This is a genomic window from Terrimonas pollutisoli (assembly GCF_029360765.1).
Classification (GTDB): Bacteria; Bacteroidota; Bacteroidia; order Chitinophagales; family Chitinophagaceae; genus Terrimonas_B; species Terrimonas_B pollutisoli.
Genome location: NZ_JARKNA010000008.1, coordinates 1 through 57,671 on the forward strand (window position 1 = coordinate 1; position 57,671 = coordinate 57,671).

The following is a 57,671-nucleotide window of genomic DNA, read 5'->3' on the forward strand; positions in this document are numbered from 1 at the left end:
CGGCAATTTCTTATAATACCGGTTGGCCTGATGTTTTCGGTTTGCTTTATAAATCAAAGAACTGGGTATTATATCTAAAATCTGTGATAATACCGGCTGTCCGACAAAACTTTTATCTTTAACCATCATTAGTGAAGTTTAGGTGTGGTAACTCAAACTTAACTAATCAGGGTGGTTCTTCGGAACTGCCCTTTCTATTTTCTATTCGATAATTTTAGTCGGACAATAGTGAAAAATAATAAAAAAAAAAGTGCCCGCCTGAAAGTATTAAGCACCCGTTTAAGTTTTTGTTATGATAAATCATTACTGGATAGATAATTTCCTTTATAAGGGTGTTGCTCGTTAAAGAACGGCATTCTCCCGTTGCTGCATTCTAATTTTAGATCCAAAGCTTCTTAATAGGCTGCTATTCTCATTCCATGGACAGTAAATTGATCAAATCGGCGAATCAACGGGAACCGAATCGATATTTCGCAGACTTTATCCCGTTCAAAGTCGGGCAACTCCCGTTGTTGCAGTCGGATCTTCTTTAAATAAAATGGGCTTCGAATGTATTGCTGGTTTCATCCTCATTTCCAGGCCACCGGATACAACAGTCGAAATCAGCGGCAATCGACAGGCCTAACCGCAGCACTACCCGTAAAAAACGGGCATTTATCGTTATTGCATTTTGTCCGTCCAGAACCGTAAACATTCTCAATAACACTATTTCTCCTTCTATCGAACGGAAATTAATTACGTACCGAATAATGGGGAAGCTGTTGATCCTGACGGAAACTTAATCATTTAAAACGGGAAGCTTACGTTGTTTTATTTAATCAGTGTGCAACGGAAAACTCACACTAGAAATCAGTTCTCATTCCATTGAAAAAAAGTTGATCATATTGGACAAAATCATCGGGAAACATCCGAAATTGACCAAAGCACAATTAAAAAAAAATGGGGTTCCCGTTGTTGCATATTACTCATGGAACGACAAACTTCTTAATAATCACTATCTGATTGATAGGAAGCTATAAAAAGGAGGAATCAAAAAATGTTGTGGTATTAAAATTGGCCCTGCCCGTGAATCCCTACCCGTTAAGAAACGGGCATCTACCGTTGTTGCACTCCAATTTCCCTTAAATAAAACAATCTTTGATTACATTGCGGAAAAGAAATTGGTCATATTGAGCGTAATCATAGGGAAGTAGCCGATATTGACCAAAGAGTCGTTCGTTAAGTACAACAATCTCTGTTGTCGCATTGATTATACTTGTAACCGGAAACTTCCCAATAATCACCTTTTCTCTCTTTGCCAATATAAACCTGACCGCATCACCAAATCAAGAAGAATGATCCGATGCTGACATAGGTTTCCCCGTCAAAAAATAGGAATGTCCCGTTCTACATTAAAATAAATCTGAAACGTCAAACTTCCCAATTAGCGCCTGTTCCATTGCATTAATAGCAACCTTACCCTCTTTCCAAATCAACGGGAATGACCGACGTGGACTTAAGTTTCACCCGTTAAAAGACGGGAATCTCCCGTTATTGCGCTCAATCCCTCCGAAACGGCGAACTTCCCGATGATGACCTGTTCTCACCTTATCAATCGTAATTTGATCCCGATTTTTTTTTCAAATTCTTCCATACCATCTGTTTCACGATTGCAATCTAATCATCACCTGAATCACTGGATCAAAATTTTTCGGGCATTGTTATTTTGAAAACCGTCTTTCCTTCGAATTATGTGCCGGAGACCTGCATGACCTTGCTATAGGTTATTACGGAATAAAGTAAAATATCTGTATGGCAAATAGTACCTTCTAATTCAGCTAAAATCCATAAGATCGGATACCCTTACTTCCAGTGCTTCCGCTAACTGCAGGATAGTATTGAAGGTTATATTTATTTTTCCTTTCTCAATTTTCGAAATCTTGCTATTGTCAACGTTACAGGCATAGGACAGTTCACGCAAACTCATTTTCTTTTGTTTGCGTAAATGACTCAAATGTTCGCCGAATTTTCTCAGTGCTTTTTTATCACCTGATCTGCCCATATGAAGGCAGGAAATTCAAAGAAAAAAATTGGATAAGTGCGGTCTAAAACGACCGCATATCCAAAAAATTTCTATTTTGTGGCAGGTAACCCAGATTTATTACAAATTGAATCCTGAGATGTCGTCATGCTAGAGAATAATTATATCAAACAAATTGTTTTAATTGCCAAGGATCGTCTTGAACAGACAAAACGGCCGCTTTCCGATAAAGAACTTTGCAGAAATATTGTTTCTATATTGAAGAAAAAACTGGGCAAAGAAGATAGACGACATTCTTCCAAAGTTAGATTCTCAAAAGAAATTTTGCCGTTTGTATTAAATCATCCAACCTGGCAGAATGCCATTGCTAAAACAGAACATAAAAAATTCGACCTGGTAATAAGGATACAAAATCATCAGGCAACCGACAACAAATTTGAGCTTAATGGACATTTGACTTTGGATAAGGCAATTACGGAACTCAATACTATGCTCAAAAAAGTAGATCCCCTGAAACTGGAAGAACTTGTACGATTACTGATAGAAAAAAAATTCGGATACGATGCCACACTGACTTCTAGATCGAATGACGGCGGGATAGACATTATTGCCACGAAAAAAGACGAGACTGCCTATTCAGGAAAATCAAAGAAGATGTTCATTTTTGCCCAGGTAAAGCGATATGATAAAACCGTGGGTAGAGAGTATGGCGATAAGTTCATCGGTGCAGTGCAAAAATTCAGGATTAAGAAAGACTGGTCAAAATTTGATTGTTTTTTTATCACAACATCCACTCTACCGCCTTCATTTGAGAAAAATTTCAGAGATTCGGAACCTGAAGGTGTTACGTTTTCCTGTTGGGATGGACGCAAATTGTCACGATACCTCATTGAGTCCGGAATAGGTGTAAACTTTCACCTTGATACAGAGTTCTGGGAAAAACAGCAATAGAATTAATGATTTTAAATGCTGGAGCTATTCTTTCGAACACATCAAAAAAACATTACCAAATCGAAGACAATTGCCAGGCCTTAAAACTAACTAATTGCGTTTTGCCTTTTTCGGAAAACACCTGTATGCCCGTTTGATTGGGGGAAGGGTAGGTCACTGCACTTAACACAACTTTGCCCTGGTTGGTGAACACTTCAACAGAAGATTGATCTATCAGGATATGTAATTTAATCAAGTTACTTTCCGGTTCGACCGGGGCGAACATTTTAGTCGCAAATTTTTTGGTAAAATCTGTGTCCGTAATAAAGTCTGTGCAGTTGGTCCTGTCAATACAAAAGATAGAAAGTTTGGGATCATAACTTAGTCTGAGCTTTCGGCCTTCTCCTATCAATAAGTCAAATCCAAAAACGAATGATTGATCCGCTTTAAACACAGCTTCGATTTCATACATATTCCTTGCAGGCTTGAATTCTGGAATGCTCATGATGCCGCTGATCGTTCGGTTGGTAAAATGCACGGGCTCTCTTCGCAACCCTTTCAAGGCATCAATTGGTTGCTGAATCAGTCGTATTCCTTCCGGAAATTTTTTCAAAGCGATATACCTTGGCACCGATTGAAATCCGGTTCCCCAGGAAGTAGGTGAAGTCCTTGCGTATCGCCAATTGCCCAGCCAACTTATCATAATTACCGAATCACCCAAATCTTTATTTGAATCATAATTCCTCCATGTCTTTGTAGCATAAAAATCTTCGCCGTAGTCTAACCATAACGCATGCTCTGCTTGTAAGCTTAGCAGATTATCTGCAAACATTATGTGATCAACTGCAATTGAGCCATTTTTACTTTCAGTATTTTTATCTGTTAGTTCAAAATAAGCCTCCTTCCCTTTTAAATCACGAACATCCCACCCGAACCATTTTAAGACAGGAGAATTATTTCCAGTAGCAGAGCGCACCGTCTTTCCATCTACAACCAGCCGAAAAGAAAGTGAATCTGAATTTTGTCCCCCGCCAATTAAAAAATTAATAGCATTTTGTTTTATTCTGAAGGACCGGGACCTGATCCGCCCAATCCTATTATCACCAGATAAGCTCCCGGCATAGGACTTACCCAGGTAATCTTTCCCATCTGCTATATTTTTTCGGATAGCAAATGCGTCTCCTTCGACCTGCCACTTTGTGAATGATTCAGACTCAAAATCGTCATATACCATGCCCTTCAATCCCTTTCCATCCTTTAAATAATTTTCCATTTGAGAATCCGGAATAAACGTTTTGCCATCAAAATCACCAATAAAATACTGAACCTTATTAGGGCCTCGTCCAATAATCATGATCCATTTTTTTTCATTTCTGCTACCAATAACAGGCAACTCAAAAAGGTCAGGACATTCCCAAAATGAATTCCTGGCTCCCAGGTCGCCGAAACTGCTGCAGAATTTCCATTCTTTCAGATCAGCGGATTCATAAATTGGTATCTGGTGCTGATCTGGGAGAGCGACGACCATTTTCCACTTACTACTGAGCTTATGCCAAAACACCTGCGGATCCCTGAAGTATTTCTTATTAATATCCAAAACAGGATTGCGGTCATAATAGTTGAATTCTCTTCCGCCATCAGTACTAACTGAAATTGCCTGCGATTCGGGTAACGAGTCGCCTTGAAAATGCCTGGTATAAACCGCGATCATACTGTTTTCTCCAAATCCGCTGGTGTTATTCGTGTCCACAGCGACTGATCCGGTAAAATAAGAGAAAGGACGAGGGGCTCTTTTCATAGGCTTCGGTAACTCCCTCCAGTGTATGAGGTCATTTGATACCGCATGTTCCCATTGACCATACCAGAAAAGATGATAAGTGCCGTCAAAAATAAAGAGCCCTTTCGGATCAGCCATTGAACTGCTTTTTGACGAAAGATGAAATTGGGGCCGGTACTTTTCATCGTACTGCGCGGCGACATTCATAGTCGTGGAAAGAATCAACGAAGATATAAGCCATCTAACAGCCATTTCCTGTTTCATATGCCAAGTTTAAAATGATTAAAAGAAAGTTGATGTGTAATTATGAGATCAATTCCTCGATCGCCCCTGCCAACATATTCACATGATTTTTAGTACAGCTTTCGCCCATGATTCCTATGCGCCATATTCTTCCCGCAAAAGCACCTAAGCCACCTCCCACTTCAATATTATACTTGCTGAGTAATTCATTTCTCAACTTTACTTCATCTACGCCTTCAGGAAGAAATACAGAATTCAAATTGGGCAAACGATATTTTTCTTCCACCAAAAAGCGGAATCCCAATTTTTCCAATTTAAGTTTCAAATAAAGGTGTACTTCTTTATGCCTTGCCCAACGATTTTCTAACCCTTCTTCTAAAACGAGGCTCAATGCTTCATGCAAAGCAAATATTGAAGACACAGGAGCTGTATGATGGTACGCCCGTTTGGCTCCCGTCCAATAATTTTTCACCATACTTAAATCAAGAAACCAGCTTTGTACTTTAGTTTTTCGGTTATCCAATACTTTTACAGCAGCTTCGGAAAAACTAACCGGTGACAAACCCGGAGGGGCACTCAGGCATTTTTGTGATCCGGTATAAATCGCATCAATTTTCCATTCATCTACTTTCAATGGTACACCGGTAAAAGAAGTAACTGCATCTACTACCAGTAAAGCCCCGGCAACATGCACCAGGTCGCTGATTTCCTGTAGCGGTTGTAAAGCACCAGTGGAGGTTTCTGCATGAACCAATGCTACAAGTTTAGGTTTATGGCATTGATCAAGAGCTTTTTTTATTTGAGCAGGTTCAGTTACCTTTCCCCACTCTGTATCTATTTTATATACTATCGCTCCGCATCTTTCTGCAATATCTGCCATCCTCCCCCCAAAGACTCCATTAACACAAATGATACATTCATCACCCGGTTCCAATAAATTCACCAAACAGGTTTCCATACCGGCACTACCCGGGGCAGACACAACGAATGTGAGATGATTTTTTGTTATAAATATTTCCTGCACCATGCTTTTGACTTCATCCATCATTTGTATAAACTCCGGATCAAGATGTCCTATCAGAGGAGTTGACATAGCTTTTAATACTCTTGGATGTGCATCTGAAGGACCGGGCCCCATCAATACCCGCTTTGTTGGATTGAAAATAGAATTCATTCTTTTATTAGTATTAAGATTTACTCCGCTACTTCGTCCAGCAATTTCAAAATGGATTCGTAGTTCTTTCCGACTGCTTCTGACAGGGCCATTTCGCAGGTGACAGAAGAAGAATAGTACCCATCATAATTGGTTTGCTTTACTTCACCCGACTCGATCCTGGTTGCTGATGTTGTTAATTGGGGATAATAAAACCCTTTGTCGCCGGCCATACCGCAGCATCTGGCAAAAGTTGGAATATCCGCCTGTTTTGCGCAGGCTTTACCAATCATTTGAAGATTTGGCAGTAACCCCATTTTATAAACGGAACAAACAGGATGAAAAACAATCTTATCTTTTGACCTGGTGATATTCAATCGCGGCAATAATTTTTCCGCGGCAAAATCAATCACGTCCAGGATATTCATTTTATCAAAGCGGTTCTTATTCTCATTTGTCAGGTAAGCTCGGCATGATCGGATGGTTTGCGTACAACTGGTGACATCCACTACGACCGGAATTTTTCCATTCTCTGAACATTTCCATAATTTTTCTGTAGTCTTATTTGCAGTGAAGCGATAAGCTTCTGTATATCCTTTTGATGAAAAGATCTGGCCACAACAACCACCTTTTATATCTTCAGGTATTATAACATTAATATTCGCTTTTTTACAAACTGATAAAAACACATCACTGGTTTCACCACCCATTGTACGGGAAACACAACTTGAAAAATAAACGACTTGCCCATTTTCTATTGTAGGTTTCTGACTTATGATTTTTTTACCCGGCTTCCTCAATTGATTTGACCATACAGGTATACCCGGTACTATTCTTTTTGTAGCCGTTGTAAATTTTTTCATGAAATTTTTACCAAAGACTTGGTTTAAAAGAAAGCCTGCCCTTAATACCAGTCTTGTAGTATCCTCAAAGAATTTAAAATGTTTGGCAACCCATATTGCCAATTTCTTTTGTACGGCAGAATGATTTTCACGCCGCAATCGCTTTATAAGGTCACCGGTATTTATATCCACCGGGCAATTGGCAGCGCACATACCATCAACGGCACAGGTTGCGATACCGTCATAATTATAGTCTTTTAATAAGGCTTTCATTGTGGCGATATCCCCTGCCAATTCCAGACGTTTTATTGCACGACGCACACCAATCCGGCGTCTCGGTGTTAGTGTCAGGTCGCGGCTGGGGCAGCCCTGTTCACAAAAACCACATTCAATGCATTTGTCCACTTCTTCCTCCACTACTGGCATCACTTTTAAATTATGTATATGGGTAAACTTATCTTCCGTTATTATAATACCGGGGTTAAGCAGATTAGTAGGATCAATAATCTTCTTTAGTCGTTTCATAATATGCCAGGCATCAGTCCCCCATTCCTTTTCAATATACGCTGATACGGCTCTCCCGGAACTATGTTCTGCTTTCAATGCCCCATCATATTTATTTAAAATAAGGTCGAAGAGTTCATCATTAAATTTCTCATAATGATCGACATCTTCCTTCGAAAAAAAACTTTGGGATATAACAAAATGCAGGTTGCCATCTTTGGCATGACCGAAGATGATCCCGTTTTCATAGCGGTACTTTTCAAATAAGCGCTGTACATCAACAACTGCTTCGCCCAATCGTTCAACAGGAAATGTAAAATCTTCCATCAATGCAGAAGTGCCCCTGGCCCTCATTCCGGCAACGGAAGGATACATCCCCTTCCTGATTTTCCACATCACTGCCTGTTCTTTAGTATCCAGTGTAAAGTTGGGCTCAATTAGTAAGGGCAATTCTACAAAAACCGGTTGCGCCTTTTTATATTTTTCCAACAATCTTTCCTCAGTAGTTTCCTGGAACTCACATAATATCGCTGATGCTTGAGAGGGTAATTCCTTTAATAAAGCGGGAACACCGGGCATATTTTCTACTGAACGTAAGGATGCCCTGTCCATAAATTCCAATGCTTCTGCTCCCGTACTCTTTAAATCATAAATAGCGTTACAGGCCATTTCCGGACTTTTAAAATATAGCATGGCGGTCATTTTATGAGGCAAATCCGGAACAGTATTTAATACAGCTTCTGCAATAAACGCCAGCGTCCCTTCACCACCAATTATTACATGTGCCAGAATATCCAGCGGATGTTCATAATCGATAAAAGCATTCATGCAATACCCTACTGTATTTTTCTGCTTATATTTTTTGCGGATACGTTCAACAAGTGATGAATTGTTCAAAATTTCGTTTCTCAATGCCCGAAGTTCTTCGGCTATATCATTCGCATCGCTTTCAAATCTTACGTAGTCGCCAGGCAACTCAGAATTAAACACCATACCATTAGGCAACACAAAAGTCATAGACTTTAATGTGTGATAAGAGTTTTGAATTACCCCGCAACACATACCGCTTGAATTATTGGATAAAATGCCACCCATCATCGCAGCATTGATTGAAGCTGGATCGGGCCCGATTTTTCGTCCATAATGTTTTAACGCCTGATTCACATTCGCACCTATTGCGGCCGGTTCTACACGAACGGTTGCTCCATCGTTTTCTGGTATAACTTTTCTCCAGTAATTACTCAAATCCACCAAAATGCCATCCGTAACGCCTTGCCCTGAAAGGCTTGTACCGCCGGCACGAAAAGTGATAGGTATGTTTTCACGATGAGAAAATTCAAATATTTTTTTTACTTCTTCAATGGACATAGGTTGCACAACGGCTTTGGGCAAAAGATAAAAGTGGCTTGCATCGCTGGCATAGGCATAGCGATCAATTAGCCTGGCCTTGACCCTTTGCTTTGGCAAAATCGTATGCAATCGTTTTTCTAAACTGTCCATTCTTTATTATTATTGAAAGGACCTTAAAATAAGTTCATCATTTTCTTACCCCCAGTAAATTGCCTAACTCAAATGCTGTTCTCTTTAAATTGGACGAGGTGCATTGGATCGCCGTTGCTATATCCAATGGCTCATGGCTTATGGGCATCAATACATCAAAATATTGATGCAACGTTTCATGGATTTCTAATGGCAGTCTGCCGGCCAAGCCGATCACGGGCAATCCCATTTGTTTTGCATGCAGTGCAACCCCGAACGGAGCTTTTCCCTGCAACGTTTGTTCATCAATACTTCCTTCACCCGTAATAACAAGGTCGTTGTTTTCTAATGATTTTTCAAAATCCGTCAGACCGAGAAAATAATCAATGCCATTCACCAGCTTTGCGTTCAACAAAGCATACAACCCTGCTGCTGCACCGCCTGCTGTTCCCCCATATTTAATTTCAGCCATATCCCGGCCGGTCTGGTGAAATGCAACAATTGAAAATTTTGCAAGGCCTCCTTCAAGTTGCTGCACCGCCTGTGACGAAGCGCCTTTTTGCGGCCCGAATATTTTCGCGGCTCCATGCGCCCCTAACAGTTTATTATCTACATCACAAAGAACAATTATTTCACTTTCTGCTATTCTCGGATCAAGCCCTGCCAGTTCAATTGAATGCAGGTCTTTAAAATTTCCGGGCAGCTTGTCGATATCTTTTCCCCGTGCATTTAAGAACCTGGCCCCAAGAGCTTTCAAAATTCCATAGCCCCCATCCACGGTTGCTGAACCGCCCATTCCAATAATGATTTTTTTTGCTCCATTGTCAAGTGCTAGTCGGACCTGTTCTCCTGTGCCATAGGAAGTGGCGAGAAGTGGATTTAATTCACCAGGCTTCAACAATTTCAATCCTGAAGCATTCGCCATTTCGATAACTGCTGCACTGCCTTTATCAATTAAACCAAAAGAAGCTTTTATTTTTCTGCCCAACGGATCATTGACTTCTGCCGAAATCAACGTGCCCGCCAATTTTGAAATGATCAGGTCCCCCGTTCCGTCGCCACCATCACCAACAGGAAAACATTCACACTCACACTTCAATTTGCTTTGCTGCAAGCCTTCTTTAATAGCTAATGCCGCAGCCCCGGCGTCAATACTATTTTTAAATGTGTTTGGTGAAATAAGAATATGCATTATTATTTTGTTTTTTCAGATCCCGCTTGTTCTTGACAGTCGCTTATAAATCTTTTATCTGCTTAAATGTTTAAAATAAAATTTATAAAAATGGGATGATCTAATTGTACAGGGTCATAAACCAGCCTGCCAAATAGATGACAACTCCCATGCTTTAAAATTTAGCAATTCGGCCTGCCCTTTTTCAGAAAACAATTGAATACCGGTTTGCGATTCCGAGGGATAAGTTAAAGCGCTCAGCACAATTTTACCTTCATTTGTAAAAACCTCTACGCATGATTGATCCACTAAAATGTGCAGCTTTACGCTATTGTTTTCCTGTTCCACAGGCGCAAACATTTTGGTAGCAAATTTTTCAATGAAATCCGGATTGGAAGTAAAATCAGTGCAATTGGACCGGTCTATACAAAGACTGGAAATTTTAGGATCGTATTTTATTACGAACTTTCTGCCATCCCCAACTAACAAATTCAATCCAAATGCGGCCTGTGAATTTGTATTAAATATTGCTTCAATTTCATAGGTATTTTTTAACGGTTTAAATTCGGGCAGGTCAACATTACCTTTTATTAACCGGTTGCTAAACTCTACTGAATTTCTGCGCAGTTTTTGCAATGCATCAACAGGAGCTTGAATCAGCCGCACACCTTCAGGAAAAGTTTTTAAAGCAATTTCTCTTGGTAATGATTCAAAGCCCTTGCCCCATTGGGAAGGAACATTTCGGGCATACTGCCAATTCCCCAGCCATCCTAAAAAAACCGGGGCTATACCTTTGTTATCGACATCCCGCCATGATCTCGTCGCATAAAAATCCGGCCCGTAGTCCAGCCATAGTGCATGTTGTAATTTTTGTTGCTGAGCGATATTGGAAAAAACGATATGATCAATATCGATATGTCCCCAATCCTCTTCATCATAATTATCTACTAGTTGAATGGCGGCTTTTTGGCCCATAAATTCACTTACATCCCAACCCTCCCATTTCATAATTGAGCTGTTGCTGCCTGTAGCCGTTCTTACTATCCTATTATTTACAACAAGATTTATACAAGTTCGCCCCGGGTGATTTCCTCCAGCTACCAGGAAATTAATAGCATTCTTACTTATTATAAATGGCGTGGAAGTTAATGTTCCTTTTGCCCGATCAGATTCCCGTGATGAGCTTGCGTTACCTTCACCTAGCTTGATTATGGTATCGGAACGATTTGGTCCTTTGCCAAAAGCCGTGCCCGCTATTTTCCAACCGGTATATTTAAAATCATTGAAATTTTCAAATACCGTTCCCGGCATTCCATTGCCTTCGTTCAGGTATGAAATGGTCGCTTCATCAGGTATAAATTTTTTGCCATTAAAGGTGCCCATAAAATATTGAACCCTGTTAGGCCCCTGTCCAATCATAAGCACCCATTTTTTTTGACCGGTTTTTCCGTCCACGTCGAGTTCAAAAAGATCAGGGCATTCCCAAAAAGCACTGCGTGCACCTAAGTCGCCAAACTCGCTTAAGTAAATCCAATCTTTTAAATTATGCGAAGAATAAAAATGTATTTTATGCTGATCCGGAACAGTAACAACCATAATCCATCTACTGGTTGGAGCATACCAAAAAACCTGCGGATCCCTGAAAAAAATCTTCTTTACATCTAATACCGGATTGCCTTTATAAAAATGAAAATTGACCCGGTCATTACTTACTGACAAGCCCTGTGTTTCAGGAAGGCTGTCTCCTCTTTTATGCATCGTGTAAATAGCAATCATGCTGTTGGCCCCAAAGCCCGAAGTATTTTCCTTATCTACCACTACCGAGCCTGAGAAATAAGAAAATGAACCATCTCCTCCCTGCATGGGATAGGGTAATTCTTTCCAATGAACCAAATCTTCCGACACAGCATGTCCCCACCAAAACAGGTGATATTTTCCTTCAGAATAAACCAAACCATCGGGGTCTCCTATCCATCCGGACCTGGGGCTAAAATGGAATTGCGGCCGGTATTTTTCATTGTACTGGGCAAAGGGCTTCCCGGGAAATAAAGATAACAGGGACATTATCACCAATAAACCAATATAGCGCTTCAGTTGCATTCTTTTTACTTAGAAGTAATCTTAAAAAATTTATACGATCTGCCTGGAGGTAAAGCCGCCCGGATTATTTAAATCTTTTCAATGAAATGCCGGCGTAATAATTAATACCCGGGGCGGCATTGTAGTATCGCCCGCCGGCGGCGTTAATATCATAACCCATACTATATTGTACATCAAAAAGATTATTCACTCCTGTAAACACCTCCAGGATGATCTTTTTGCGCACCGTCGTTCTCCAGCCTGTTCGTGCTTCCAGCAAATTATACGAAGATGAATATGAAATATTGCCGTCATTCAACGCTATTGGATCGCTATAATAATAGGTAATATTGGTATAAAAACCAGGCCTGGTTACTATATCTAATCCTGCCGCCAAAGTGTGAGGAGCGACACCCGGAAGTTGCTTTCCTGCGTAATCATTGTTCACCTGCTTAAAATTGCGATATTTAAAATCATTCCACGTATGGCTAATCCGTGTACTTACACGATTGATAAAACCGTTACGTTGCTGAAGCAACTGGTACGTTGCCTGGGTTTCAATACCCCGCTGAAGGGTAGATCCTGCATTGATAAAATAATCTCCCCCTGAATTGTCACGCCTTTGCACAATTGTATTCTTCAACTGAAAATAAAAAGCATTGATTTCTACATATAATCTTTGTTTTAGCCAATTGCTTTTGAAACCGGCTTCATAATTTATACCATGTTCCGCCTCAAGATCAGTACTGATTACGCTGGTAGATGGAAGTACTTCCTGCGCTGTAGGCGGCGAAAATCCTTTCGATATACTGGCATAGACCATCAAACCCGGAATTATCTTTTTGGCCACTGCCACTCTCGGCGCCCATTCACTACTATAGGTTCTTCTCTTTGGAGATGAAGAAGGAATTGAAAGCCGGGTGATTTCAATGGAAGACCTGTTGATACTTAAACCTGCCATCACATTCCAACCATGTGATAACCGCAGATCACTTTGTGCAAATACAGAATAGATCCAATTATTAATATCATCGTCGGTTAGCAAAGTATCAGGGTTACCCCTTTTATTCTTAAATGTTTTGGTATTGAAGAAGCCCCGCTGCGCTTCACCGCCAAAGAGAACCTGTAGGGATGTATTCATTAGTTGACGATCCCATTTAAAAACCGTTCTTCCGCCAAAATGAGGTTCCATTCTCTTTTCATAATTACGGAAAGTAGGATTCTTTATTTGTGAGAAAGCTCCATAAAGAACAAAAGTATTTTGAAAATGATCATTGAATTGATACGCGTTGGTGATACCCGCCAGAAAGGTTTTTTGATAAATAGCGGCCTTTGCAGTTTCAGCGTCGGGAAATGCTCCCGCGGTAGGTCGTGCTGCTTTTGGATCAGAATTGTATTCTTCCAATTTTAGCGCACCGGGTGTTTGGTAATACAGATCGCCGTATAAAACAGAAGCACGCAGTTTTTGTTTACTTCCAATACTGGCCTCCGACTGCCAAGCGGCAATATCACGCCGCATGTTTGTATGATGGCGGTAGCCGTCACTATATTGATGCGTGTAATTAAAACTATTTCTCCTGTCATCACTACCCAATCTTGCCTGTACGCCGATATTTCTGAGATCAAAACTGCCATGTCCGTAATTAAGCATTACTCCGGGATCCCAGCTTTCTGGTTCACTTTGTATAAGTATAGTCCCACCCGTTCCTGCGCCATATAAACTGCTGGCCGGCCCTTTGATAATTTCGATATTGTGAAAATTATAATAGCCAAACTGGTTCAGGTAAGTGCTTCCACCCGGATCGGTAAAAGGAATTCCATCCCAGTAGACCTTTATATTGCGGACACCAAAAGGTGAACGTAAAGTGCTGCCCCGGATATTGATTCGATAACTTCCCGGTGAACGTTCTTCCATCCTCACGCCGGGTGTTGCGTTAAGGACAGGCAAAATACTGGTATTGCTGAAACGATTAAATTGTGATTTGTCGATATAATTGATGGCTGCCGGTACCTGTATTAATTTTTCTTTCTGCTCATAAGCCTTCACCACAACTTCAGCAAGATTATGGGAAAAAATGCTGTCTTCACGCGGGTATTCTTTTTCCTTCTGAGCCAAAGAAGCGAAAGAGACTGTAAATAAAAATATGAATAACACTATCCGGTTCATCAAATACTATTTTAGATTAATTGTAGGATCCTATATTTTTTGTTTTCAATTGCTGCTAATAAATCTTTTACCCGTACCTCTATCTATCATCTATCATTCACCTATCTAATCACTTTTGCGGCTATACGCCCTTTTCCCTTCTGTATCTGTATTACCTGGGAGACCCGGCCCTCCTGCAGCTACATAACCATTGCTTGCACCTAATTTATCAGGTGTGACCCAAAAAGAATAAAGACTGCCTTTTTTAAGATAAAATTTAAACCTTACTTTTTGCCCTTTCAATGATGCGAGATTATTTCTTTTATTCCAGCTTACTTGCTGAATAGTACTATTGGCATGAATCGCTTTGCACTCACTTCTTGTATAAGGCAAAATGACCTTGTAATTTTCATCCAATACTTCTACCAGCAGACTCCCTTCTTTATTGTCAACATTGACGAACATATTCTTGCCGTTAAAAATTACAGGTCGGGTAATAATGTATCCTTCCTCTTCACCGGCATTTAAAGAAACGAAACCATCTCTTCGCAAAACCGCCAGCCCCATACTACCTCCTGCATATATATCAGCTTTTAAATTGGGCGACCATCCCGACCAGGCGCTGTAATAAAAATAAAGGCTATCCCGAACAACAAGGCAACCTCCGCCCACTGCGTGAATATATCCCCTGTCCCAGTCACCTATCTTATTGGTAGACGCAATGAAAGGTTTTCTGTCCGGACGTGAAAAATGAAATCCATCACGACTATATCCAAGGTCCATGTCCGTTATTTTTGGAAACCCGCCAAACTTCGCAATCTTGTTATTGGGGCCGCGATGAATAGTGAATAATCCCAACATGATACTTTCATAGGCCACTGCATCCGCATCATAAAACTGCGTGGAGTCGTTGACCATTGCATTAGCTTCATCAAGCCAATCGGCTTTGAGCCAGTATACAGGCGATTTCCGGGAAGCGGTATCGCTTTCCCATTGCGAAGCGTCAAGAAAATTATCTGCTTCATGGTAACTGCGTACCCGTTGATTTTGCCAGTACGACCTGATGCTGAACACCCATTTTTTTCGAAAGGGGTTGTAAAAAAAGCTACTATTATCACCAAGGACGGAAGTTGTACGTAAAAAATTCCAGTGTATTCCATCCCGTGAATCATATAATTCCCCTCCTTCCCCTCCTTTATACCTGTTATACAAAAACATTTTATAACGGCTTTGACTATCCACTGATTCTCTGTCCATCCAAATAGTGGCGCCATCCCTTCGATAGCCATCACGGATTTTTAAGACCAGGTTCGTTCCCGGAACAATATCCAGTTCAGGACGTGTCCAATGAATTCCGTCAATACTGATCGCATAAGCCGTTCCGCTAAACCAACCGGCATGATACCACATTTTATAAAGTTGATCCTTATAGTCATACCATATTCCGTCGTTAAATGGCGCAGCTACTGGAATATTTCCTCCATTCAATTCAATCGCCGTTTCAGGTCTGAATAGTGGATTCGCATTTATTTTTTCAGCACTGTGATAAGTCTTTTTCAACGTAGTTTGCTCGATAAGAAAATCGTCTACAAATAACTGCCTGCCTACATCAATTAAAACAGCATCCGGCTTATTCAGCAAATAGGGTACTTCAATTGGCTTTCTAGACCTGTCAATATTCCGCGGTGGCCAGGCATCCGGCAATTGTAATCCGTTATACAAAACCTCTCCCCGTTTATGTATATTCAGTGCATCCTTTGATCCCTTAGGTCTGCTTAATAAATAATCTTCTTGGCAATAGGCTTTATTGTGCCATACTATAACGATCAATAAACAAAAAACAGGCGCCGCTCCTTTCATGAATGATACCAATTAGTGTCGCTACATAGAAAATAATTGTCATGACCGGGCACAACAATATCCGCAACAGAAGCAATCTTTTTGTAGGTACGCAATGATTCTTCTATATCCAGCGCTTTAAAATACATGCGACCCTCATCCCAAAAATCTTTTGTCGCCACTGAGTCTCCTGCAACGAATACGGATAAGCCCTTGTAATCAAAACGAAGACCACTGGTCCCCGGTGTATGCCCTGGAGCAGGGACAACATCGATCACATCAAATATGCTGTTGCCAGCAGGCTCCACTTTTTTTCCATAGTTTTCTTTCTCATTAATAACTGCCGCAGCCAATGGACTGGCTAACCATTTTGCGTTGGGAAAATTCGGCATGCCCACATGATGATCTCCATGTTCATGTGTAACAAAAACCACATCAATATTATCAGGAGTGAGCCCGGTGCGTCTTTTTAATTCGTCTGACATTGCTTTGCCATCTTTCAGGGAAGGATCCACAATGACATGAAAATTCTTTCCTGTAATTACTGTGGTCGTACAAATAACAGAATGAAGAGATTTTTCTTCGCTTTCACCCCAATACCTGTTACGTGAAAGATTGCCAATGGTAATAATGTCCCAATGCGTAATGGCAGAATCTTTTTTCCCTTTTAATAAAATAGAATTTCCTGTTGTAGCCTGTTTATGACCTGTCGTTGCCTTATGGCTTGCACAACCTGCGCCGAGCAGTACAGACAGACCTACCGAAGTGCTTAGAAATTTTCTGCGCTCCATACTTATAATTTTTTAAGAACTATATACCCTCCAATTGTAAATGTCTTTTTACAGCATCCAGGTCTTTTTTCATTGCGACCAAAACATTTTTTCCCGGGATGGTCAATGAAGTAGCTCCATTTTCAGCTCCTCCCAGGTCATAATCGCACATAATGCAAACAGGTCCCGTGATTCCATACTGTTTTACTAAACCAAAGTATTTTTTAAAATCTACCATTCCCTCTCCAATTGGAACCGGCTTTATCTCCCATGAATCTTTATTTCTTTCCCACCTGAAATCCCTGATGACCATCGTTTGAACATAAGGATGAATAAGCTTAAAGCATACGGGCCATGAATAAGCTCCGGCGATAGTTGAATGCTTTATATCATACTGGCTGCCGATGTATTGGGGATCCAAATCTTTAATAGTAAGCCATAGATCCCAGATAGAAGATCCAAATCCCTCACCCGAATGATTCAGATAGCTGCTGTAAAGCCCATATTCCTTATTGAGCGCAGCCAGACCTGAAAATTTTTTCTTTATTATTTCCAGGTTTGCAGGAATATCAATGTTTTTTTGATAATTAAGGCCTGACGTTCTGTAGTACTGTATTTTTTGTGCTACAGCTGTCTTTAATATTCTTTTTGTTAATGGTTCATCGGCATCCCGTATGTCTGTACTGACCATCAGTATTTTTATGCCTGCTTTTTCAGCCGCTTCAACCGCCCTGGGTAAATCGGTTTCTACTTTTTCTGGCAATACATGTCCATTGGCACGAACTGTCAAATCAATTCCATCATAACCCATGTCTGCTACGGCCTTTGCCAGGTCATGGTAGTTCAGCCATTGAAGTTGTTTTGAGAAAATACAAACCTTCGCTTTTTCACCTGTTGATCTTTTTCTCAAATTATAGGAACTGGTATTCGACAGGCTATTAGGCATACCAGCCAATGCCAATGTTGGCAATGCCAGGCCGGCAGTCGTTAATAATGATGAAGAAATAAAATCTTTTCGTTTCATATTTTACTTTTAAAAAATATTATCTGATGAGGCATAATGATCTTTTATTTTTTATCGGGCAAACTGAACGCTACAAAACTGTCACCCGATTTTGTTTTCAATTTTCCGCCGCCGCATGCAATCACTACAAACTGCTTTCCATCTATTTCATAGATAGACGGCGTGGCGAACCCGGCAGTAGGCAGGTCGGTTTCCCATAATAATTCTCCCGTTCTTTTATTAAATGCCCTGAATTTTTCATCTTTTGTTGCAGCTATAAATAATACCCCTCCGGCGGTAACAACCGGCCCGCCAAAGTTTTCCGTTCCGCTATGTATCCCTTTTGCTTTCAATTCAGGATAATCACCAAGCGGTTGTTTCCAGACAAATTCACCTGTGTTAAGATTGATCGCAGTCAGCGTTCCCCAGGGAGGCGACACTGCCGGGTATCCTTCTTTTGTTTCGAATTTAGTAGGCCGTCCTGAAGTGGAAGAAAAAGGAATTTGATGATATTCGTCCTTCACCTTTTCAGCAGCGACGAACTTATCGAGCTGTATTGATTTTTGATCAAGAATAAAAGATGCAATGGCCGTTTTCTCACCTGGACCGAGATGATTAAAACCGGGCATCCTGTTTTTTCCCGTAGATAATAAACTTAAGAATGTTGCCAGGTCATATTTCTTTCCTACATCAATCAACGAAGGGAAATCTCCATTTCCTTTTCTATCGGGCCCATGGCAAGCTGCACAATTATTCGCAAATAAAATTTTACCTGCTTCCAGGTTGGTTTGATTGGAAGTAACTTTTTCTTCTTTTGCATCACCAATTGTAAGCAGCCTTGGAATTTCGTTCGCATTGATGTACATGATACCTGTAGCAGGATCAAACGCAGGGCCACCCCATTCCGCGCCTCCTGTCATCCCGGGAAAAATCAACGTTGGAGTTTTTGAGGGCGGATTAAACAAATGACCTGTTTTATAAGTTGCCAATTTCGCTTTGATATCCTGGTAAGAAGAATCCGGAATATTAGTATTAAGATCCGCTTCTGTCAATGACTGACGAACAAAAGGTTTAAAAAAAGTCGGGTACGGTTGAGTTGGCGAAAGCCTGTCACCGGTGAGATCAGTTGATGTTGGCACCGGCCTTTCTTCAACCGGGTAAAGTGGCTTGCCTGTTTCCCTGTCTAACAAAAAAATGAATCCTGTTTTTGTCACCTGCAAAACAGCATCCGTTTTTTTGGCGTCTTTCATCACTGTAACTAAAACGGGCGCGGCCGGCAGATCCCTGTCCCAAACGTCGTGGTGAATGGTTTGAAAACTCCATTTGAGTTTGCCGGTAGTAGCGTCCAAAGCAATAACTGAATTTGAATACAATCCATTTCCAAGCCGCTTACCTCCATACCAATCATCCGCTGCTGAACCCGTGGGCGCAAATACAATTCCTCTTCTTTCATCCAAACTAAAACCCGCCCATACGTTAGCCCCGCCAATATGTTTATACGCTTCTTTATCATCCCAGGTTTCATATCCCGCTTCACCTGGATAAGGTATGGTGTGAAATATCCACCTCATTTTTCCCGTATGCACATCATAAGCTCTTATGTGCCCCGGTGCTGCATTAGCATCTTCAGATGTGGCGATTCCAATAATAATTACATCTTTATAAATAATTCCCGGAGACGTCGATGTTATATACGACTGGGAAACATCCCGGCCCAGGTTATCATGCAAATCAATGCTACCCTTATTGCCAAAAGACGGTGAAGGCTTTCCCGAAAAAATATCGATACAGTATAAAGATGAGCCCACAGTGTAAAAAATGTACTTGTCTTTTTCCTTGCCATCAAAATAAGCGACACCCCGGCAAATATTCACGCCACGCTTTTTTTTACCAGATGTACTTGTATCCTTGTCAACAAAAGGATCAAATATCCATTTTTCATTACCGGTTTTCGGATCAACCGCAAACAGCTTTAAATGGGGTGATACGCCATACAGCACCCCGTCCACCACAATAGGATTAACCTGGAGCTGGCTTGACGCTCCGACATCATTGGTGCGATAGGTCCAGGCTACCTGCAGATCTTTTACATTGCTTGTATCAATTTCAGTTAAAGAGGAGTATAGTATTTTGTCATTCGAACCGTTATATGCTTTCCAATTGTTATAGACTTCATGTGCTTCCGGAGAAGTGCATGATTCTCCGAAAATCACTATCACTAAAAGGACAAAACAAGCCATACTATAATAATATTTTACCTGCATCATATTTTTCCTGTTTCAAAACCTTACTAATTTTTATTTCAACTGTATGCTTATAATTTTCTTTAGCGTCAGCAACATCATTGATGTTACCCGTTATCGTTTTCCTGCTACTTGTTGACCACATTAACCGGCCTCCCGTCAATAAAAGATGACAGGTTGGCAACTGCTATTTCCATAAGTCGCTCTCTTGCTTCTCTGGTTGCCCATGCGATGTGCGGTGTAATGATGCAATTTTTTGCTTTGAATAATGGATTATCAAGCGGGGGCGGCTCAACCGAAAGCACATCAAGAGCAGCACCGGCAATAACATTGTTATTTAATGCATCGGCCAAATCCTCATCTACTATTATTGGTCCCCGTGATGTATTTAAAAGGAATGCTGAATTTTTCATCTTTTTTAGACTATCCTTATTGATCAATCCCTTTGTTTCAGGAAAGAGCGGGCAGTGAATACTTATTACATCACTTTGTTCCAGGAGATCTGATACTTCCACCCATTTAAAATTTTTACGATGTGATTGATCCGTATTTGTTCTGCTTGATCCGATGATGTTCATTCCAAACACTGTCGCTATATCTGCCACCTGCTGGCCAATTCGTCCAAATCCAATTACGCCCATTGTTTTGCCAGAAAGCTCAACCAAAGGAGAATCCCAAAAACACCAATCAGGTGCATGTGACCACCTGCCATTCATTACCCCCTCACTATGGCCCTGCACATGATGACAGAGTTCAAGCAATAAAGCAAATGTGTACTGAACCACAGAAGCGGTTCCATAACCAGGGACATTTGTTACTGCAATTCCATTTTTTTGGGCGACATCGACATCTACAACATTGTAACCGGTAGCAAGAACCCCAATATATTTTAAGGATGGCAATTGACTTAACACTTCTGCACTAACCGGGGTTTTATTGGTGAAAACAATTTCCGCTTCTATGCACCTTTCCAGGATTTTTTCTTCAGGAGTTCTGTCATATATTTCAACATTGCCCAGCTTATGTAACCCGTCCCATGATAGGTCACCCGGATTTAACGTATAGCCATCCAATACAACGATTTTCATTTACTTATTCTTTAATTTTTCGCCAGATGGAACCTTATCTGCCAGCAGTAAGATTCGCCAGATAGTCATCATCATTGGTAACGACTACCATCGTGGCTCATTCATAATTACATTCTGTTTATGCTTTTTAAACATGGCAGCTGCATTAATATTATTTAGTAGCCTGTAAATTCACAGTTTCTGACCCGGCATTTCTTTTCCTTGCCATCAGCAAGACCGAAGAAACAAATACAGCCAAAAGGCCGGTCAGAATACTCAGGTATAAATAGCCCTTAGAGAACTCAGGAATTAAAATGACTGATGCTGCGCCTAAAACATGATAAGAAGGAATAACTCCTGTAAATAAGTAGGCTTGCACAATTACGATTACACAAATAAAAAGAAGCATAAAAAAACTATGCTTAACCGTAAACCTGAAAAGATCAGATTCCTTGCCTACCAATCCGCCGGCTGCCGCTGCAATGGCAATAGATTGTGGAGATATCATTTTTCCGACTACTCCACCGGAAACATTCGCAGCTACAGTCACTACCGGGTCCACACCGATTGAAGCTGCAGTGGAAGCCTGAAGTTTACCAAACAAGGCATTGGCAGAAGTATCAGATCCCGTAATAAACACGCCAAGCCAGCCAAGCATAGGTGCAAAAAAAGGAAACAGGAAACCCGTTTTTGCCAATGCTTCCGCCATGGTTATCGTAATACCGGAATCATTCACGATATACGCAAATCCCAAAACGGAGGCTACAGTAATGATTGGAAATTTCAATTGCTTTAGCGTTTGCAGGAAAATCTTGGCCCCTGTTTTATAATCCAGGCCTATCATCGGTATTGCGATCAATGCGGAAATGAGTATCGCTGTGCCCGATGCAGATAAATAATTGAACTTAAAAATATGTGGTATTAAACTCCCTTTAGTATCACTGATGGCATGATGAAGACCCGGCATTTCGAATTCGATAAACCCGATGGCGTTGAGCACCTGCTTGACTGGCTGCAACCCCCAGGTTATGATCAGTATCGTCAGTAATATAAAGGGAGACCAGGCCCTAACTAACTGGATACCCGAAAAATCAGCTTCTGTATTCAGTGTTGGAGCCGGTTCATCAGGAAAGCGCCATAACTTTTTTGGTTTCCAGAATTTCAAAAAGATAACCAGCGAAATAATTGACCCTACGCCGGCAATAACGTCCGGGAGTGCCGGACCCAAAAAATTGGAAGAAAGAAATTGGAGCACTGCAAAAGAAAATCCCGATACTAAAATTGCCGGCAGGATTTCCATTGACTTTTTGAACCCGCACATTAGAAACGCTAAGTAAAAAGGAAGCATAATTGACAGGATCGGCAATGTCCTTCCTACCATTTTTGAAATAGCCATTTCAGGAATAGCAGTGACCTGTGATGCTACAGTGATAGGAATACCAATGGCGCCAAAAGCAACCGGGGCTGTGTTAGCAATGAGGCATATCCCCGCTGCATACAACGGATTGAATCCAAGGCCAACCAGCATAGCCGCCGTAATGGCCACCGGTGCGCCAAAACCTGCAGTGCCTTCCAGGAAGGAACCAAAAGAAAAAGCAATCAATAGTGCCTGTAATCTTCGGTCGGAGGTAATGGACCCCATAAAATGTTTGATGATCCCGAACTGGCCGCTATGCACCGTGATGTTGAACAGAAAAACGGCTGTAATTACAATCCAACAGATGGGAAAAAAACCATATAAAGCCCCATTGAAAGTTGAAAGCAAAGCAAGCTTTACCGGCATCCCATAAATGATTACGGCAATCACAATAGCAATGGCAGTGGCACATAAGCTGGCCCTATAGCCTTTCATTTTTTTTACTATCAGTGCCCAAAAAATAAACAGTACCGGGATAACTGCTACAAGAGCAGATAAACCAATATTATCAAACGGGTCAACAAGTTGTTTCCAATCCATAGTTGTTAATTCTTATAGCAAATTCCTGTTGCTGATCAATATTCTCCTACTTATTCCCTAGCCTTTGATATTACTTTATCATCTCCTTCCATTTCCCAAACTCAAATCATTATAAGTTGTGTTTTTATCGATTGAGTTTAACCCTTGCTCACCATAAATTCTCTGCTCATTTATACAATGCCGCTATTTCAAAATCCCCGATTGATGGTATAATGAATTCAACAATATTGCTATTTTGCCTGATGGAAAGAGGTTTGCCGGATCGGAGTAATTGGGCTCTTGAAATTTTGATGCCATTGGGAAGTTGCATTCTCACTCTTTGCTCACCTATTGGATAAACCTTCCTGATCGAAGCGCGGGTCATATTGGGGTTATTGTAATTTAAAATATGCAGTGCAAATCCTGGTTCCGTTTCCCAGGCAAAAACTTCTACATAACCTTCCCCTTCTACCGAAATATTAATTTTATCCTTCATCATCCATCTTACAGAATTTTGAATGATCCTGCTAAGGTCTGTACTTCCCCGTGTCCATACATTTTTGTCTATATCAGTTGGGAAGTAAACAAGCCGGCTATTCCCTTTCTCCCTTACTACAATGGCCGGGTTATCTGTTTCCTGGCTGGAGCTATCAATCTCTTTACGCGGATAGGGATAAACCATTTCAGGAATACCATTGGGGAATGGCGGCACAATATCTAATACGTGCCTGCCAGATGCTTTTACCGGAACATAAAATTCTCCACCCGGAAGCTGCTCAAGGGTTTCAAACTCCCTGAAGATTTCATGCTTATCCTTAATTTTTGTGTAGAATACCTGTCCCCGTGGTCCTTTGTAATCACTTTTTAAATGAACATCGAAAATATCTGATAAAGCAAAATCATTCCGTGGCTTACCCCACTCATCATACATTCCTGTTTCAAATGTTGCTAATAATGAACCACCCCTGTTGACAAAACTTTTGAGGTTATTGGCCTGCTCATTGCTGAGTAATGCAATATTGGGTAAGATAAGAGCATTATAATTTTTAAGACCTTCAGGCGTCAGGTCATTTACATGAATAAAATCAAAGACAAACCTTCCTTCCAGGAGCGCATAATAAATTCCCTGGAGGTAATCAGTGGAGTTTCCCTTTTCGTTAAGATTGACGGGATCGCCCCAATAACCACCGGGAACCCTTCCCGGTGCTTTGTATAATTCATTTATTTTATTAGAAAAAACAACACCAAGGCGGGCCATCGGTTTTTTATTGAAAAAATGTTTTTCATTTTTTTCAAGCCATTGATAATACTTACGCCCTATTTCCTGCCAGCGATTATCAGGCAGGTCACTACCCAACCATACCAACCAGGGAATCATTCCGCTGGAAGTTGTTTGGGCCAACCATAAATTTGTTTCTGCTTCTGAATTGCTGCTATGGCGCCAGGGACCGGTTTTTGTACCGACAACATTTGTTACCGGCCGTCCTTTCATTACCGCATAAGCCACTTTGCCTTGCTGGGCACAATCCCAAATAGGCGTACCACCACCTCTGCCCTGGTGGTCAGTAGTGATCCAGTCAGCCAGATTACCCACCTGTTGCAAATCCTGGATCGCTCCGATACCTCCGGCTATATTGACATTATAAACAATTTTCTGTCCTTTCTTTCTTACTGTCGAATTCAGCAGGTTTATGGTTTCAAGTGTTCGTGTCATCGCTATTTCCGACACTTCTTTAGGTGATAGATTTCCAAGTCGTTTACAACTCTCACAATGACATAGATGCGGAGGAAGTTCTACTTGGGGCCAGCTATTGGTAAAGAAACCATCCACTTCATAGTTGGCCATAATCTCATTCATTATCTTGGGCACCTGTTCATTCCGGTAATTAGAAAAAAGACAGGTACGGTAGATCCACGGAGTTTCCGAGTGTTCACGGGGACTCCCATCTTCATTCCTTTCTACCCACTCCGGTCTTTGCGCATAAATATCCTTGTGAAGAAAATTTGTTTCAATACGTGCAATTACCTTAATACCTTTTTTCTTTAGTGCTTTTAAATAATCACCGAACACATCCCGGTTGCCGAGGAACTGGCTTTTGTAATGATGCGGAAGTTTTGTAGGATACATGGCTATGAATCCGCCTGCTGTAATAATTATCGCATTCAATTTAAGACTCGCCCAATAATCTACCCATTTATCTATATCCAGGTTTTTAGGATCATATTCATTTAGGTTGTGCTGTGCAACCCGTCGCATCTTTAAATACCATTTTTCTCCCGGGTCAGTTATGGCATGAAAAGCAGATGCTGTGTTGGACAATAATAAACCAGCCGAAGCCAATGCCGAAGTTGTAATAAAATCACGTCTTGTTTGTGCCATACTTTATTCTTAAATTATTATTTGAAAAGGAAATAAATCAACCGCTGCCCAGTACTATAAGTTACTAACCTCTTTTTTAGCTCTTATACAATGCTGCTATTTCAAAATCCTCAATAGAAGAAATAGTAAATTCAATGAGATTTCCCGTTTGTTTAAACTTCAATGGTGTTTCGGAGCGAATCAGCTCTCCTTTTGTAATAGTTACACCATCAGGTAGTGTCATTTTTACTTTTTGTTCACCGATAGGATAAAATTTTCTGATTGAAGCCCTTGCCATATTGGGGTTATTATAATTCAGGATATGAATGGCAAACCCTGGCTCTGTTTCCCAAACAAAAATTTCTATGTTACCGTCTCCTTGCACACTTACAACCGACTCCCCTTTCAACATCCAGCTGACCGATTGTTGAATCAGTTTGCTTAGATCAGCACTTGATCTCGTCCAGGTGTTTTTATCAATATCAGAAGGAAAATAAATAAGCCGGCTCTTACCTTTCTCACGGATCACCATTGCCGGCTCATTACTTTTTTGACCAGGATAATCCAATTCTTTTCGCTGATGTGCATATACCATTTCCGGAATTCCGTTAGGATAGGGAGGAATAATAGTCAATACATGATTACCGGGTGCTGTAGCAGGAACGTAGTATTCGCCACCTGGAAGTATGGTGGTATCGCCAAAGCCATTTACAATAGCATGTTCGGCATTGATTGATGCATAAAAAATCTGTCCCTTTGGTTTTTTATACCCGGGCATTAGCCGAATATCAAAAACATCAGCCAACGCAAAATCATTACGCAGGCTACCCCATTCATCATAAAGACCAGTTTCGAAAGTCGCCAATAAAGAGCCGCCATTTTTTACAAAGCTTCTTATATTTCCGGCTTGTTCGTCACTAAGCAAGGCAATATTGGGCATTATTAGCGCATCATAGTTTTTAAGGGTCTCTGGCCTGAGATCATCTTCATGTATCAAATCGAATGGAAACCTTCCTTCAAGCAATGCATAGTAAATTCCCTGCAAATAGTCTATTGGATTGCCTTTGGCATTCGGATCAACGGGACGTCCACCATATCCTCCTGGTACATTACCGGGTGCATCATATAATTCATTTAATTTCTGAGAAAACACAACCCCCAAACGTGACATTGAACGTTTATTAAAAAAATGCCTTTCATGTTTTGCCAGCCATTGATAATATTTACGTCCTATTTCCATCCATCGTTTGTCATATACCTCGCTCCCCAGATATACCCACCAGGGTATCATGCCACTGGAGGTTGTCTGCGCCAGCCATAACATTGTTTCAGCTTCGGAGTTAGTACTATGCCTCCACGCCCCAGTCTTAATTCCAACAACATTTGTAACAGGTTTTCCTTTCATTACTGAATAGGCGACCCTACCCTGCTGTGCACAATCCCATACAGGTGTATTGCCTCCCCTGCCCTGGTGATCACAGGTTATCCATTTCGCCTTGTCCCCGATTTTTTTAATATTTTGAATGGCCCCGATACCGCCAGCGATATTAACATTATAAATTATGCCTGACTTTTTTTCGTTGACTACATTAGTTATTTTATTGATTGTTTCCAGTGTTCGTTTCATTTGTTCTTCGGATATCTCTTTCCGGGATAATTTGCCCAGGCTTTTGCAACTATCGCAATGGCATATACGCGGCATGCCACCAACCTGGGGCCAGCTATTCGTAAAAAATCCATCCACATCATAACGAGACATTATCTCATTCATGATTTTTGGAACCTGTTCGTTTCTATAATTGGAAAAAAGACAGGTGCGATATATCCAGGGCGTTTCCGCATGCTCCCGGGGAGATCCGTCTGCATTTCTTTCAAACCATTGTGGATACTCATTGAATATATCCTTGTGTAAATAATTGGTTTCAATTCTTGCTATTACCCTGATATGTTTTTTCTTTAAGGCTTTGAGATAATCTCCAAATAGATCCCTGTCACCAAGGAATTGGCTTTTATAATGACCAGCTATCTTTGTCGGATACATCGCCATCAATCCCCCGCCCGTTAAAATGATTGCATCCAGTTTCAACTCAGCCCAATAATTAACCCAGTAATCAATATCCAAGTTTTGTGGATCATATTCATTTAAGTTGTGCTGTGCAACTCTTCGCATCCTTAAATACCAGTCATCCACTGGATTTCCCAGCGGCTGAAAAGCGAACAATGGGTCAGCAAATAAGGAGGCGGCAGTGACTATTGAAGTTGAAGCCAGGAACTTGCGGCGGGAAATATCCATAACTAATTATTTAGACTTGAGAGAAAAAGAATTTTGTTTAAAGCACTATCATCAGTTATACCCGGGGTTTTGAGAGAAAACAGAATTGTCATTTATTAATTGCACCTGGCTAAGCGGCACCGGGAAAAGCGTCATATGCTGCAACATTCCGTAAGGTTGCATTACGCTGAAAGCTCGTCCTGTTCTTACCAGGTCAAACCATCGGTGTCCTTCAAAAGCAAGTTCGAGTCGCCTTTCTGTATAAATTTTTTCTCTTGTATCATCTTTCGATAAACCTGTATGAGCCGACAGGCCTACCCGTTGACGAACCTGGTTGAGGAATCCTAAAGCCTGGTCAGTCTTTCCATTTTCATTCAGCGCCTCAGCATACATTAACAGTACATCAGCATACCTGATCAACTTCCAGTTGACTTTACTGTCACCACCGCTTGCTACAGACGTAATATATTTTTTCGTATACGATTGGGATGTGTTCGGCAACAATGGAATGAAGTTTCCGTTTTGATCTGTAAATCCTCCTTCAGCTACAGAAATATTCTTCCTGGGATCATTACTCTGCAGATCAAACTCATCAAAGATGGATTTAGTAGGTGAGTTTCTTTCGCCCAATGCGCCTTTAATTCCATAATAGTTTGCCATAGGAACTGAAATAGGCAAAAAGTCATTGGTATAATTGCTGCCCAGGCTTATTCCTTCTTCAAATTCTATGTCAAAAATATATTCGCTATGATGTTCATTTTTTGTATAATCGAACAGATCATTGAACTTCGGCAACAGGGAATAACCCGAGGTAGTAACTTCCTGCAGTTTGGCTTCAGCTTTAGCAAAATCCTTAATGGTCAGGTATACTTTTCCTAAAAGTGATTTGGCCGCTCCTTTTGTGACTCTTCCAACATCCTGGCCCGTATATTTTACCGGCAAATTATTTTCCGCATCAGTTAAGTCCGGAATAATCACCTGGCTGTATATATTATCAACCGGTTCTCTTCCGGCTTTATAGGCTTCTTCGAGAGAAATAACTTTGGTGATTCTGGGAACAGCCCCGAAAATTCTTACCAAGTCAAAATAGGCAAGGGCTCTTAAAAATTTTGCTTCCCCTATATGACGCTTTTTGTTTATTACAACAGCCGTATCTGTTTTTTCTATCTGGTCTAAAATGTTATTAGCCCTGTTGATCAGAATATAATAATTCCTCCAGGTATCCCTGATCAGGGAAGCATCACTGGCCAATGTAAAATTGTCGACGGTAAGCAGGGATATATTGCTGAATATTTCCTGTTGTGAGTCGTCGCTGCGCAGATCTCCAAATACCCAGAAATTTCTATATTGGATTTGCAATTCCCTGTAACAACCGATAACAGCATCCTGGAAGTCTTTATCAGTTTTATATAATACATCAATGGTAACAGACGATTCAGGCCTTGCTTCGATAAAGTCTTTTTTACAGGAAAATATAAGAACAGGCGCCAGTCCAAGCAGGAAGAGTAATTTTTTCATACCTGTAATTTTTAGTTTTTTGAATAAGCTTAAAATGAAATATTCAAACCGATGATAAGGCTTTTAGCCAACGGATAATCGTTAGACTCATTACCTGGTCTTAAAGGATCGCTGCTAAAACTAACATCGGGATTAAAAGCTGTATTTTTTGTAATAAGTAAAGGGTTGGTTGCATTCACGTAAACCCTGGCCGCACTCAACTTCAGCTTTGAAAAGAATTGACGGGGCAATGAATAGCTTGCTATGATGTTATTGAACCTGAGATAGGTTCCGTTATCAAGGTAACGTTGACTTGGAAGTCTCACCCCTCCTGTAGGAGCATCGTTAGGCCTTGGTGTTTTACCGTCTCCGGGCTCTTGTTCAGACTTCCAATAGTTATTGTTGAAAGCATACACTCTCACCCTCGCTCTCGTACTATTTCCGGCGCTTCTCGACAGGTCATAGATCTTATTTCCGTGTGAGCCCTGCAGGCTGATCGTCAGGCTAAAATTTTTGTAGGAAAAATTATTGGTCATTCCGTAATAGAAATCCGGGTAAGGAGTGCCCATGATGGTATTGTCAAAACTATTGATGATGCCATCCGGTCTTCCATTCGGTCCGCTTATGTCTTTAAATCTTACGTCGCCGATCCTTGAGCGGTCACTGGCTCCGGGGTTATAGATTGGCCCCTTGTCCAACTCAGCTTGGCTTTTGAAAATACCGTCCACGATTAAGCCATAGAACATACCGATAGGTTGTCCAAGCATCGTGACATTGTTATCAGTAAAAATCGGATCACCTTCCGGTCCAAGTTTTACAACTTTGTTACGATAGGCAGATAAATTAAAATCGGTAGTCCATGTCAATTGCTGATTCAGGTTGACTGATCGCACAACAAATTCCCAACCTGTGTTTTGAACCTCACCAATATTTTTCAGCGCATTGGTAAACCCGGTGATAGCCGGGATATTAACATTCAATAAAAGATCTTTATTTTTTGATCTGAAATAATCTACTGTAAAAGACAATCGTCTTTCCAGGAAACTGGCATCTATTCCTATATTGACCGACTGCTGTTTTTCCCATGTCAAAGAAGGATTGGAAAGTCTTTGGGGGGCAAATCCTCCTACTGCAACACCACCTAAATCATAAGTGAGGTAATTGATAGTGGCGTATTGCTCATAATTTCCGATGTTGTTATTTCCGGTTTCTCCATAACTGGTTCGCAACTTCAATTCATTTACAAATTCAATGCCTTTAAAAAAATCTTCATCCGAAATTCTCCAGGCTACCGCTGCCGAAGGAAAAACTCCATATTTTTTATTGGCGCCAAAACGGGAAGATCCATCGGTACGTATGGAAGCTGTCAGGTAATATTTATTATTGAAATTATAATTCAATCTCGCCAGATAAGATAATATGGACCAGGTGTATTTTTCGGAGGAGCCGTTGGTGATCTGCCCGCCAACAGCACTTAGCGTTTGTATTAAATTATTGGGATAGCGGTTGCTTTCCAAAAAATTGGAATAACCATTTTCTTTTTGCGCAGTATAACCAACAAGCCCCGCAAGGTTATGTTTATTTAACTTTTTGTTGTAATTCAATGTGGCCTCCGTTATCCAGTTTATGCTTGAAAATGAATTGTCAGTTCCAGTGGGCGGGTTATTAAAAAAAACCGGGAGGCTTGGTTTAAATGTCGTCCTTTTTGTATTCAAAAAGCTTGCTCCTGCTAATACACTCAGCTTTAGATCCTCGATTATTTTATAGTCAACATTTATATTGTTTAGCAGCCTGAACGATTTTTGATTGGCCTTATATTCATTTGCCACTGCCAACGGGTTTGAAAAATTTGCCTGTGCTGCCAGGCCGCCAAAAAAGAAATATTCACCATTTTCATCCAATAAAGGATAAAAATTGTGCGTTGCCATAGCGCTTCCCAGTATTCCTTCGCCTTGGTTGCCTGTTGTTGGCAGTGCATTTTTATCGGTATAGGATGGGTTGAGATTGATCCGGGCGGAAAGCCTGTTTGATAATTTGGCATCAATATTTGCCCTCAGCGAATACCTGTCGAAATTGCTGTTCAATACGATTCCTTTTTGTGTCAGGTACTCACCGCTCAGTGCATACTTTACATTTTCATTCCCACCTGTAGCGGTCAATTGATATTGACTTTGCGGAGCAGTATGCAGTACCACATCTAATGCATCAACATCATGTGTATTTCTGCCGTCAAGTACATCAAGAATCACCGGGGGTACAATCCTGAACCAGGTATCAGGCGGACCGGTAACAGGACGGCCTTCATCAATATTCCTGTTTTTAATCCCATCATAAAAGTATTGAGCCATCTCCTTTGCATTCATCATCTCCGGCTTTTTGGCAACTTTTTGCCAGCCGGTGTAGGTATCAAAAGTTATCACTGGCTTGCCGGCCCGACCTCTCTTCGTATTGATGATGATAACTCCATTAGCTCCCCGTGATCCATAAATGGCAGTAGCGGATGCGTCTTTTAAAATATCTATGCTTTCAATATCATTTGGATTCAACGTTTCAATACTTCCGACAGGATATCCATCCACAACATATAACGGGTCCGGGCCGGCCGAAATACTTCCAATTCCTCTTATCCTGATTTGCGGCGCTACACCCGGCTCCCCGGAAACCGGTTTTACCTGGACACCCGCTACTTTTCCGAGCAACGCCTGGTCAATACGGGTTGACGCAAGATCTTTAAATTCCTTACTGCCTACTGATGCGATAGATCCGGTCAGGTCCTTTCTTTTTTGTGTACCATAGCCGATCACAATCACCTGGTCCATTGAGATCACTGATTCTTTCATAGTAATGACAAGAGACAGGTCGCTGCTTTCTTTAACACTATAGCCTGATAAAGTTTGGGATTCAAACCCTGCAGCAGAGAAACTAAAGCTGTAAGGTCCGCCGGAAGGGATTCTTGAAAACGAAAATATTCCGCTGCTATCCGTGGTGGTGCCGGAAGTAAAATTATTTTTTGAATTCCTGATAATAACATTCACATTGGGAATGGGTCCATTGTTATCGGTCATTACGACCCCTTTGATATTACTGTTCTTTTGTTGCCCGATACATTCGATCGATTGACCAAGGCAAAAAAAGAAAATAAGCGCAACCAAACTGAACCTGTTTGTAACTTGATTTGGGCTCATATGCAAGCAGTGTTGTTTAGATTAAAAAATCACCGGTCAATCGAAACTACCGGCCACATCAGTTTTTCTTTTGAATCAGAAATCCATTGTTTTCCTGGCTCACTTTTAAACCATTCAGTGTTGCTATTCGCTCTAAAATATTTTTCAGTTCCTCCGATTTTTCGAATTTGCCAATGAAATACATTCTCTTTACCTCTTTCTTCCTGTAGATAATTTTAACCTGGAACATATTGGCTAATTGATCAAATACCTCATCCAGGGCTTGATTATTGAACATAAACCATGACCCGCCGCTATCGCCGGGCAAAGAAGGGTTATCTTCCACCACCTTTTTATTGCTTTTTATTATTTTCCCCGAAACCGTTGCTGTCCTGAATGACCTGACTCTTACATTTACTTTTACCTTGTCATACACCAACTCAGTGCCTGCTAACAGTATATATTCCCGGCCGAGTTTTTTTGGTGTTTCAAGAGATGACTTTACAACGACCTTACCCTCGTACAACCTGATTGCGATTTTATCGCTCTGCGGGTATGAGCTGACTGTAAACTCAGTACCTAATGCTGTAGTGGAGACATCACCTGTCAACACCGTAAATGGTCTTGTGCTATCTTTTGCAACGGAGAACCCAGCCTTCCCGGTCAACTCGATATTCCGACGATTATGCTCAAACTTTTCTTTATAGCTTACCTCACTATTTTTGTATAACACAATCTCAGATCCATCTTCTAACCGGATTTTTTTAGGTATGGCTGAGGTATTAATTTCTTTCCTGGTAACAACACTATAGCTACTATCAATCTTATCATTTGTTTTTATCGCCAACTGCTTTTCCCCGGGGATATTCATGAAAATATTTCTTCCCATCCAAAGGATTGACAGTACCGAGGCGGCTATAGCACCAGCCAATATTATTTTTTTATTGATTATTTTTTTTCTGACAGCAGTGCCGTTAAAATCCGCTTTCTCCGGCCCACTGACCTGCTCATCCCCTACAACTTTTAAATGACCGGCCGATCTTTTCTTCCTGAAATATTCCCATTCACTATCAATATTTATCTTTTCCATACTGTGATCAACATCAATAAGCTCCCATGATCTCTTTACTTTTTCAAAATAATTCGCATTTTGATCGCTATCATTAATCCAGTTCCGTACGAGTATTTTTTCCTCCTCACTCAACTCATTTGCCAGATATTTTATTAATAGATCGTCCATCGGGTTGTCATTGTGCGTGCAGCAGTAAAACGATTTGGAATGAAAATACCCTTACAGGAAAGAAAAAAAATTGAAGAAAAAATACCGGCAAAATAAGACTTCATGAGTAAGGTAATTGGATAACCCGTCTCAATTTTACGAACGCCCAGTTCCTCTTCGCTTCAACGGCTTTTACCGAAAATATTCATTTGGTTTGCTACTTCAGCATGTTTCAATTCTTCATACCGGAAGAGTTTAAAGATTTTCTGCATTTGCAATGGCAACTCAGCTGGATATCCGCATTCATTTATTTAACCTCATATTTTCAAACTCGCTCCTGAATTTGCATACAGACATGCTTTGAATAAGATGCGTTTTATACCTTCCTTTTGTCTTATCGTATTTAAGAACGTCCGGGTTACTAAATTTTAAATGATCATTTAAATTCATTGCTATCGCTTATAACCTAATTCCTGCTCCCGCTTTAACCATATTGATTCCAACCTATACAGCTCAAGATTCAGCACCTGGCATTCCCCTCCCAAAGCCGATAAGCTAAGGTTCATATTCGATGCGTCGGGGTAAAACAACCTGGTAAAGGTTACTTCCCCTTCGTTTGCATATATTTCGATTGAATTCCTGTCGACGATAAATCTTAATTTGATCTGATTATTTACCAGAGTTATTTTTTCCTTCGCCCCCATGAAAAAAAGCTCCTGCAGCGATGAATTGTAAATGATCTTTTCTCCCCTGATATCAAATACGATTTCTTTTGATTTGCCCGGGTCGATTGCCGCAATGATCTCGAACACATCTCCCTTTATCTCCCCCATCAATTTTATTCCAGGCTTTACAGTTAAATTTTTCCAGGCATGCGGATCATATCGTAATTGCTTTATTCCGTCAATGGGATTCCGGCATAACACTGTTCTGCCGTTGATCGTTTTTAACGAAAGTTCTACGGGAAAAATCATTTGCTGGCTCCATATCCTGTCATGAACCGGAGGTTCATTAATCATCATGAAAGCCAATTGGTAAAAAGGGCCATCCCCTTCATAGGATTGTTTCCATGTTTGTGTGGCATAGATATCCTTTGTATAATAATTTGTCCGGCCGCCAGAGGTATTTAATACGGACTCTTCCCCCAAAGGATGTTTTTCACCGGTGGGTTTAAACCGTATCCCATCAAACTCCCCTATATAATAAGAGCCATTGCCATCAATTAAAACCCATTTCTTATTTTGATTATTTCCATCTAAGGGCATTTCAATCATGTCAGGGCATTCAAAAAAACCATCCAGCTGACTGAGAAAATGCCAGTCCAGCAAATTATCAGACTTGTAAAAGGAAAAGCCCGGGAAATCATATATGACCATTCGCCACGACTGGTCTGGCTTGAACCAAAAAACATTGGGGTCACGCCTGTTTTCTTTAGCCGGAATAACGGGGTTCTTTTTGTGCCGTATCCATGTCTTCCCCGCATCATTGCTAAAAGCAAGGCAAACGCCCCTCCCATAATCGGTATAAAAAACAACCATTGTTTTCTCGGCACCGGTTCGTAGACCCAATGTATTATTCCAGTCAATAATGCCGCTGCCGCTTCCCGGCCTGTTGTCAATAATTGTGTTGGTTATTGGCGGCAGCTGTTCCCAATAAATACAGTCATCGCTGACGGCGTGGCCCCAATTTTTATTATCCCTTCTTCTTTTCGACCATTCATCATACATATAAAACAGGTGATACTGCCCTTTATACCTTATTAAGCCGGTCGGGTCTGCTATTTGCCCGGTAATAGCAGTGTAATGAACCTGGGGCCGAAGGACCTGATTGTAATGCATATTCTCATACACATCGGCATAGTTTAACCGATAAGGATCGGTAGCCTCTATTCCTTTTTTTTGAGCTGAAGAATTCTCTTTTTTTGCATTTACCGCTTCTTCAGTTATTTGCTGGGCACCAACTTCATAGCGTAGTAAAAGCATTACTATTATAACCCTAACCTGACATTTCATGAAAATATCTTTGTGATGTTAAATTTTAATAGCCGGTATTTTGAACATACAACCCTTTCGTAAAATCAATCTCCTTTTGGGGTATAGGGAAATATTCATTTTTACCTTTTGTAAAGAAGGCTTTCTTTAAATAATCCCTTTTTGTTTTTTCAACAGCTAAATAAGCATTCAATGTTTCCGCCGCGATTCCCCATCGAACAAGATCAAAGAAACGTGGGCTTTCCATCGCAAACTCCAGGCGCCTTTCCCACTGAAGAGCCATTCTTGCATTTGCCTGCGTCCAGGTCAGATTAATACCGTCATATTCTGCGATCCGGTAATTTGAGGGGCTCGAACCGTCCAAAAACTTTGTTCTTCCGGTACTATTCTTTGCCCTGACCCTGATTTGATTGATCAATGGTCTGGCTTCCTCCTGGCGACCTAATTCAATAAGCGCTTCCGCTTTCCATAAAAGCAAATCGGCAAAGCGAATCACATCTACATTCTTGGAAGAACCGATATAGGGGCCTACTTTTTTAAAACAAGGACAATCAGCGGCCTGTTGTTCTTTCATATTTCCAAACGATCCATAGATCTGGGGGATTCTTTCCCAGCTATGCGAATAAAGAATTTTGGGATTATATTTAAATGGATGCCCCTGGATTCCTATGGTATGATCAATACGTGGATCAACAGTTGCACCTGCAGAAACAAGATCAGCATCTTTCAGGTCCGCATCGTTAAATGTGTTAAACATCGGAAGGCCATCCTGGTCTGTTTTAAAAGCATTCACCATGTTTTGGGATGGAATATGAAACCAACAGCAGCCATATTGAGGAGCATTACTATAGTTAAGGCTAGTAGACATACTCAACCTCCCATTTGTAGTACCATCATTAATAGAATATTGAATGGCAAATATGGACTCGGGACCATTATCATAATCCCATAAAAAATTCTCGGCAAAATCATTCGACAATTTATATTTACCGGAATTGATGACATCACTTGTCAATGCAACTACTTCTTCAAGCTTGTTTTTATTAATATTAATCACCTCATGATTTTCATTTTGTTCATAGGCCTGGTAAAGTCTGACTTTTGCCAGATAGGCTTCTGCTGATAAGCGGTTGACTCTCCCCGGCTGAGACTGGCTAACGGGAAGGTTGTCGACAGCAAATTGGAAATCATCCGCAATTATGTTCCATAACTCGTCATTGGAAAACGTGCGATTGGAAATTTTTAAAATATCATCATCAGAAGTTTCCTCATCGATATAGGAAAAGTATTTAAATAATATTTTCAAAAGAAAGTTAAGGTGCCCTCTCAGAAAACGGGCTTCACCCTGGCGGGTCTTTTTTTGAGGAAAATCTGCTTCCGAAACAGAATTGAGTTTCTTTAATGCAAAATTAGCCCTTGAGATTGCGCGATAGAGATTTGTCCAAGTAGCAGGAAAACCTGCGTTATTCGGAATTTGTGCCGCTTCTATCGTATAATATTGTTCTAACGCATCGTATTCTGTACGGTTGTTTACCGCGCCTCCACCTTTATAAGCGTCATCGGAATGCACACTTCCATATGCCCACATGCTACTGATAGGATCTTCGCGGTCGTCATTACCTATTGCTGCATAGGCTGCAGTTAAAAGGCCATCAATTGCCTCGGGAGTATTTAAATCACTTTCTGTAAGTGTACCCTTAGGTTTGGATTCTAAAAATTTCTGACAGCTAACGAAAGAAAGAATCGTTAGCAGCATTATTAATGTAATGAAGTTGTATTTCATAATAATTTGTGTTTGGAATTAAAGTGTAATGCTTAAACCTGCTGTAATAGTTGTTGGAAGCGGCCAAAAATCCAGTGAGCCTATTCTTTCGGGATCTTTACTTGTGTACTCCTTTGATTTAAGTACAAAAAGATTCTGCCCGATTAAATAAAACCTAAGACTATTTATTGAAACCTTACGAATGTTGAATGTTGGCAAACTATAGCCTAATTGAACATTTCTGAGCCGGAAGTATGATCCGTTTACAGTGAAGAAATCAGAAGGCCTCGTCTCATTATTATTGTTTACCAGGGAAAGCATAGGAACTCCCGAATTGGGGTTCTGCGGTGTCCATGCATGTAAAACACCTTTTCCATTATTTGATCCTACTGCGGCAAAACTATTCAGGGACTTCATGGGATCTGTGCCATTCTTGCCGGCAACCCCGGACCCAAAGATGGAAAGATCAAAATTTTTATACCCTAAATCAATGCGCAAACCGAATTCCAAATCCGGAAGCGTGGTTCCCAGCCAATCCTGGTCCAATGCATCAATTTTCCCGTCTTTATTCAGGTCCTTATACCTGATTCGGCCTATACCTTTGCCTGTTTGTGTGGCATGCGCATCCACTTCCGCTTGTCTTTGAAAAATTCCATCTGTTTTGTATCCAAAGATGGAAGCCTGTGAATGACCTAAAATAGTTTTCTCTACATTACCAGGGTAAGCTGTTCGTACTTCCTCGGGAAGACTGGTTATTTTGTCACTGAAATGAGCTGCGTTTGCACTTATAGTATAGGTAAATGCACCTGTGGTATTCGTATAATTCAACAAGAACTCCCAACCTTTATTACTTTTACTTGCACCATTCAGCCATTTTAGCTTCCCCTCGCCTACAGCGCTTGCTATCGGCGGCTGAATAAGAATATCGTAAGTTTTTCTGATGAAGTAATCAAATGTTCCATTGATCTTGTTATTTAAAAATCCAAAGTCCACACCGAGGTTCATTTCATCAGTGCTTTCCCATCTTAAATTTGAATTCCCTCCCTGAACCGAAACAAACCCCGAAGGCAATGCGCCACCATCATTTTGATTAAGGTCATACGATGTTCCAATATTATGATATAGGCCCTGGAGGGCGCCGTATCTTGGCTCAAAAAGTGCAAAACTAGCTGCATCTCCTATCTCCTGGTTACCGACGCGTCCTACCCCGATCCTCAGCTTAAGATCACTAACCGCTGAAATAGTTGAAAAAAAAGTTTCATTATTTATTCTCCAGCCAATACTGAAAGCCGGGAATAAGCCGTATCTATTTTCGGAGCCAAACCGAGATGACCCGTCTCTGCGTAGCGTAGCGGCGGCCAAATACTTATTAGAAAAAGAATAGTTTATTTTCCCAAAATAAGAGAACAACCGGTTCCCTGTCCCCGAACCACTATTGGTACTTCTTCCGGACCCGGCATTGAAATATATATAATCATCCGTTTGAACGGCAAAGCCTTCCCTGTATGCTCCAAACTGATCAAAGTTTTGCAGTATTGCTTCTGAACCACCCAAAAGATTGAACTGCGACCGCCCCCGGTTAAATTGATAATTAATGGTATTGGACCAGGTTAAACCCAAACGGTAAGTTTGCACTTTTGACAAACTATTTACTGTCCTTGCAAGAAACCCTTCTTTAAAAGCTATATCAATATTTTTATTAAGTGTACTTGAATAATCAACTCCGAAATTCGTTTTCAGGAACAAATTTTTAACAGGTTCGAGTTGTGCGTATACATTACCGAATGAAAGCAGTTCATTATTCTTGTCCCACCTGTTGATGAATTGCATATGCACCGGGTTATTCCGGTCGGGATAGCCTGCACCCAGCGCACCCGCATACTTCCCATCCGTAGTGTATACAGGAATCGTAGGAGACAAGGTTATTGCAAGATTGGGAACAGAAGCACCTCCCAAATCATTGGAGGATAGAACCTCTGACGACCTGGACAATTCAAAGTTCTCTCCAATTTTAAGTTTATCATTCAATAAAGTCGTGCTGGAGTTTATTCGTATACTATAGCGGTTAAAATTGGTGTACACGATCATCCCCGTGTTTTTATAATAACTGAGGTTGATTAATAAACTCGTCTTTCTTGTACCGGCGGTTATAGTGAGATCCTGGGAATTAATAATGGCGGTTTTGTATGTTTCTTTTTGCCAATCGGTATTTCCGACGGGTTCAGTAAGGTCCCCACCTACATAGGGTACGATATTTACTTTATTCAACACCGGGTTATTATAGTCTCCATTCCAGTCATATGTATAAATGGCTTTATGCACGGTTGGATTTGTCTTATCATTAACGGCCGCCATCCATAACGCCCTTCCTCTTTCCTCCGCACTTAATACATCTTCTCTCCAGGGCTTCTCCGTCTGAGCTGATATGCTGGAGTTAAACTGGATGCTAATTTTTTCCTGCGCTCCCTTTACCAATCCTTCTTTTGTAGTTACAATAATTACTCCATTAGAGGCCCTGGATCCATAAATGGAGGAGGCGGAAGCATCTTTTAGAACCTGGATAGAAGCAATTGAATTGGGATTCAAGCTGGAAAAAACCTGTGCTCTTTTTGTTGGCACACCATCTATAACATATAGAGGGCTTGCATCTCCTAATGTATTTAAACCCCTGATAAGAACTCTGCGGTTGGAGCCATTAGGTACCCCGCTTGTCTCAATATATAATCCCGGCACCTTACCTTGCAAAGCCTGCATGGGATTCGCTGCCGGAATATCTTTTACCTGCCCGATATTCACTACGGAAACAGCGCCGGTCAAATCCACTTTTTTTTGCGTCTGATAACCTGTTACAACAACTTGTTCAAGTTCCTTTCTTTCTTCTTCCAATTCTATTGCAAAATCTTTCAAATTGCTACCTGCACGAACAGTCGCTGCTTTCATTCCAACATAGCTAAATGAAACAGTTTCACCCATGGAAACCAGGATTGAAAATTTTCCATTGGCGTCTGTAATAGCTGTTCTATTCTTTGTTTGAACAGTTACCCCCTGCATGGGGTCTTTGCTTGTTTTATTAATAACAGTTCCGGATAGTTCTTTTTCCTGGCAAAAAACAGTTACTGCATAAAACAGGAATGTAATTAAAAGGGCAAATTTTTGCATAATCGTTAGTTTTAAGTTGCTATCGTTGGTATGTTTTCAAGAGTACCGCATAACTCAACTTATAAAATCAAATGAGAAGTTTTGCTCTTTTGCGCGGACAAACAATTGCTGATTGAAACACTATTTTGTTCCTATCGAACTGACACAGGCTTACCGCCCTGTTTCTTTGGTTGGCAAGAAAGGCTTTTGCAATATAAAATGGAGCAGTGACGGAGGAGACGCTAATGCACGGATCACATTTAAAAGTACACTGGATTGAATCCGCATTCCTGAGTGCTATGACCAGCGACGTGAAAGCAAATTTATCTTTTTCCATCTGGCAATTATTTTCAATCGTCAGGCTCCTAACTTAGAACAACAAATACCCGGGATCTTTGCTTGCTGTACGAATTGTTTGCAATCTTGTTTCTCATTACACTAAAACAATAATCAGCTTGCTTGTTATAACTTAAAAAAAATTCAGGCGTCTTGATCCGCGATTCTATTAATAGATCTTCTACCGGTTTGTCATTGTCCGTACGCAGTAAAACGATTTGGAATGAAAACACCCTTACAGGAAAGAAAAATAATTATGGAATGAATACCGGGCAAACAAGACCTCACTGGGCAAGGTAATAGGATAGCTTTTGTCTCAATTTTACGAACGCCCTGCCCATTTGCGTTTCAACGGTCTTTACCGAAATATTCATCTGGTCCGCTACTTCAGCATATTTCAATCCTTCATACCGGCAGAGTTTAAATATTTTTTGCATTTGCAATGGCAACTCAGCTATGGCCGCCTGGATATCCGCATTCATTTGTTTAAACTCAATATTTTCAAACTCGCTCCTGAATTTGCATACCGATGCGCTTTGAATAAGATGTTTTTCATACCTTCTTTTGACCTTATCGTGTTTAAGAACATCCAGGCTGTTATTATTTATTATTCGGTATAAATAAGCCAAAACAGGTACTTGCGGCGGAAGAGTAAGACGACTCTCCCACAGTTTTATAAATCCAGTATGCACAATATCCTTAGCTACCTCCATGCTAAACCCGAATTTGAGCTGGCAAAAGCCGCACAGGGATATGAAATGCTTTCTGAAAAAAAGTTCAAAAGCACTATTATCAGAAAACAATTCTTCAAGCGATTGTTCTTTATTGACAATATTTACGTTTTGATGTTGACTCATTTGAATCGGGAAGTATTTCCAATATTATTTTATAAGTAACAGCATGGCATTGCCCGAATAACCATTCAACGTTTTTATTTCTTTTTTACCGGCACCAGCCTGAATATAGCCCCAGGAGATTCAACCGATACATATATGTATCCATCTGGTCCCATCCTCACATCTCTTAACCGGCCGATATTCTTCAGTAGCATTTCTTCGTCGGTTATTTTGTTGTTTCTTATTTTACACTTGTTCAAATATTTAAACCGGAGTGATCCTACCAGTATATCTCCCTTCCAGTTTTTGTACCGGTCGCCGGTTACAAACGTCATCCCGCTTGGCGCAATGGAGGGCACCCAGTATAACTCCGGTTGTTCCATACCTTCCTTCTTTGTTATATTGGTAATTGGTACACCATTATAATTGATGCCGTAGGAAATAACGGGCCATCCATAGTTTTTTCCCTTCCCTATAATATTAATCTCATCGCCACCCCTTGGCCCATGTTCATTGATCCATATCTCACCAGTGCCTGGATTTATTGTCATACCCTGTGGGTTACGATGGCCGTAAGAGTAAATGGAAGGAACCGCATCTTTCTGGTTTACAAAAGGGTTATCCGCAGGAATACTGCCATCGTCCCTGATGCGGTGGATCTTACCCAATGAATTATTGATGTTTTGAGGATTTCCTTTTTCATTGCCCCGTTCACCTACTGAAATGTATAGCATGCCGTCCGTTCCGAATTGCAATCTCGAACCAAAGTGATGCCTTGTTCTTGAGAATGGCAGCGCCACAAATATGTTTTTTTGCTCCGTTAATTTGTTACCCTCAAGCCTGGCCCTCATCACTGCAGGGGTAGCCGATGTAACGCTGTCGTTCTTTTTTGGAAGCGAATAGGAAAAATAGATCAGGTGATTTGTTGAAAAATCAGGATGCAACGCAATATCCAATAGTCCACCCTGTCCTTCTGCTAATACTTCGGGAACACCTTCAATATTTTGTAATTCTCTACTGCGTGTAAGCCGGTACAATTTGCCCGACCGTTCTGTGACCAACATCCCGCCATCAGGAAGGAACGCCATACCCCACGGTACTTTCAGGCCTGCCACTACCGTGTCTAATCGAATATCCTGTGATGCTGATGTAAAAAGGCTGGACTGCAGGGAGACATCTTTAAAATCATATTTTTTTACATTGTTAATACCATTGAGTATATAATCAGTCAGCCCATTGATTTCATCATCATTGAACGTGGTATCGAAACCGGGCATGCCCTCATCCGGCCATCCCGTTTTGATTGAATAAAACAAATTCTCCTTCAGGTTTCCATGTTTCCATTTCCGGTCAACAAACATATCCATCTGTTCACCGTGACAGCCTGAACAATAATTTCTATAATTATTTTCAGGACTCCTCTCTTTCCCTCCTTTCTCTTTCGAAACAGATGAATTTATTTTCTGCTCCAGGCAGCCTGTATGCACCAAATAAAAGAGGAGCATAAAAAAAATCGTCATTAAACCGGAAACTTTATATATTTTAAATTGCTTCAACTGCATATTTTTTATTTGTTTTTAATCAACCGCTTCTCCCTGTTCATTCATCTATCCTTACCAAATTCTTTTTAATGCTGAATATTTCAGCCGACGTATTACAAAAGACTGATCCGATTTGATATTGACCTTATCATATGTTTTCTGTGGGAAAAAAATCCCTGTTAAAACGGTTAACCCGTCGTCTGCAAACACTTCGATTGATGATTCATCCATTACCAGCGTTAATTCCATGCCGGCCTTATCGGATATCCTGGGCGCCACTATTCTTTTGGCGAAATTCTTTTCAAAATCTATTTTGCCGGACATTGTTCTATCTACATAATATTGATTTGTATTTTTATCGAAGCCTGCAACAAGCTTTTCTCCAAGAGCGTTTGAAAACTGTATAGTAAAACTTTGAAGCTGCGCTGAAGTGATGCTTAGCTGATATCGTCCATTCTGAATTTTCAGCTTTTTCCTTAGATCAATTTCCTTATCGACCGAAATATTTTTGAACGAAACTTCATCGAGTTTAAGTTTGTCCAGTTCATCAACGGGGCTTGAAACGAGGTAATAATTATTATTTTCTTTGCGCACCTCCAGCTCTCTCGGCAAAGTCATTGCACTTCTCCACGATTGTGTAGGAACTTTATTTGCATACTGCCAGTTACTCATCCATCCTATGAATATCTTTCTGTTCCCGGTATTGAAGAATGTGACGCCGGCATAATTGTCCGTTCCATAATCCACCCACTTAGTAGAATTATCAAAAGGAGTAAATCTGTTGCCATCAAAATCGCCGACAAAATATTGTGTTGCCGATCCGCCGTTTGGACCACCGGGATTTATACTTACCAATAGCACCCACAGCTTTTTTCCATTCATATCAAACGATAAAAGATCCGGGCATTCCCAAACACCACCACGCGCCCCCAGTTCCTGGCCGAATTCACTTTCCTTTTCCCACTCTTTCAAATTAATTGATGAATAAAAAGTCACCCGGTCTTTTGTTGCCAATGTCATGATCCATTTGCTCCCGGGTTTATACCAGCTAACTTTGGGATCTCTGAAATCTTTTATTCCGGGATTTTGTAAAACAGGATTGCCTGCATATTTTGTCCAGGTGTATCCATTATCCAAACTATAAGCAAGGCTCTGGTATTGATAAGTATTTTTTCCCTCTTTTCTTACTACCGGATTACTGTGCGTAAATATGGCAACAAGGGGTATTTTGCCGTTTTTTCCAAAGCCGGAAGTATTGGCTGAATCAACAACAATGCTTCCGGAATAGATATAACCTAAGCTATCAGGATATAAAGCAATCGGCAGTTGCTTCCAATGTATCAAATCCTTACTGATAGCATGCCCCCAATGCATCGGCCCCCATATCGTGCTATCAGGATAATGCTGGAAGAACATATGATACGTATTGTCATAGTACACCAACCCGTTGGGGTCATTCATCCATTTTCCTTTGGGAGAAAAATGAATTTGCGGCCGGTATTGCTCATTATAAGCCGGATCAACATATAATTGTGCAAACACGGTTGATTGGATAAAAAGAAAAATGATTAGAGAACCAGTAGCTATTTTTTTCATAGTTATTATTATTCAATATTTTCTAAGGCTGTGGTTACTTATATATGTTTTTCAACTGCCACGCATCAAGTGAAATAAGTTCGCTGGACTGACCTTGCGAACGAACAGACAGACCAATACTATCATCACGTCCCGGGTACACCCTTGCCGCAACACATTGTTTATTATTTACAAATACTTCAACAATACTCTTGTCAATAAATATTCTTAGCTTAAGTTTCTCTCCCGGGTTGATCATTACAGGTGCTGTTTCAGGCGCCCGTGAAAGCACATCCGGTAGTATGGATGAATTGGATGTCTCAAGAGAAATAATACTGTTATAACTATATCTCCAGTCTTTCGGCCTGGGAACTTCATAAGGTCTCCCTTGGTGATATCCGCGTGTTTTAAAAAATGTAATACGGGTATATTCTTCTTTTTTCGGAGAACGTAGTACATTCAATTCTATCATGGGAGCATCCTTTGGATCTATTTCAGCTATTATCTCCATGGCATTGCCCTGTATATCTTTAAAAACGACTTCCTTATTGGCAGGTAAATTTGTAGCGCGTACATGATGATGATTAAACCGTAAGGACTCAATATCACCTGTGGGCTCCATCATAATTGTATCCTTGCCGGCTAATGTTAACCTTCTTGGTAAAGTCATCACCTGGTTCCAGCCGGAAGTTGGCTTTCCGGAATTCATATTAAATAAGATGATCACTCCTCCTTTTCCATCCGGTGTGGCTGAAGGTGCATGAACGCCTGAAGGTATGGCTGCGCCAAAATTAAATTTACCGTGAGCTGTAGCTTTGAATTTATCTTGTATCGTATCATAATCTCCCAGCAGGTATTGACCGCCGCTCATATGACTGAAAAAATTCAGTATATAACGATTGCCTATGGGCCAGAAATAAGGACAGGCTCCGTCATCGCCTGGCAAAGTGAAGCGATCACCTTCTACAAATTCTTTCAGGTAATCCCAGTGTATAAGATCAGTGGAACGAAAAAGATAATCAGCCCGCCATGATTTGCCTTCAATGCCATTGGTCGATCTTCCCGCGGACAGTGAATAGTACACCCCGTTTTTTTTCCAGATACAGGGATCAAAAACAGAATAAGGAAGACCCACCGGGCTGTTCAGCGGGATAACTGCATTTCCTGAAACCTTTCTCCAATTTAACAAAAGAGAGTCCTCAGCAATCGCCACCATATTTCCAACGCGGGTTCCATGGTACATGGCAATTACACGATTCTCTTCAACAAGCGTTGCACCGGAAAAACACTGGTATTCCGGGTTGGGGTATATGGCATAAGGAAGATCACGCCAATGAATAAGATCCTTGCTTACCGCATGTCCCCAATGCTGCCGCGTGTCTTCCGGCGGATAAGCCTGGTAAAAAAGATGCCAGTTGCCTTTCCAATAACAAAGGCCATTCGGATCATTCAGGTTGCCTTCAGGATTTATAAAATGATAGATGGGGCGATACTTATCACTTTCCATTTTTTTTCTTGCTATTGCAAACCGGGATAACAATGGATTTGATTTTAGTTCCAATTCCTGGCTGTCCGGTAAATTTGAAAAGCTGTACTTTGGAACCTTTGATGTATAATCAGGATTTCCGGATTGCGGGTAAATCTTTTGGATTACCGCACACCCTGTGACCAGCAAAAAAAATATTCGAAAAAATTTCATGTTTACCAACCGTTATTTTGTTTATATAATCCTTCCGTCAGGTTGATCTGATCCTGCGGTATCGGTAAATATTCGTCCCGCCCCTTTGTAAAAAAGGCGTTGTTTAAATAAGAACGTCGTGTTTTTTCAATAGCCAGGTATCCATTAAGCGTCTCTGCAGCTATTCCCCAACGGACAAGGTCAAAGAAACGGGGGCTCTCCATCGCAAACTCCAGCCTTCTTTCCCACTGTAAGGCTTTACGTGCAAAATCCTGTGTCCATGTACAGTTCACTCCATCCACGTAAGTTTCTATTCTGAAGTTGGAAGGATCCGTGCCATCTGACTTTTTCAATCTTCCTGTACTGTTGCGTGCTCTTATCCTCAATTGATTGATTAACGGCAATGCTTCGTTCTGCCTTCCTAACTCTATTAATGCTTCTGCTTTCCAGAGAAGAACATCGGCATATCTGATAATATCTGAGTTCTTGGCCGTGCCAAAAAAAGCTCCTACTTTTCTTAATCCCGGATCATCAGGTCTCAGCATTTCTTTCATCGTAGAATAAGGGCCATAGATCGTTGGGGTTCGTGCCCAGCTTGCACTATACACAAAAATGCTTTTATATTTATAGGGGTGTCCCGGTATCCCGACTGTATGATCAAGCCGCGGATCTACTCCATTCGTTTTGAAGTCAGCCGGATCCTTCATTTGAGAAACATTAAATGTGTCGAACATGGGAAGCCCCATTAAATCAGTCTTGAACGCATTTACCAGGTTTTGGCTGGGCTGGCTCCAGCCGCAACAGCCATATCCCGGCGCCAGGCTATAATTATGACTGCTGGCCATATTTAATCTTCCCTGGTCGGTACCATCATCCAATGAAAACTGTATTGCAAAAACTGATTCACTTCCGTTTTCAAACTCAAGCATAAAATTTTTCGCAAAGTCATCAGCCAAACTATACTTTCCCGAATTGATAACGTTATCACATAAGTTTACTACTTCATTTAGTTTCGCCTGGTTAATACTTGTAACCTTGTTTTGTTCATTCTGCTCATAGGCCTGGTACAAACGAACTTTTGCCAGGTAAGCATAAGCGGCAATCTTGCCGGCTCTTCCAAATTCAGCTTGTGATTCCGGCAGATTATCCGCCGCATATTGAAATTCATTTGCAATTTTTTCCCAACCCTGGTCATTTGAATATTGACGATTAGATACATACTTTAAACTGTCGTCAGAGACTGATTCATCCGCAAGAGGAACATACTTAAATAATGTTTTCAGTAAAAACCAATAATGTCCTCTTACAAATCTCATTTCCGCCTCCCGTTCCCTTTTTTTGGAATATTCAGTTTCGTCAAATTTTTCAATTTGCCTTAATGCAGTATTGGCTCTTGCTATACCGCTATAAATGAGTGTCCATACATCATTAATGCGGACCATATCGGTTGTGACCAGATTATATTGCTCCAGGGCGTTCAACTGACCGCCGCCACCATCCGCAATACTTCCGCCACCCTTGTATGCATCATCGGAACGGACAGCGCCATAAAGCCACATATTGGAAATGGGCATCGTTCCACCAAAATCATTTCCCAAAGAGGCATAGGCGGCGATGACCAGCTTATCGGCTTCCTCGGGAGTATTAAGAATATCAAGGGTCACAACTCCCTTGGGTGAATAATCCAAAAACTTTTTACAACCCGCATGCAGGATTATCATTAGCGCTGATACGATATATATTATATTATTACGTTTCATGAAAGAAGGTTGAGGGGTTAAAACATTAAATTCAATCCGATGGTATAGGTAGTTGGCCTTGGATAAAGATTAGCCGGGTTCTCCGGATCAGGACCTGTATATTGACTATCGCCTTTTGTCTTTTTAAGAGTCAGAAGATTTTGACATAGGATATATACACGCAAATCATTTATTCCGATTCTACTGACATAATCATGCAGATCATAAGCGATTTGTAAATTCCGCAATTTCAGATAGGAACCGTTTTCAATAAAATAGTTCGATGTTCTTGATTCGTTATTGGCATTTACCAATGATAAAGCTGGTATGGTGGACACTGTATTCTGTGGGGCCCATGCCTGCAAAACACGGGCTCCATAATTCATTCCTGAGTTGGAACCTCCTATAAGATCAGTAGAGGCTTTTATACCATTAAACACATAGATACCGTGAACGCCCTGGAGAAATGTGGAGAGGCTGATTTTTTTATACGATAATGCGAGGTTCAGGCCATAAACAAAATCCGGCAATTGATTTCCCAGCCAATCCTGGTCTAAGGGATCTATCTTTCCATCTTTATTGAGATCAACATATCTTAATCTTCCAATACCCTTACCTGTTTGGGCGGCATGCGCATCTACCTCAGCCTGGTTTTGAAAAAGCCCGTCTGTTACATAACCAAATATTGCAGTTTGCGAATGACCTAGTATCGTTTTCTCTACATTGCCGGGATATGATTTAACTACCGATGCCGGCAGGAAAGTAATTTTATCTTTAAACGAACTGACATTTCCGCTGACACAATAGGAAAAAGCGCCAATTTTGTTTTGATAGTTTACTAATAATTCAAACCCTAGGTTATCTTTTGTGGCGCCATTTAGCCACTGACTTTTGCCTTCACCTAAAATAGCAGCGTAAGGCGGCCTGATCAAAATATCCTTTGTTTCTCTATTAAAGAAATCTACCGATCCTGTTAATGATTCATTGAAAAATCCAAAGTCCAGCCCAATATTCGTTTCCTGTGTAGATTCCCATTTTAAATTCCTGTTTTCAGCCTGCAACGATACGTACCCCGATGGTAATGCGCCGCTGTTCTGACCGGCTATCGGATATGCAGTACCTGTACTCCTGTTTCCGGAAGCCCCTCCGTAATTGGTTTCATATAGTCCAAACCGGGCATTGTCACCAATATCCTGGTTACCAACCAAACCAACGCCAGCTCTCAGTTTAAGATTTGAAATAAATTTTATGTTATCACTTACAAACTTTTCATCGCTGATTTTCCATCCGACACTGGCTGCAGGAAATAATCCAAAACGGTTATTCTCACCAAACCTCGAAGAGCCGTCGTTACGTACTGTAACCGAAGCCAGGTATTTATTACCCCAACTATAATTGAGTTTTCCAAAATAGGAAAGCAGTTGACTACCTGTTTCATTCCCACTATTTGTCGTGCGACCGGTACCAGCATCCAAATTGAAATAATCAACATCCTGCAGGGCAAATCCTTCTTTGTATATCCCTGTTTGAAGAAATCTCTCTTTCACCATTTCAGTACCAACCAGGATATTCACCCTGTTTCTTTGAATGGTAAGATCATAGTTTGCCGTATTTGAAAAAGTCAGGTTTAACCTATGGCTCTGATTTATGCTCAGACTGTTTACAGTGCGACTTAGAAAGCCTTCTTTAAATGCCCGTTCTATATTTTTATTATACCCACTGGCATAATCAAGCCCGAAATTTGATCGCAGGGTAAGATTTTTAACCAGGCGAAGCTCTGCATACAGGTTCCCGAAAATATTGAGCAAATGATTTTTATCATCTTTGTTAATGTATAACATGTGAAGCGGATTATTTCTGTCTGAAAAACCCGCACCTATCGGCGGACCAGCGAAAGCTCCGGAAGTCGTGTATACAGGAATAATAGGCTGTAAAAATTTCGCCAGTGAAATAACAGATGCGCCTCCAAGATCATTTGGGACAGGGGTCTCAACCGATTTGGACAGCTGAAGGTTTTCTCCAATTTTTAATTTTCCTTTTAAAAACTTCGTAGATGAATTGATGCGTGCATTATAACGCTTGTAATCACTATACCTGACGAGGCCCTTGTTATAAAAGTATCCTACATTTAACAACATGCTACTTTTGTCTGAGCCTGTTACTAATGTCAATTCATTGGAATTAATTATACCGTCACGAAAAGTTACTTTTTGCCAATCCGTGTTTGCTGAATGCACTCCCAACGCCGGGTCGCCTATCCAGTCAACCACATTTACTTTATCCAGGATCGGTATGCCCTGCTGGTCAGTATGCCAATCGAAAGTGTAAAGCGCTTTATGTATATTCGGATCAGTTTTATCATTGATAGATGCCCTCCAAAGTGCGGCGCCACGCTGCTCCGTATTCAGTACATCTAATGAACTCCTGTATTTTTCCTGTGTTACGCTTGAGTTAAACTGAATTTGCAATTTTTCTTTTCCCTTCGCTTCTTTAGTTGTAACAATTACAACTCCGTTTGACGCCCTTGCGCCATAGATGGAAGCAGCCGAAGCATCCTTTAAAATTTGTATTGATTCAATCGCTTCGGGATTTAGATTTTGAAATACTTCAGGTCTTTTGGTAGGTACGCCATCAATAACATATAAAGGATCAGTATTGCCCAGCGTATTGAGGCCTCTGATCAATATCCTTCTATTGTTGCCGTTGGGTCTTCCATCTGACTCAATATATAGACCCGGTACACGTCCCTGCAAAGCCTGCATTGGATTACCAGACGGGATATCTTTTATTTCTTTTACATTAACTACTGAAACAGAACCCGTCAGGTCTTTCTTCCGTTCAGTTTTATATCCTATAACTACCACTTCATCCATATTATTAACATCATCTTCCATTTCAATTGATATACCTTTCGTGCTATGATCAACCCGTATGCTTAGGGTTTTCATTCCCACATAGCTAAATGAAATAGTTTCACCCGCAACCGCGGCGATGGTAAATTTTCCATTGATATCAGTTAGTACTGTTTTGTTTCGGGTTTGAGCTGATACTCCTTGCAATGGCTCTCGCGTCGACTTACTACGAACTGTTCCGGTCAGTTCCTTCTCCTGGCAGAAAGCGGCGGTCATCAATAAAAAGGACAAGGATAAAAAGAGAAATTTTGGCATAATCGTTAGATTTTAGTGGTTGTTATTGCTTGTGTATAACCGTTTGCTGTTTCCTCTCAAAGCATCACCAGGTAATTTGAAGAGATACACCTTCGGCATACCAAGATCAGTATTGAACTCAGACAGGGCTATTGGCCCGGTTCTTTGGTTGGCGGAAAAAGTTTCAGCAATATAAAATGGAGCAGTGGCGCAGGAAACTCCAACATCCGGATCACAGCTAAACCCGGACCCCGATACGGAAAAATTAAAAGTAGACTGGATTGAACCCTGGCCCCTGAGCGCTATGGCGGTGAAGCAGGAAACAAATTTATCTTTTTCCATCTGGCAGTTATTTTTCATCGTCAGGCTACTAACTTAGATCAACAAATACCCGGGGCTTTGATTTTTTGTACTTATTGTTTGCAATTTTGTTTTTTGTCATGATCAAACAATAATCAGCTTACTTACAATAGCTTAAAAGAGAATCTCAGGCTCGGGTACCATTAGTTTTAGTAATTCTGTTTTACATTTTTATACAATCGTATCACGGTTGAAGAGTTGCCTCTTAGCAGAAGAGTTAAAACAAGTTCAGAACTTGATTATTTACCGGGTGTATTTATTTGTTGCGAAAACCTGAACAAGTTTTGTTCATTATCATCATAAAGGATCAGTTCCTTCTTTGCTGAATAAAGGAAAAGCGCAGGATATTTTCTTGGCCTGAACTTGTGTATGAATTCATTCCGTGTATCCCGTAGTATGGTTACATCTTTTTTATCTTTCAAATTGTTTCCATACTTACCAATAAAACGTGTAATTTTTTCCTGATCATCCAATGTAACCAAGTGGATGGCCGCCTTTTTAAACTCATGATAGTGCTGATTAAGATACTGCATGGCGTGCTGGCAATGATCACAGTCCGAATCAAAAAAGATAAAAAATGCCATTTTACCAGGTACAAGGTCTTTATTGGTGAATGAACCTTTTTGCAGCTTATAAAAATTGAATTCCGGAATTGTTTCTGCCGGCCCTTGTCCAAAAACGTTTGCCCAAACCAACAGCAATTGTGCTAGTATATTAATCCTGTATTTCATGATATATTACCTTAATTGCCATAAACATTTTAGTGATTAATCGCAGAAATCATTTTTTCAGGCAAACTGCTGCAAAAAGTTAACGTTGAAAAGAAGGAGGAGGCTGAAGCCTCCCCCAGTCACAAACGACTGCTTATCTATGACTGCTGCTTATGAGAAACTCCTTATTCTTAATATTTGGGGTTTTGTTTATACAAACCTTTTGTAAAATCTATTTCCCTTTGGGGAATCGGTAGATACTCATCCCTGCCTTTGGTAAATTTGGCGTTTGCAAGATATGCCCGCCGCGTCTTTTCCTTATCGAGATACGCATTCAATGTTTCTGCTGCAATACCCCAGCGAACGAGGTCAAAAAACCGGGGGCTTTCCATACCAAATTCCAGTCTTCTCTCCCACTGTAAGGCGATCCGGGCATTCGCCTGCGTCCAGCTAATGTTGGCGCCATCTACATACTCATTTATGTTGTAATTGGAAGGAGCGGTACCATTGGCAAACTTCGTTCTGCCTGTACTTTGTTTTGCCCTCGCCCTTATTTGATTGATAAGTGGAAGCGCCTCTGTATGTTTGCCTGTTTCAATAAGTGCTTCCGCTCTCCAAAGCAGGACATCAGCATAGCGGATAATATCTATATTCTTCGAACTTCCGTAGAAAGGTCCTACCTTTTTGAAACAGGGACAATCCGCTGCCTGCTGTTCTTTCATATTACCAAATCCGCCATATAACGCAGGAACCCTTTCCCAGCTATGATTATAAAGGATATTGGGCTGGTATTTAAACGGATGCCCGTTGATAGCAACCGTATGATCAATACGTGGATCAACGGTAGCGCCACCGGGAGTAAGTTCAGTTTCTGTCAGCACAACATCATTAAAGGTGCTGAACTTAGGAAGACCATTAACATCCGTCCCAAACGCATTCACCATGTTTTGACTCGGAATATGAAACCAGCAGCAACCGTATTGCGGAGCCAGGCTATAATTCAGGCTGGTTGACATACTCAGTCTGCCGATGTTTGTTCCATCATTGATGGAATATTGGATAGCAAAAACAGATTCAGGCCCATTATCATATCCATTCAGGAAGTTCTCGGCAAAATCAGGTTGCAATTTGTATTTACCAGAATTGATAACATCATTAGTCAGCGTTAATACTTCATTCAGCTTCGCGGTGTTGATGCCTGTTACATTGTGATTGTCGTCCTGGGTATATGCTTGGTACAGCCGGACTTTTGCCAGGTATGCTTTAGCAGAAAGCTGATTAGCCCTCCCGACTTCCGGCTGTAATTCAGGAAGGTTGGCGATAGCAAATTGGAAATCCGCTGCAATTTTTTCCCACAACTGATCATTGGTCAGTTGATCATTTGATACTTTTATAATTTCATCATCTGCCAGCGTTTCATCGATGTAAGGAATCCGGTTGAATAATACCTTTAACACAAAATACATATGCCCCCGAAGAAACCGCATTTCGCCCTGCCGCACCGCTTTTTTGGGAAACGAGGCATCAGTAATTTTTTCCAATGATCTTAACGCAAAGTTTGCCCTGGAAATAGCCGCATAAGCTCTTTCCCATGTATTATTAAAAAGACCGGGGGTGGTAGGTTGGGTAAGGTTATATTGCTCGTAAGCATTTATCTCACCCACGTCATCTACGCTTCCCCCGCCTTTGTAAGCATCATCCGAGCGGATACTTCCGTATGCCCACATACTGGTGATAGGCCCGCTCCAAAAGTCATTTCCAATAGCCGCATAGGCCGCGGTTACCAATCCATCCACACTTTGAACGGTAGTGACGTCTGCTTCAGTGAGGGCCCCTTTCGGATTTATATCAAGATACTTTTTACAAGATGCCAGCAACAATAAATTTGCCGCTATTACTATGAGATATTTCATAATTTATTTTTTAAAACATTATTTCAAATAATGCAGATCAGTTAATGTTGACTCAGTTAAATGTTATATTCACGCCAAGTGTGTAGGATGTAGGTACTGGTATAAGATTGAAGTTTGGTAACTCAGGATCGGATATCTGGTACTCCTTATTCTTAAACCAAAATACGTTTTCACTCATCAGGTATAACCGCAGTTGGCTCATGTGCAATGGCCTTATGATTGATTGTGAAAAATTATACCCGAGTTGAATATTCCGCATCTTAAAATAGGAAGTGTTTTTGAACAGGTAATCAGATGCTCTTGTCTCATTATTGCGATCCACTAATGTCAGCGCCGGAGTTTTGGAACCGGTATTTTGCGGAGTCCATGCATTCAGAACACCGGGAGCCCTGTTTTCTCTTGTATTCAAAAAATTATTCAGGAAAACATAATCTACATAGTTATGCCGGCCGGCAATCCCGGAACCAAACATCGACAGATCGAAATTCTTATAGGATAAATCTATTCTCAGGCCATATTCAAACTTAGGTAAAAGAGTTCCAAGCCAATCCCGGTCATCTGCATTTACAACACCGTCTTTATTCTGGTCAACATATCTTATCCTGCCAATGCCCTTACCGATTTGTGTTGCATGGGCATCCACTTCTGCCTGGTTTTGGAAAAGTCCATCAGTCTTGTACCCGAAGATGGACAATTCAGAATGTCCTAAAATTGATTTTTGAGCGTTGCCTGGATAAGCAGTGCGAACCTCTGCCGGTAATTCAGTTATTTTATCACGGAAGCTGCTTAAATTTCCATTGATGTTATAAGATATCCCATGCTTTGTTTGATTACGATAACCTAGTACAAGTTCAAATCCTTTATTTTCTTTTGTAGCACCATTGATCCACTTACGCCTTCCTTCACCGACCGAGGAAGCTACGGGAGGAAGAATTAAGATATCAGAAGTCGTCCTGAAAAAATAATCGAATGATCCATAAACCTTCTCCGCCAGTAAACCAAAATCAACCCCGAGATTTAATTCTTTTGTTGACTCCCATTTCAACTGGGGGTTGCCGGCCTGAACCGAAACATAACCGGAAGGCAGGGTACCCTGGTTTGCACCACTAAGGTCATAAGCTGTCCCTGTATTCAACCATTGCCCGGGGAACCCAACGCCGTTATTAAAAAGAGTTCCATAATTAGTTTGAAACAAACTCACCCTGGTAAAGTCTCCAATATCCTGGTTACCTACTTCGCCATAACCTGCTCTCAACTTCAGGTTGGACACCTGTTGTAAACCTTTCATGAATTTCTCGTTACTGATTCTCCACCCGATATTCGCCGCAGGAAAAAAACCATATTTATTACTCTCTCCAAAACGGGATGAGCCATCACGACGCAGCGTTACAGAAGCTAAATATTTATCAGCATAGGAATAACCCAGCTTGCCGAACTGGGATAGCAATCTATTACCAGTTGCCTGCCCAAAATTGGTGCTTCTGCCTGTGCCGGCGTTTAATGTAAAGTAGTCTTTTGTTTGTTGAGCAAACCCTTCCCTGAATGCGCCGAACTCTTCAAAATTCTGCCTGATGGCTTCTATACCGGCAAGCACATTGATTTTACTTTTTCCAAAGTCGTAATGATAGTTGGCGGTATTGGACCAGGTAAGGCTGAGAAAGCGATTCGTATTGCGGGCTAAACTATTTACCTGCCGGCCCAAGAAACCTTCCTGGAAGGCTAACTGTACATCTTTAAATAAACTGGTTGAATAATCAACGCCAAGGTTTGTTCTTAAAGTTAAATTTTTAATAAGCTCCAATTCCATATAAGCATTGCCAAATACAAATGTCCTGTTTGTGTTGTCCCACCTGTTGAGCCATTGCATATCTACCGGGTTATTACGATCAGAGTAGCCCCCGCCAAACGGGCCTGCAAATCTTCCATCTTTGGTATATACCGGGATGGTAGGGGCCAGGTTAATCGCCAGCGATGGAGTGCTGGCGCCACCCAAATCAGTTGTAGCCAAGGTTTGGTTGGAAGTGGCAAACTCTGAATTCATTCCAAATTTTAATTTCCCATCAAATAGCTGTGAAGCTGCATTGATCCGGCCGCTGTATCGTTCATAACCGGTATATTTCATAATACCTGAATTATTAATGTAGCCCAGGTTCATCAGCAAAGAACTACTTTTTGTTCCCCCCGAGATAGTCAAATCTGTTGACGTAACAATCCCTCTATCGTATACGGCATCCTGCCAATCAGTGTTTCCGACGGGAACTGAACTGTCGCCGCCCACAAAAGGCTGGATGTTTACCTTGTTCAAAACAGGCTTATCGAAGTCGCCATTCCAATCATACTTATATATCAACGGCGCTACTTTGTTAGGATCAGTTTTATCATTTACTGCGCCACGCCAAAGCGCTTGCCCCCTACCTTCCGCATCAAGCATTGTTAGTTTTTGAGGTTTCATCGATTGAAAGGTTAAGCCGGAATTGAGTTGAATGTTGACTTTTCCGCTGCCATTCTTTGTTGTTACGATAATGACACCGTTGGATGCCCTCGAACCATAAATGGATGCGGCGGACGCATCTTTCAAAATCTGAACAGACTCGATAGAGCCGGGATTCAGGCTTTGAAATATCTGTGGATTTTTTGTAGGCGCCCCGTCAATAATATATAGTGGATCTGTATTGCCGAGTGTATTCAATCCCCGTATAAGTATCCGGCTGCTTTCGCCGTTGGGGTTCCCGTTTTTTTCAATGTAAAGACCAGCTACCCGTCCCTGCAGGGCCTGCATAGGATTACCTGAAGAATTGTTCTTTACCGGTTTCAGATCCACCACTGCAACGGAGCCTATCAAATCAACTTTTCTTTGAGAAGTATAACCTGTAATGACCACTACGTCCTCTTCCCTTATCCCTTCTTCCAGCTCGACAGCTAAAACCTGACTGGCGCTTGTAATTTTAATAGTAGCGGCCTTCATTCCTATATAAGAAAGAACCAGGTTATCACCTACCGATCCTTCAATAGAAAATTTCCCGTTAGCGTCTGTAACCACCGTCTGGTTTTTTGTTTGAACCGAAACACCCGAAAGCGGTGTTTTATCCAACTTACCGGTGACAGTGCCGGTAACGGTTTTTTGCTGTGCAAAAGAAAGTTTTGTCAGCAATAACAGCAGCAATAAAAAACACGATTTTCTCATAATGGCAATTTTTAAATTTTAATGATTAGTCTTGGTTTTATTCATTGTT

General features: G+C 41.0%; 33 protein-coding genes. 2 read left to right on the forward strand and 31 right to left on the reverse strand.

Annotated features, from left to right (window positions below; all coding sequences use genetic code 11):
* Positions 1-1,813 precede the first annotated feature (1,813 nt).
* Positions 1,814-2,041 (reverse strand): helix-turn-helix domain-containing protein, encoded by a 228-nt coding sequence (locus tag P2W73_RS14425; RefSeq protein ID WP_276502767.1) that lies wholly within the window; start codon positions 2,039-2,041, stop codon positions 1,814-1,816.
* A gap of 126 nt (positions 2,042-2,167) precedes the next feature.
* On the opposite strand from P2W73_RS14425, the gene P2W73_RS14430 reads away from it, so the two are divergent.
* Positions 2,168-2,971: a restriction endonuclease gene (locus P2W73_RS14430; protein ID WP_276502768.1), complete on the forward strand. Its 804-nt coding sequence runs from the start codon at positions 2,168-2,170 to the stop codon at positions 2,969-2,971.
* Between the two features lie 52 nt (positions 2,972-3,023).
* Here the strand turns inward: P2W73_RS14430 and P2W73_RS14435 are convergent, their stop codons facing one another.
* The 20 genes from P2W73_RS14435 to P2W73_RS14530 form a co-directional block, all read right to left on the reverse strand.
* Positions 3,024-4,991, reverse strand: coding sequence for a glycoside hydrolase family 32 protein (locus P2W73_RS14435; protein WP_276502769.1), 1,968 nt, complete (start codon positions 4,989-4,991; stop codon positions 3,024-3,026).
* A 40-nt stretch (positions 4,992-5,031) separates the two neighbouring features.
* On the reverse strand, positions 5,032-6,144 hold the full coding sequence (locus tag P2W73_RS14440) for a pyridoxal-phosphate-dependent aminotransferase family protein (RefSeq protein ID WP_276502770.1): 1,113 nt from the start codon (positions 6,142-6,144) through the stop codon (positions 5,032-5,034).
* A gap of 20 nt (positions 6,145-6,164) precedes the next feature.
* The gene (locus P2W73_RS14445; RefSeq protein ID WP_276502771.1) at positions 6,165-8,969 is read right to left on the reverse strand and encodes an FAD-binding and (Fe-S)-binding domain-containing protein; all 2,805 of its coding nucleotides are present in this window, start codon (positions 8,967-8,969) and stop codon (positions 6,165-6,167) included.
* A 37-nt stretch (positions 8,970-9,006) separates the two neighbouring features.
* The gene (locus P2W73_RS14450; protein ID WP_276502772.1) at positions 9,007-10,140 is read right to left on the reverse strand and encodes a glycerate kinase; all 1,134 of its coding nucleotides are present in this window, start codon (positions 10,138-10,140) and stop codon (positions 9,007-9,009) included.
* 114 nt (positions 10,141-10,254) lie between these two features.
* On the reverse strand, positions 10,255-12,219 hold the full coding sequence (locus P2W73_RS14455) for a glycoside hydrolase family 32 protein (RefSeq protein ID WP_276502773.1): 1,965 nt from the start codon (positions 12,217-12,219) through the stop codon (positions 10,255-10,257).
* A gap of 64 nt (positions 12,220-12,283) precedes the next feature.
* The gene (locus P2W73_RS14460; RefSeq protein ID WP_276502774.1) at positions 12,284-14,365 is read right to left on the reverse strand and encodes a TonB-dependent receptor; all 2,082 of its coding nucleotides are present in this window, start codon (positions 14,363-14,365) and stop codon (positions 12,284-12,286) included.
* 105 nt (positions 14,366-14,470) lie between these two features.
* Complete coding sequence (locus tag P2W73_RS14465) at positions 14,471-16,204, reverse strand: hypothetical protein (protein ID WP_276502775.1); 1,734 nt, start codon at positions 16,202-16,204, stop codon at positions 14,471-14,473.
* Positions 16,201-16,974 carry an MBL fold metallo-hydrolase gene (locus P2W73_RS14470; protein ID WP_276502776.1) on the reverse strand — a complete coding sequence of 258 codons (774 nt, stop codon included), beginning with the start codon at positions 16,972-16,974 and terminating at the stop codon, positions 16,201-16,203. The genes P2W73_RS14465 and P2W73_RS14470 overlap by 4 nt, the downstream gene beginning before the upstream one ends.
* A 19-nt stretch (positions 16,975-16,993) precedes the next feature.
* Positions 16,994-17,977 (reverse strand): sugar phosphate isomerase/epimerase family protein, encoded by a 984-nt coding sequence (locus P2W73_RS14475; protein WP_276502777.1) that lies wholly within the window; start codon positions 17,975-17,977, stop codon positions 16,994-16,996.
* 44 nt (positions 17,978-18,021) lie between these two features.
* Positions 18,022-20,223: an outer membrane protein assembly factor BamB family protein gene (locus P2W73_RS14480; protein ID WP_276502778.1), complete on the reverse strand. Its 2,202-nt coding sequence runs from the start codon at positions 20,221-20,223 to the stop codon at positions 18,022-18,024.
* A gap of 104 nt (positions 20,224-20,327) precedes the next feature.
* Positions 20,328-21,287 (reverse strand): D-2-hydroxyacid dehydrogenase, encoded by a 960-nt coding sequence (locus P2W73_RS14485; protein WP_276502779.1) that lies wholly within the window; start codon positions 21,285-21,287, stop codon positions 20,328-20,330.
* 151 nt (positions 21,288-21,438) lie between these two features.
* Positions 21,439-23,223 (reverse strand): L-lactate permease, encoded by a 1,785-nt coding sequence (locus tag P2W73_RS14490; protein WP_276502780.1) that lies wholly within the window; start codon positions 23,221-23,223, stop codon positions 21,439-21,441.
* Between the two features lie 166 nt (positions 23,224-23,389).
* Positions 23,390-25,582: an alpha-amylase family protein gene (locus P2W73_RS14495; protein ID WP_276502781.1), complete on the reverse strand. Its 2,193-nt coding sequence runs from the start codon at positions 25,580-25,582 to the stop codon at positions 23,390-23,392.
* A 76-nt stretch (positions 25,583-25,658) separates the two neighbouring features.
* Positions 25,659-27,854 (reverse strand): alpha-amylase family protein, encoded by a 2,196-nt coding sequence (locus P2W73_RS14500; protein WP_276502782.1) that lies wholly within the window; start codon positions 27,852-27,854, stop codon positions 25,659-25,661.
* Positions 27,855-27,905: 51 nt separating this feature from the next.
* Positions 27,906-29,351, reverse strand: coding sequence for a RagB/SusD family nutrient uptake outer membrane protein (locus tag P2W73_RS14505; protein ID WP_276502783.1), 1,446 nt, complete (start codon positions 29,349-29,351; stop codon positions 27,906-27,908).
* Positions 29,352-29,380: 29 nt separating this feature from the next.
* Complete coding sequence (locus tag P2W73_RS14510; protein WP_276502784.1) at positions 29,381-32,515, reverse strand: SusC/RagA family TonB-linked outer membrane protein; 3,135 nt, start codon at positions 32,513-32,515, stop codon at positions 29,381-29,383.
* 58 nt (positions 32,516-32,573) lie between these two features.
* Positions 32,574-33,734, reverse strand: a complete 1,161-nt coding sequence (locus P2W73_RS14515) for a FecR family protein (RefSeq protein WP_276502785.1) — start codon at positions 33,732-33,734, stop codon at positions 32,574-32,576.
* Positions 33,735-34,165: 431 nt separating this feature from the next.
* Positions 34,166-35,725 carry a glycoside hydrolase family 32 protein gene (locus P2W73_RS14520; RefSeq protein ID WP_276502786.1) on the reverse strand — a complete coding sequence of 520 codons (1,560 nt, stop codon included), beginning with the start codon at positions 35,723-35,725 and terminating at the stop codon, positions 34,166-34,168.
* Between the two features lie 25 nt (positions 35,726-35,750).
* A complete protein-coding gene (locus P2W73_RS14525; protein WP_276502787.1) occupies positions 35,751-37,487 on the reverse strand; it encodes a RagB/SusD family nutrient uptake outer membrane protein in 1,737 nt (578 codons plus the stop codon).
* Positions 37,488-37,505: 18 nt separating this feature from the next.
* Positions 37,506-40,625 (reverse strand): SusC/RagA family TonB-linked outer membrane protein, encoded by a 3,120-nt coding sequence (locus P2W73_RS14530; protein WP_276502788.1) that lies wholly within the window; start codon positions 40,623-40,625, stop codon positions 37,506-37,508.
* Between the two features lie 112 nt (positions 40,626-40,737).
* Between P2W73_RS14530 and P2W73_RS14535 the strand changes: the two genes are divergently transcribed.
* Positions 40,738-40,884, forward strand: coding sequence for a hypothetical protein (locus P2W73_RS14535; RefSeq protein ID WP_276502789.1), 147 nt, complete (start codon positions 40,738-40,740; stop codon positions 40,882-40,884).
* A 340-nt stretch (positions 40,885-41,224) separates the two neighbouring features.
* Here P2W73_RS14535 and P2W73_RS14540 read toward each other — a convergent pair whose 3' ends face one another.
* The 10 genes from P2W73_RS14540 to P2W73_RS14585 form a co-directional block, all read right to left on the reverse strand.
* On the reverse strand, positions 41,225-41,797 hold the full coding sequence (locus tag P2W73_RS14540) for an RNA polymerase sigma-70 factor (RefSeq protein WP_276502790.1): 573 nt from the start codon (positions 41,795-41,797) through the stop codon (positions 41,225-41,227).
* Between the two features lie 74 nt (positions 41,798-41,871).
* Positions 41,872-43,296, reverse strand: coding sequence for a PQQ-dependent sugar dehydrogenase (locus tag P2W73_RS14545; RefSeq protein ID WP_276502791.1), 1,425 nt, complete (start codon positions 43,294-43,296; stop codon positions 41,872-41,874).
* 93 nt (positions 43,297-43,389) lie between these two features.
* On the reverse strand, positions 43,390-44,913 hold the full coding sequence (locus P2W73_RS14550; RefSeq protein WP_276502792.1) for a glycoside hydrolase family 32 protein: 1,524 nt from the start codon (positions 44,911-44,913) through the stop codon (positions 43,390-43,392).
* 34 nt (positions 44,914-44,947) lie between these two features.
* Positions 44,948-46,591, reverse strand: coding sequence for a glycoside hydrolase family 32 protein (locus P2W73_RS14555; RefSeq protein ID WP_276502793.1), 1,644 nt, complete (start codon positions 46,589-46,591; stop codon positions 44,948-44,950).
* Positions 46,592-46,593: 2 nt separating this feature from the next.
* Positions 46,594-48,330: a RagB/SusD family nutrient uptake outer membrane protein gene (locus P2W73_RS14560; protein WP_276502794.1), complete on the reverse strand. Its 1,737-nt coding sequence runs from the start codon at positions 48,328-48,330 to the stop codon at positions 46,594-46,596.
* Between the two features lie 17 nt (positions 48,331-48,347).
* Positions 48,348-51,476: a SusC/RagA family TonB-linked outer membrane protein gene (locus P2W73_RS14565; protein ID WP_276502795.1), complete on the reverse strand. Its 3,129-nt coding sequence runs from the start codon at positions 51,474-51,476 to the stop codon at positions 48,348-48,350.
* A gap of 12 nt (positions 51,477-51,488) precedes the next feature.
* Positions 51,489-51,797, reverse strand: coding sequence for a hypothetical protein (locus tag P2W73_RS14570; RefSeq protein ID WP_276502796.1), 309 nt, complete (start codon positions 51,795-51,797; stop codon positions 51,489-51,491).
* Between the two features lie 257 nt (positions 51,798-52,054).
* Positions 52,055-52,546, reverse strand: coding sequence for a TlpA family protein disulfide reductase (locus P2W73_RS14575; RefSeq protein ID WP_276502797.1), 492 nt, complete (start codon positions 52,544-52,546; stop codon positions 52,055-52,057).
* 170 nt (positions 52,547-52,716) lie between these two features.
* Positions 52,717-54,438 carry a RagB/SusD family nutrient uptake outer membrane protein gene (locus tag P2W73_RS14580; protein WP_276502798.1) on the reverse strand — a complete coding sequence of 574 codons (1,722 nt, stop codon included), beginning with the start codon at positions 54,436-54,438 and terminating at the stop codon, positions 52,717-52,719.
* A gap of 52 nt (positions 54,439-54,490) precedes the next feature.
* Positions 54,491-57,622, reverse strand: a complete 3,132-nt coding sequence (locus P2W73_RS14585) for a SusC/RagA family TonB-linked outer membrane protein (protein ID WP_276502799.1) — start codon at positions 57,620-57,622, stop codon at positions 54,491-54,493.
* Positions 57,623-57,671 lie beyond the last annotated feature (49 nt).

Bases quoted from the DNA above. Each gene is read 5' to 3' on its own strand.
- P2W73_RS14445 (WP_276502771.1), bottom strand. From the start codon at position 8,969: ATGGACAGTTTAGAAAAACGATTGCATACGATTTTGCCAAAGCAAAGG.
- P2W73_RS14545 (WP_276502791.1), bottom strand. From the start codon at position 43,296: ATGACGATTTTTTTTATGCTCCTCTTTTATTTGGTGCATACAGGCTGC.
- P2W73_RS14560 (WP_276502794.1), bottom strand. From the start codon at position 48,330: ATGAAACGTAATAATATAATATATATCGTATCAGCGCTAATGATAATC.
- P2W73_RS14490 (WP_276502780.1), bottom strand. From the start codon at position 23,223: ATGGATTGGAAACAACTTGTTGACCCGTTTGATAATATTGGTTTATCT.
- P2W73_RS14440 (WP_276502770.1), bottom strand. From the start codon at position 6,144: ATGAATTCTATTTTCAATCCAACAAAGCGGGTATTGATGGGGCCCGGT.
- P2W73_RS14455 (WP_276502773.1), bottom strand. From the start codon at position 12,219: ATGCAACTGAAGCGCTATATTGGTTTATTGGTGATAATGTCCCTGTTA.
- P2W73_RS14515 (WP_276502785.1), bottom strand. From the start codon at position 33,734: ATGGACGATCTATTAATAAAATATCTGGCAAATGAGTTGAGTGAGGAG.
- P2W73_RS14480 (WP_276502778.1), bottom strand. From the start codon at position 20,223: ATGATGCAGGTAAAATATTATTATAGTATGGCTTGTTTTGTCCTTTTA.
- P2W73_RS14565 (WP_276502795.1), bottom strand. From the start codon at position 51,476: ATGCCAAAATTTCTCTTTTTATCCTTGTCCTTTTTATTGATGACCGCC.
- P2W73_RS14485 (WP_276502779.1), bottom strand. From the start codon at position 21,287: ATGAAAATCGTTGTATTGGATGGCTATACGTTAAATCCGGGTGACCTA.
- P2W73_RS14520 (WP_276502786.1), bottom strand. From the start codon at position 35,725: ATGAAATGTCAGGTTAGGGTTATAATAGTAATGCTTTTACTACGCTAT.
- P2W73_RS14470 (WP_276502776.1), bottom strand. From the start codon at position 16,974: ATGGAGCGCAGAAAATTTCTAAGCACTTCGGTAGGTCTGTCTGTACTG.
- P2W73_RS14505 (WP_276502783.1), bottom strand. From the start codon at position 29,351: ATGAAAAAATTACTCTTCCTGCTTGGACTGGCGCCTGTTCTTATATTT.
- P2W73_RS14450 (WP_276502772.1), bottom strand. From the start codon at position 10,140: ATGCATATTCTTATTTCACCAAACACATTTAAAAATAGTATTGACGCC.
- P2W73_RS14580 (WP_276502798.1), bottom strand. From the start codon at position 54,438: ATGAAATATCTCATAGTAATAGCGGCAAATTTATTGTTGCTGGCATCT.
- P2W73_RS14530 (WP_276502788.1), bottom strand. From the start codon at position 40,625: ATGCAAAAATTTGCCCTTTTAATTACATTCCTGTTTTATGCAGTAACT.
- P2W73_RS14525 (WP_276502787.1), bottom strand. From the start codon at position 37,487: ATGAAATACAACTTCATTACATTAATAATGCTGCTAACGATTCTTTCT.
- P2W73_RS14465 (WP_276502775.1), bottom strand. From the start codon at position 16,204: ATGAAAGGAGCGGCGCCTGTTTTTTGTTTATTGATCGTTATAGTATGG.
- P2W73_RS14575 (WP_276502797.1), bottom strand. From the start codon at position 52,546: ATGAAATACAGGATTAATATACTAGCACAATTGCTGTTGGTTTGGGCA.
- P2W73_RS14500 (WP_276502782.1), bottom strand. From the start codon at position 27,854: ATGGATATTTCCCGCCGCAAGTTCCTGGCTTCAACTTCAATAGTCACT.
- P2W73_RS14510 (WP_276502784.1), bottom strand. From the start codon at position 32,515: ATGAGCCCAAATCAAGTTACAAACAGGTTCAGTTTGGTTGCGCTTATT.
- P2W73_RS14585 (WP_276502799.1), bottom strand. From the start codon at position 57,622: ATGAGAAAATCGTGTTTTTTATTGCTGCTGTTATTGCTGACAAAACTT.
- P2W73_RS14425 (WP_276502767.1), bottom strand. From the start codon at position 2,041: ATGGGCAGATCAGGTGATAAAAAAGCACTGAGAAAATTCGGCGAACAT.
- P2W73_RS14550 (WP_276502792.1), bottom strand. From the start codon at position 44,913: ATGAAAAAAATAGCTACTGGTTCTCTAATCATTTTTCTTTTTATCCAA.
- P2W73_RS14540 (WP_276502790.1), bottom strand. From the start codon at position 41,797: ATGAGTCAACATCAAAACGTAAATATTGTCAATAAAGAACAATCGCTT.
- P2W73_RS14460 (WP_276502774.1), bottom strand. From the start codon at position 14,365: ATGAACCGGATAGTGTTATTCATATTTTTATTTACAGTCTCTTTCGCT.
- P2W73_RS14555 (WP_276502793.1), bottom strand. From the start codon at position 46,591: ATGAAATTTTTTCGAATATTTTTTTTGCTGGTCACAGGGTGTGCGGTA.
- P2W73_RS14435 (WP_276502769.1), bottom strand. From the start codon at position 4,991: ATGAAACAGGAAATGGCTGTTAGATGGCTTATATCTTCGTTGATTCTT.
- P2W73_RS14475 (WP_276502777.1), bottom strand. From the start codon at position 17,977: ATGAAACGAAAAGATTTTATTTCTTCATCATTATTAACGACTGCCGGC.
- P2W73_RS14430 (WP_276502768.1), top strand. From the start codon at position 2,168: ATGCTAGAGAATAATTATATCAAACAAATTGTTTTAATTGCCAAGGAT.
- P2W73_RS14570 (WP_276502796.1), bottom strand. From the start codon at position 51,797: ATGGAAAAAGATAAATTTGTTTCCTGCTTCACCGCCATAGCGCTCAGG.
- P2W73_RS14495 (WP_276502781.1), bottom strand. From the start codon at position 25,582: ATGGCACAAACAAGACGTGATTTTATTACAACTTCGGCATTGGCTTCG.